Origin of the sequence: Serratia odorifera (assembly GCF_041448735.1) — a bacterium.
Classification (GTDB): domain Bacteria; phylum Pseudomonadota; class Gammaproteobacteria; order Enterobacterales; family Enterobacteriaceae; genus Serratia_F; species Serratia_F odorifera.
This window is the reverse complement of sequence record NZ_JBGMUT010000002.1, coordinates 461,374-517,349: the sequence shown is the minus strand read 5'-3', so window position 1 is coordinate 517,349 and position 55,976 is coordinate 461,374. Positions and strand designations below refer to the sequence as shown.

The following is a 55,976-nucleotide window of genomic DNA, read 5'->3' as shown; positions in this document are numbered from 1 at the left end:
ACAGCTGAATGATATCGCCCGGCACCAGTTCACGGATCGGAACCTCCATGGTCAGCGGCTGACTGCTGAAGCTGCTGCGACGCAGCACCGTCGCAGTGGTGCGCACCAGGGATTTCAGCGTCTCGGCGGCCTTGTTGGTACGGTATTCCTGCCAGAAGCGCAGCAGGCCACTGAGGGTTACCATGATCAGAATGATGATTACGCCAGTGAGATCGGTTTCTTCACCGTGCCGGGCGGGCAACCAGTAGTCGGTAAAGAAACCGATCGCCGCCAACGCCATCAGTACAAAAATAAACGGATTGTTGAATGCGCTGACCAGTTGCACCAAGGCGTGCGGCGCTTTTTCATGCGCGACCTGGTTGGCACCAAAATACCCCAACCGTTCTTGCGCATCCTCTTGCGTCAGACCGATGCGATTGCAATTTAAATTGGCCAGGGTTTGATCAAGGCTGTTTGACGCCTCTTGAGCGATGACGTAGGGCTCGCGGCCTTTATTATGACGACGAGTCTTGTGATTAATATAGGACATAACGCTATTCTCTTTATTTATTACGCGCGCAGGCTCACCCCGCCCGAATAATAGGTGTCTTACACAGAAATTGATTTTTCTTTCGCGTTATTAGCAGCGAAATTACACGCTAAAAAAACGAATTAATAACGGTTCTGGGATGATCGTCCATGACGCCTCCTTATCACCGGCTACGGTGAATAAAGCAAGATCGGCTACTCGGCAGCCTCTGCCTGGCGCTGCCGCCATTACGCCGAGCAAAACTCAGCGTCGAGGCGCAGGCTGGCCTGGAGGGAAAAGACTAAAGCGGAACAGTGCCATAATAACGTCCGAATTGGATCTCCCAATACCGCGAGGCACTGGGCAGAATGAAAATACTCGGGGATGCACGACTCAGAAAACAGGGAGGGTGCCGCCCGCCGGTTAGGCAAGCAGCAAAATCAGAAGAGATTGGTCAGCTTGCCTTATTGATGTTATCGCAACTAAAACTGTCCAATTGATTTCTCCTGTGAAATTTTGAGCGAATTATAATGACGTAAGCCAATACTGTAAAGCGTAAATTATTAAACGAAATATAAACCCGAAAAATAATTTAGCGAACTATTCCGACCGCCGTAAATAATAGCGCAAAGCATAGCAGCCACTGTCGTCGTGGACTACGCTATGCGCATACCTTTTTTTCACCCTTGGGAGCATCCGATGAATACCCTGACGCATACGCTGCTTAGTGATATCTGGCAGAGCCTAGGCCATACAGAAACGCCGTTCGGGCAAGTGACCGTTACGGGCGTTGGCGAGCTAAGCTCGGAGTTTCCGGTGACCGAACTCGCCACCGCCAGTTGGGCCGCTGCTGGGCTGAGTTGCGCTCGTCTGCTGCAACAGCGTTACGCCAACGTGCCACAGGTATCTGTCGATCGGCGTTTGGCGTCATTGTGGTTTGGCTGGACCCTGCGCCCCGTCGGCTGGACGCTACCGGCTGCCTGGGATCCGTTGGCCGGCGACTATGCGACCTGCGATGGCTGGATCCGCCTACATACCAATGCCCCACGGCATCGTAAGGCAGTGGAGCAGGTTTTGGGCGAGCATCCCGACAAAGGATCACTGGCAGCAAGCGTGCAAAGTTGGCAGAAGTCCTCGCTGGAACAGGCGATCGTTGAAGCCGGCGGCTGCGCGGCGGAAATGCGCACCACCGAACAATGGCGGCAACACATACAGGGCAAAAGCGTGGCCATGGAACCACTGATCCATCAGTCGCTGCAAGCGGAAGTCGGCGCAGCGGATTGGCCGCTACCGACCGCACGGCCGTTGCAGGGGGTGCGCGTGCTGGATCTGACGCGCATTATCGCCGGCCCGGTCGCGACCCGCTTTCTCGCCGGCCTCGGAGCCGACGTTTTACGCATCGATCCCTACGGCTGGGATGAACCCGGCGCGGAGCACGAAGTGACGCTCGGCAAGCGCTGCGCCCGCTTGAATCTGCACAATACGCACGATCGAACGACCTTCGAGCAGTTGTTAAGCCAGGCCGACGTGCTGGTACACGGCTATCGCGCCGGCGCGTTGGAAAAGCTGGGCTACGACACGGAACAACGGCGCACACTGTCTCCCGGGCTGATAGATGTCTGCCTGAATGCCTATGGCTGGAGCGGCCCCTGGCGCAGCCGTCGCGGCTTCGACAGCCTGGTGCAAATGAGTTGCGGACTGGCGGCGGAAGGCATGGTCTGGAGTACCTGCGATATGCCACTGCCACTGCCGGTACAGGCATTGGATCACGCCACCGGTTATATGATGGCCGCCGCGGTGCTGGAGGGAATGTGCCAGCGGCTGGCGCGGGGCACCGGCTACAGCGCCCGGCTGTCACTGGCGAGAACCGCGCAACTGCTGTTTGACAATCCGCATCCGCAGCATCACGTGCTTTCCCCGCTGCAACCGGCACGGCTGGAGGATGAAAATCCCGAGATCGAACTGACGACGTGGGGGGCAGCGCAGCGCTTGCAGGCTCCGCTACGGTTGGATGGCACCGCGCTACAGTGGGCGCGGCCGGCGAATGCACTGGGCAGCGCAAAGGCCGAATGGCTGCGCCGCTGAATCAGCGCACCTGCTGCTGTAACCACAGCAACAGGGTCTGTACCGCCGGATTGTCGGCGGCTGATTGCGACCAGACAAAATAGAAGTCGCTGTCCTGCGGTTGCCACGCGGCGCCCAGCGCCACCAGTCGCCCCGCCGCCAGCGCGTCTTGTACCAACAGGCTTTTCACCAGCGCGATGCCAAATCCCTGCTCGGCGGCACGGATCAACAGACCGGCGTCGTTGAACGACGCCAGCGCGGGGCCTGGCTCGGCCAACCCCTGCGCCTGAAACCAGCCGCGCCACGGCGTGACATCGTGTTCCAACAGCGGCAGCGTTTCCGCCCCCTGCTGCAAAGCCGATTGCCATTGTTGCGCCAGTAGCGGGGTCGCCACCGGCAGCACTTCACCGGCGGCAATCCACTGCGCGTGGACTCCCGGCCACTGCCCTTTGCCGATGCGGATCGCACCGTCAAAACCCTGCTGCGCCAGATCCTGTACCACCAGCGACGCATCGATATCCAGCACAATATCCGCATGCGTCTGGCGGAAAACATGCAGGCGCGGCAACAGCCAGTAATGCGCAAACGACGGCAGCACGCTGATACGTAACGTTTGGCTGGCGGCAATGCGCCGCACCCGCGTGACGCCGTGTTGCAGAGCCTGCAACGCCGGTTCCGCAATCGCCAGCAGCTCTCGGCCGGCGGCGTTCAGCCGTATGCCGCGCCCAAGGCGGTCAAACAGCGGACAGCCCAACGCGTGCTCAAGTTGCTGGATCTGCTGGCTGACCGCGCCGTGCGTCAAATGAATCTGTTGCGCCGTAGCGCGCAGGTTTTCCAGCCGAGCGGCAATAACGAACGTCGGCAGCAGGTGCAACGGTAATCGCTCATTCACATTGGTTAGCCTTTCTATCCAAAACAGGTATTTTTTATCGATTATCGACGGCTGGCAATAGCGATAAGCTCTTTCTATCATTTTTATCAGGAGAAACGCCATGCACCCGGTTTTGCAACAGGATTTAACCCAGTTACCGCTGATACTTGAACGTACCCGCCAGTGGTCGGAAGATTTTCTGTCCAGTCTGAGCGAACGCTCAGTCTGCCCGCCAATGGCGAGCCAGCAGGTAAACAATGACGATCGGCTTCTGGCAGAAGATGGCGACGGCGCGCTCGCCGCTCTGGAGCACTTTTGGCACCATTATGCCGACGGCATTTCCGCCAGCGCCGGGCCGCGCTATTTCGGTTTTGTCACCGGCGGCGGGACGCCGGCCGCATTGGCCGCCGACTGGTTGGTTAGCGTTATCGACCAGAATAGCCTGCTCAGCCATGACACCGTTGCGGCAGCGATAGAACTGGCAACGGTGGAACAATTAAAATCACTGCTCGGCCTGCCGGCAGCATTCAATGGCAGTTTTGTCAGCGGCGCCACCATGGCCAATTTTACCGGCCTGGCCATCGGCCGCCAATGGCTCGGTTTACAACGCGGCATCGACGTCGCCGAACAGGGCGTAGCAGCTCTGGGACCGATCCGCGTGCTGTCAGCCAACCCGCATTCCAGCAGCGTGAAAGCACTCAGCATGCTGGGCATCGGCCGAGAAGCGCTGAAAATCGTCGGCACGTTGCCGAACGCCGAAGCCATCGACGTTGATGCGCTGGCCCGCTGCCTGGCCGAACAGCCTGATATGCCGACGCTGGTGTTGGCCAGTGCCGGCACGGTGAACACCGTCGCCTACGATAACCTGCCGCAGTTGCTGGCGCTGCGTGAACGTTATCCGTTCTGGCTGCACGTGGATGCGGCCTTCGGCGGCGTGGCGGCCTGTTCTCCCGAATTTGCCCCGTTGCTGGAGGGCTGGCAGCAGGCAGACTCCATTACCGTAGATGCCCATAAGTGGCTTAACGTGCCGTATGACAGCGCCATTCAATTTACCCGCCATCTGGCATTGCAGATGCAGGTGTTTCAAAACCATTCATCGTATCTGGAAGCGCCAACCTTGCGCCCGGACAATTACCTGCATCTAACGCCAGAAAACTCACGCCGCTTTCGCGCCCTGCCGCTGTGGATGGCGTTGAAGGCCTATGGCCGCAGCGGCATGCGCGATATGGTGGAACGCAACGTGAAGCTGGCACGGCAGTTGGGTGCCGAACTGGCGACCAGCGAAGGGTTCCGCCTGCTGGCGCCGGTAAATCTTAACGTGGTGTGTTTTGCACTCGAGGGCGTCGACGGCGACGCGCTAGCGGCCCGAGATGGTTTTCTTGAACGTCTGGATCAGCAGGGCGTGGTGCGCTGTACCCCGACCCTGTTTGACGGTCAGGCCGGGATACGCGCCGCGCTGGTCAACTGGATGACGCAAGAACAGGATATTACGCTCGCGCTGAACTCGCTGCGTGCCTGTCGACAGGAAGCCGGTTAATCACCCAGGCCAGTCGCCCCCTTGCGATACTGCAACGGCGTCTGGCCAAGCATTTTCTTAAAACAGCTGATGAAGTACGGTGCATCGGCAAACCCCACCGCAGCGGCGATTTGACCGATGGCAAGATCGCTGCTGCGCAACAGTTCGCAGGCCCGCTTGACGCGACGCGTCAACAGATATTCCTGAATGGTGCTGCCGGTTTCACGGCTGAACAACCGCGACAGGTAGCTTTTTGAGCGCCCCAGATCTGCCGCCAGACGCGCCAGAGAAAACTTATGCTGATAGTTTTCTTCCACCCACTGCATGATACGCGCCGGACTTCCCTGAGAGATTTTCAGCGCTTCGCCTTCTTTTTCCGGCAGAAACGCCATCATTTCCAGCGCCAGGAATGCCACATCCTCCAACTGATGGCTGCCCGTCAGGTAGCGCTGATTAAAGCGATCCAGAACGGTTTCCACCTGCAGCTGGCAATCAGCCAGATCGCAGATAAATGCATTACTCTGGCTGTAGCACAACCGCTGGAACTGCGCGCGCCGCTGGGGAAAAGGCTGCAAGAAGTGTTCGATCACCGTGTGCTCGAGATGTAGCGTGGTACGGTGATAGTGATTAGCGTCGTTTTGCTCGACAAACACCTTATGCAGTTTGAACGGCGGGAAGATAAACAGCCGCCCAGGCCGCAGCGTGTACTGCTGGTTATCGACGATCGCAATGCCGTATCCCCGGCTGACAAACAGCATTTCCAGACACTGATGCCAATGAAAATAGTTGGCGCTACCGCTGTTCATGCGGTTAAAGCTGATAAAGCGTTCGTTCAGCGCAATGCGCTCCAGATAGTTTTGCCCAGCCATATGCCCCACCACAACCGTTTAATATTTTCCCCGCGTTTTTTGCAATTTAAGGCCTTTTTCGCCGTTTTTTTCAACGTTGGTTTTAAATAAAAGGCAATTTTGTGACCGCCATAACAATTGAAACGCAGTTTTAATTTATATTTCTTCCGCAAGTCAGTTCGCAAAAACATGCGGTCATCGCCGATTAACCCACTGATACACCAATGGATTTGGAGAATATCATGCATCACAGATCCGATCATTGTCCTAACCCGCTGGCAACGCGTAGCGATATGCAACGCGCGGCGAAGCAACTGCTGGCTGCGGTAACGCCCTACTGTTCAGCGGGGCAAAGCGGCATTGCACTGGGTAACTTTACCGCGCATTACGGTGCCAAAGTGGCGGAAATGGAGGGACTGTCACGCATGCTGTGGGGCATTTTCCCTCTGTTGGCCGGTGGCGATGAACTGGATGATTGGGAATTTTATCGCAGCGCGATGATTAACGGCAGTGACCCACAGCACGCGGCTTATTGGGGCGATATCGCCGAGTTCGACCAGCGGGTGGTGGAAATGGCGGCGTTTGGCGTCGGGTTGGCGTTGATGAAAGGCCGGCTGTTGTCTCAGTTCAACAGCCCCCAGCAACAGAACCTGATCGCCTGGTTGCAGCAAAGCGCGACGGCGATAATTCCGAACAACAACTGGAACTACTTCCCCATTATGGTGCAAATGGGCTTTAAGCAAGCCGGTTTGCCCTACGATGCCACGCTGATCGCTGCCCAGTTCGACAAAATGGAAGCGTATTATCTTGGCGGTGGCTGGTATGCCGACGGACCGGGACGCCCGCGCGATTATTATATTTCGATGGCATTCCATTACTACGGCTTGCTGTATGCCGCGCTGATGGCCGATGTCGATCCACAGCGCGCCCAGTGTCTGCGTGAGCGCGCGCGTTGCTTTGCCGAGGACTTTATTTACCTGTTTGCCGCCGACGGCTCTGCGGTGCCGTTCGGCCGCAGCCTGACCTACCGTTTTGCCGAGGCGGCCTTCTGGAGTGCGGTGGCATTTGCCGAACTTGACGTTTTCGACATGGGAACGGTGAAGGGGCTGATTCTACGCCATCTGCGCTGGTGGCTGGCACAGCCTATTTTTGATCGCGACGGCGTACTGAGCGTCGGTTATGCCTATCCCAATCTGGCCATGGCCGAGGACTACAACGCGCCGGGATCGCCATACTGGGCCTGCAAACTGTTTCTGGTGCTGGCACTGCCAGCACAGCACGCCTTTTGGCAAGCCACAGAGCGGCCATTGCCCCGGCTGGCACGCCAGCGCAGCATTCCACAGGCCGCCCAGATCCTGGTACACGACGCCGAGGCAGAACACGTTTACATGCTGACCTCCGGTCAGCTGGAGCTGAACAATTACGTCAATACCGAAGCCAAGTACACCAAGTTTGCCTATTCCAACCTGTTTGGCTTCACCATTGAACGCGGCCGTTACGCGCTCAACCACGCGGCCGGCGATTCCATGTTGCTGCTGGCAGAACAGGACGGCTACTACCGTGGTCGACGAGAGTGCAGCGCGGTAGCAACCCATGCGGATTACATCGTCAGCCACTGGAGGCCGTGGCACGACGTCGCCATTACCACCTGGCTGGTTGCCTGTGGTGACTGGCACCTGCGGGTTCACCACATCAACAGCGCGCGCACGCTGCACAGCGCAGAAGGCGGCTTTGCCGTGCCCTATCGCCGCACGACGCCGTGCCACTGCGCCGACGGCATCAGCAGCATCGACGACGTTGATGGGTTCAGTACGCTGCACGATCTCGGCCCGCTGGGGCATCGAACCGCCACCACCGTCATCACACCGCCCAACAGTAATATTCTGTTCGCCGAAACCGCAGCCATTCCGACGCTGGTTCATACGCTGATGCCGGGCGAACACTGGCTGGTTTGCGCCGCCGCCGCCCATCGCCACGCCGCCCGGCTGCGCGATGCGCAACCGGGTTGCCATATTGACGAAACCCAGATCGTCGTAACCACGCCACAACGCACGCTGACCATAGCGCGTTAACCATAACAATACACATCTGCTCTACAGGAGTTGATATGAATGCCCTCACCACGCCGACCAAATCGGCTTATTACAAGATGAGCAGTTTTATTTTCCTGTATTTTTTCACCTGGTCGGCCAGCTTCGGACTGTATGCGCTGTGGCTGGCTCAAAAAGCCGGACTGGACAGCGTTACCATCGGCAGCGTGTTTGCCGTCAACGGCATTTTTGCGGTGATCATGAAGCCGGTTTACGGCTACATCATGGATAAAATCGGCATGAGTAAAAATCTGCTGTATTTCGTGGTGTTGACCTCGGTCTTGATGGCGCCGTTTTTCATTTATGTCTATCAACCGCTGCTCGCCAGCCACACGCCGATCGGTATCATCATCGGTGCGTTGTATCTCAGCCTCGGCTGGTACGCCGGGGTGGCGGCATCGGAATCCTACGCCGATCGCTTCAGCCGGCTGTATGGGCTGGAGTTCGGCCAGATACGCATGTGGGGATCGCTGGGCTGGGCATTGGCCGCATCGTTTTCCGGTCTGCTGTTCAATATCTCGCCGGCGATGAATTTCATGCTCAGCAGCGCGACCTCGCTGCTGATGTTGGCGGTGCTGCTCAGTTTGCGTATCGGCGAAGCGCAATTGCGCAATAACGATGTCATCGCGCAAGAAAAAATCGTCTTTGCCGACGTCATCATGCTGCTGAAGAACCGCAAGTTCTGGATGTTCAGTCTGTACGTCGCCGGCGTCGCCTGGATGATGTTTATCGCCGAACAACAGTTTCCGCGCTATTTCGTTTCTTTCTTTGACAGCCAGGCGCAGGGCAATGCCATGTACGGCTATCTGAGCACCGTACAGTCCGGCCTCGAATTCCTGATGATGATGGCGATCCCGTTTCTGGTTAACCATTTCGGTGCCAAAAAAGGATTGCTGTTTACCGGTGTGCTGGTCGGCGCACGCCTGATCGCCTCCGGCCTGACCAGCGATCCGATCGTGATTTCGATTATCAAACCGTTTTACGGCATGGAAATTTCGATGCTGCTGATTTCGGTATTCAAATACATTGCCGAACACTTCAGCAAGCGCGTCAATGCCACCATGTACCTGCTGGGCTATCAGGCGATGATCTACGTCGGTTCGATCGTCATCGCACCGCCAGCCGGCTATCTGTATGACCGCATCGGTTTTGAGCACACCTATCTGATCATGGGCTGTATCGCCCTGCTGTTCACCGGCGTTTCAGCGTTTACGCTGTCCAGTTGCCAAAGCAAACGGCCGGTACGTGCAGCGCCGTCGCTGGCGAAGAACGCCGATCTCACCACATTGAAACGATAATCTGCCGTAAAAGGAAAACCAGCATGTCCGTATCCGTCACTCACGAAAAGTTGCGTCCCATTGAACTGCATCAACTTGACCGCGCCGCGCTAACACAGCGCTTAAATGCGGCTCGGCACCGCGTGCTGAACAAAATCGATCGCAATATGGCGCGTTTTGGCGAACGTTTTCCCGGAGAAACCTGTATCGATGGCCGTTATCCGCTGACGGAAAACGTCGAATGGACCACCAGCTTCTGGACTGGTCAGCTATGGCTGGCGTTCGAACTGACCGGCGATGACAAATATCGCCGTGCCGCCGAGGTTAACGTGCTGTCGTTTGGCGAACGCATCACCCGCCGTCAGGATACCGCTACTCACGATCTGGGATTTCTGTATACGTTGTCGTGCGTCAGCGCCTGGCGGCTGACCGGTAACCGCCCGGCGCGCGGCTTTTCGCTACTGGCCGCAGAAGCCTTGCTGGAACGCTACAATCCTCAGGCCGGCATTATCCAGGCCTGGGGCGACCTGCACGATCCCGAACAGGCCGGACGCATGATCATCGACTGCAATATGAACCTGCCGCTGCTGTACTGGGCAAGCGAGCAGACCGGCGATCCACGCTTTGCCGATGCCGCCCGTCGCCATGCAGCCCAGGCGGCGCGTTACATCGTGCGGCCGGATGCCTCCACCTATCACACCTACTATATGGATACCGTCACCGGGGAGCCGCGTTACGGTAATACCCACCAGGGCTACGCCGATGATTCCTGTTGGTCACGCGGCCAGGCCTGGGGGATTTACGGTTTCCTGCTGAGCTTCGCCTACAGCGGTGAACGCCAGATGGTCGATCTGGCCAAGCGGCTGGCAAATTACTTCATCAACCGCTTACCGCAAGATGAGGTGTGTCATTGGGATCTGGCACTGCTGGGCACCGATCAGCCGCGCGACAGTTCGGCGGCGGCCATTGCAGTGTGCGGCCTGCTGGAACTGGTCAGTCAGTTACCGCTGCTGGACGCCGAGCGCGCCAGCTATGAAGAAATGGCGTTGCGCATCATGGCATCACTGACCGAGAACTATCTGGCACAGGACGACGAACCCATCGACGGGCTGCTGAAGCATTCGGTATACCATATGGCCAGCGGCAAAGGCGTTGATGAGTGCTGCAGCTGGGGGGACTACTTCTATCTGGAAGCCCTGACGCGGCTGACGCAGAGCTGGAAACGCTATTGGTAGCCGAGTCTGCCCCTGAACGCATCATGCACGCTAGCCGGCCGGTATCCTTCTTGCTGAGGGATACCGGCAACCCGCTACGACAACAGTTCAGAAAAACCAATTAATCCACAGGTTCCTCGCGGCTGACACCGCACGCTGACGGCGAAAAAAGGCTATCCGCCCGTTACACTTTAATGATATGTAACGTCACCAAGGCGAAATGTTACGCAGATGTGTTACGAAAGAAACATTAATGATAACAAAGGAAAAGGTTATCATTATCATGCACAAATCATATCGTCATTAATTTAATGATATATAAGACTTTTCTGGTAGCACCCGGATAAACCCCACCCTAAATCGCTGGAAAAATCACCAAAAAAGCGATAAAAAAACAACACATGAATTTTTTTTAAGAATTTTCTTAGCAATCTGAAATTTAATTTCGTGACATGATAAACAGAATCAATGAGAGAGCGAGTGCGTGTCGATCGCTCAAGCCTGGATTGTCGGTCTTTATGCCAGGCCAAGGCCGCAGCAGGTTTGACTGACTTAAGCCAAACTTATGGATCATGCTGATTGATAAGCTAAGTCAGAAAATGTCATTGAGCCGTTTCGCTTTTGTTGATAGAACATTCTTAATTAGTACATTTTGTTTTTTTTGCCTTTTGGCTTTTAGGCTTTTACTCATTATTACCGCGGTAAAACGGATTTAAGTGGGGGTGCGATATGCCAACGATCATCATGGACTCATGCAGCTATACGCGGCTGGGTCTTACCGACTACCTGACGACGCATGGAGTCAAGAAACGTCATATAAACGCTATTACGGACATAGCCAGCCTGCATGAAAAATGCAGCCGGCTGAAACCCAGCCTGGTGTTTATTAACGAAGACTGTTTCATCCATGAAGCCAACGCCACAGAACGAATAAAGCGGGTGATTTCTCTTAACCCCGATACGTTATTCTTCATCTTTATGGCCATTACCAACGTACATTTTGACGATTATTTATATGTTCGTAAAAATGTCATCATTTCGTCAAAATCGATCAAGCCAGAGACCATGAATCAGCTGCTGGGTCACTATCTTGAACGCAAGGCACCACGGGCAGAGAAGGTCAACCTCGACCAGACGCCGGTTACCCTTAGCCAAACGGAATCAAATATGTTGCGTATGTGGATGTCCGGACAGGGGACCATCCAGATATCCGACCAGATGCAAATTAAAGCAAAAACGGTGTCATCCCATAAAGGAAATATCAAAAGGAAGATAAAAACGCACAACAAGCAGATTATTTATCACGTTGTTCGTTTAACTGACACGCTGACCAGTGGAATATTTGTAAATAGCCGCTAACATGCGGATAAATATCATGGTCATCCACATCCGGCGGAGTTATTAGCCGCCTCTAGCGCGACGGGCCCTATTTATCCCGCGCCAATCAGTTTATCCGCTGCAACATAAATGATGCAGCGGATAAACGGTGCCTGACGTTAAACCACCGTTATCGGATAAACCAGCGGGAATATGCGGTTAAGCGCAGTGATGGTCACGGGTTAACATTATTACCCGGAAAAATCATTTACCCCCCCCTGCAACTGGCTACGCCTGCCGAGAGATTATTGATTCGCTGCGCTACGCGGTTCAACAAAGGTACCGTCACGGCTGTCAATCTCGTTAAAGAACCAGACGCCGGTCGGATACTCCTCCAGCGCCACCAGATACATGGTGCCTTCATTAAACGCTTCTACCGCCAGGATAACCCCTTCACGCCGTGGCCCGCCGTCGGTTTTAACCGTCACCAAATCGTTTACTTTCATCGTTGACCTCATCATGTGTTTCTCTAGTCAGTGTATTACACAACGTGACAACAAACACGGTGCGACGCCTCTCCCACTGCGGCCAACGGCCACAGCCCCCAATCGCCGGCACTTTTTCGCTTCCTTAACGTTTTGCCCGCAGAATCCTGCACACCTAACGGTTAGTCTATTCACAGATGGTCCCCCCCAGAGGAACATCTGCAAATGAAGTAACAAGGAACTTTCGCCCGCAGACATGCGGGCTTTTTTTTGCTTTTGCCAAATTACAGGCACAAAAAAACCCGCCTTGGCGGGTTTTTATCAATCAGCAAAAAGCCGATTAGATAGCGGTAACGTTAGCCGCTGATGGACCTTTAGCGCCGTTCTCGATAGAGAACTGAACGTTCTGGCCTTCAGCCAGGGTCTTGAAGCCTTGATCCTGGATAGCAGAGAAGTGTACGAACACGTCTTTGCTGCCGTCAGCAGGAGTGATGAAACCAAAACCTTTAGACTCGTTGAACCACTTCACTTGACCTTTGATCATGTTAGACATGTCTATTTCCTTCAATATTAAATGTAAGCCACCATGGGCATGTTATAGCCGGTCATCAGTTACTTATGGAGGCACTAGAAAGGAAATTCGTCATAGAAGGGTTATCAGGGATAACGCTTTAAATTTGAACTACTTTACTCAAAATGTCGTGCATAAATAGGTCTGTACCACAGGCCGGGAATCATTAACTCATGACGGGCGATCAATAGCAACTGTTTTCGTCGCTAAAAACGCTAAATGGGGATAAACGCTCACGTTTCAGCCCTGCGCGCCGCTTTTATCACCGATGTGCCGATATTTCACTCTCCGCCCGCACCGCCATTTGCCAGCGTGTATCATCTCAGACAGGAGAGCCGACAGCGGCTTTAGGAGTTCGCCTATATTCCCTGCCGCTCGGCGTTCTTACAATTCCTGCCAGTTCACCACTCCTCCTGGTGCTGGACTCTACAAGCTGTGTTGCATATTTAGGCGCCTTTATCGGCGCTTTTTTTATCGCTGCAGATCGCACCATAGCCAACGCAACGGCAGTTACAGAATGCTCTCATTGCGATGGGATGTGATAACTGTCACAACTATGCCGCTCAAACCCGTCCTAACGGAGGTACTCCCATGGCGAGCACTTATTTATTGGTTTTGGCCATACTGGCTGCCGTTTCTGGATATGCGCTGTATAAGCACTTCAAATCCGTCAAAAAAAGCAAGCTGATTCGTCCGGACGTCTGATCGCGTCCACCGGTGCCGGGGGCTTCCCCGGCTATCTGCGTTGCCCTTTTCGCCTTCACTGTCACTTTTCTATCACAAAAATGTCACAATATGGCCATATGATGGTCGGCGGTTATCCTCACTGGCTTACACCAAGGATTTCGCCCATGACAACCATTAAAGCGGTAAATCACCAGGAAGCGGAAAGGCTAATCCGCGCAGGGACAGCAAAAAAAATAGAATTAGCCTATGACATCGGTAGCGACGACTTTTTTAAACTCGCCAGCTTATGGTGTGATAAAGGGGCAAAAATCTCCAAAGGCAAAGAACACTTTATCGTCTCTCTGAAAGGTTTTCGCATTCCCCCGAACGACTAATCCCCGTGCCGCCCTTTGCGGCGGCTCCTCTTTACGCCCTTTGTCCGCTGGCGTCTTATTCTGTCTGTCTCACCAAACCTGCACCGATCGCCCTGGCATGCGTATGTGACCGTTCCACTCTCTGTTGCATCACCAAACCTGCACCTATCGCCCTGGCATGCGTATGTAACCGTTTCGCTCTCTGTTGCATCACCAAACCTGCACCGATCGCCCTTTCAGTCATATGCGCGCTTTGCAATTTCTGTAGCATAACCAATGGGATTTATACGGTCGCTTACCTACACTGGTAGAGATGATCGAGCATTTGATGAGGAGAAGCGCATGCCCGCAATGACACTACCGAAGCACATGAAAGCAATTGAAATTGCACAGCCCGGCGAGCCGGAGGTGCTGGTGGTAACGCAACGACCGCTGCCGGAACTGGCGCAGGGCGAAATTCTGGTCAAGGTCGCGGCAGCCGGGGTAAATCGCCCGGACGTATTGCAGCGTCGAGGTCAATACGCACCGCCTCCGGGTGCATCGGATATTCCGGGGCTGGAAATTGCCGGCGAAGTGGTCGCCGTCGGTGCCGGGGTGCAGCATTACGCCATTGGTGACCGCGTTTGCGCGCTGATCGCCGGCGGTGGTTATGCCGAATACTGCAAGGTACACGAAAGCAATGCCCTGCCGGTCCCCAAGGGTTTCAGCCTGGTAGAGGCCGCCGCCATACCGGAAACGTTCTTCACCGTGTGGGTTAACGTATTCCAGCGCGGCCATCTGAAAGCCGGCGAAACGGTGCTGATCCACGGCGGCACCTCCGGTATCGGCACCGTTGCCACCCTGCTGGCCAAGGCATTCTGCGCACGGGTCATCACCACCGTCGGTTCCGAGGAAAAACGTCAAGCCAGCCTGGCGCTCGGTGCAGACGTTGCAATCAACTACCGTACGGAAGATTTTGTCGAACAAACCCTGCAGGCCACTAATGGCAAAGGCGCCGAGGTGATTGTCGACCTGATTGCCGGTGATTACCTGGCCAAAAACTATCAGGCCGCCGCCATGGATGGGCGCATCGTGCAGATCGGCACGCAGAACGGCGTGGTGAAGGAATTGAATTTGATGCCGATGTTGATCAAGCGCCTGACGCATACCGGCTCGACGCTACGCGCGCGCAGCGTCGAAGATAAAGCGCAGATCGCCGCCGATTTGCAGCAGAAGGTCTGGCCGTTGCTGGAGCGCGGAGCGCTCAAGCCACAAATATTCAAAACCTTCCCGCTGGAACAGGCGGCCGCTGCGCACGCGCTGATGGAGTCCAGCGCACACATCGGCAAAATCATGCTGACGCAATAAATCTGCCTTGCCCCGCCGCAACGGCGGGGTTTAGCCGCTAGGCGGCCGGCGCATGCACGTCGTCCGGATCGCTGTCGGTGCTGGCCAGCTTTTCTTGCGCCAGCGCCTCATCCTGACCGTCTTTTTCCAGACTTTCCTGCTGCGCGCCCTGCTTCGGCGCATACACCAGTTCCGCCATGATCGGGAAGTGGTCAGAGCCGATATCCGGCAAACGCCGCAGGCTGCCCAAAATAAAGTCATCGCTGTGAAACACGTGATCCAGCGGCCAGCGCAGGAACGGATAGCCTGAATGGAAGGTACTGAACATCCCGCGACCGCGGCGCGGATCCAGCAGGCCGCTGACCTTCAGAAACAGCCGGGTGGTGGTCGACCATGCCACGTCATTCAAGTCACCGGTCACGATCACCGGCAGCTTGGCATCTACCACGCTTTTACCGACCAACACCAGTTCAGCGTCACGATCTTCCGATTCGTCATTTTCCGTCGGGCTCGGCGGCATCGGGTGCACGCAATGCAAGCGCACTGCCGGGCCATCAGGCAGTTGTACCAGCATGTGCATCGATGGGATCTCTTTGTCCACCAGATACTGGATTTCGGCATCGCTGAGCGGCAGACGAGAATAAACGTGCATGCCGTACAGATTGTCCTGCGGGCAGGCCAGTCGGTACGGGTAATCCCGTTCCAGCGGTGCCAGCTGCGTTTCCCACCAGGCGTCGGTTTCCACTGCCACCAGCACGTCGGGACGCTCCGCTGCCACCAATGCCAGCAGTTTGTCCGCATGGCGGTTTGGCGTCAGCACGTTGGACACCAGGATCCGCAGGCGCGGCTTGGACTGATAGCCGGTATAATCCAGCACTTGCGGCTTACTCAGCGCGGTGTAGGGGTAAATCCACACGGCCTGGTAAATCACGCAGGCGAGGTTAACCGCCATCAGCGTCCACACCAACGGTGACGACAAGGGCAAGAACAGCAGATTGGCCAGCAGCACCAGTAACGACAGCGCCAGTATCTGCAAGCGCGGAAAATCCCATACCCGAATCCACCAGGCAGGGTGCTTTGACATCGGCGCAACGGTTACCAGCGCCAATAATAGCGTCAGTGTGGCGGTAATCCCTATCACATAACGGTCCTCATGGATGGTTCGGCGCAGAGCCAGTCCCCCCTGCTCTGGCCGCCGCATAACGTAGCGGCAGCCAAAGATTGCCATAAAACCCGCCCTGGCTGCCAGCAACCGTTATGGAATTATCTTACGGCGCCGAAATTCATCGAACAACGCAAAGAACATGCTGTCGGTTGCAACAAATTGATGAAACCCCAAACGCCGTGCCTTGCTGCCATCGGCGAACATGTCGTAGTCCCAGGAAAACACGAAATCGACAAACGGCCAACTCGCCACCTGCCGATAATCCGTCTCGGCCAACTGATGCTGAAGCGCCATATCGCCCCACAACGTTGCCTTGTCCGCCATCATCTGCGTTAACGGCATCGGCAGTGGCGGCGCGACCGGCAGCGCAAAATAGTCGGCAATTTTCGGCCACATTTCGCTCCAGCGGAACAGATCGCCGTTATTGATATTGAACGCCTGGTTCGCCGCCTGCGGTTCGGTGGCCGCCCACAGCGTCGCGTTGGCCAGCAATCCGGCGTCGGTCATTTCCAACAGGCTATGATAGGCGCCCGGCTTGCCGGGAAAACGTAGCGGCAGGTTCAGCGCTTTGCTGATCGAGGCATACACCGCAATCGACAGCGCCAGATTCATCGGATTACCCAGGGAAAAACCGCCCACAACGCTCGGGCGAATCGCCGACCACTGCCAACGTTTGCCCTGCTGTCGCTGCTGCAGATAATACTGTTGATCAAGATTAAACTCCGGCGGCATGTGGCCGGCATCGCTTTCCCGCGCCGGGGTTTTAAACGGCCCCAGATGCGCGCCGTATACCTTGTAGCCCTGCATCAGGCTGATGTGCTGCAAGCCTGTGGCGCCAGGCTCTACTGCCTCCACCACGTTCTGCAACATGGCCAGATTCGGCGCCACCAGGCTGGCCCAATCCGGCGCGTCCTGGTAAGCGGCATAAAAGATATGCGTCACCTGCGTCAACGGCTGCAAGGCCTGGCGCGTCGCCTGCGCATCCAGTAAATCCACCGCCAGATAGCGCACGCCGGGACGCGCCTGTCCACCGCGACGCGAAACGCCGATCACCTGCCAGCGCTGCTGTGCCAAGTGTTCAATCAATTTGGCGCCGATAACGCCATTGGCGCCTATTACTAATGCCAGCCGTTGGTTTTGCATATTGCTTCTCCGCCATCAAAGTGAAGCCTCAGCATGATTGATGCAGAAATGTTGCGGTAGAGGGGGAAAGGCACTAACACTTATAAGAAAATACTATTAATGGAAATCAGATGGACAAACTGAACGCCATGTACACCTTTGTGCGGGTGGTAGAACTCGGCAGCCTGTCAGCGGCGGCACGCAGCCTGCAACTGTCGCAACCGGCGGTCAGCCAGCAGATCGTCAGCCTGGAGCAGCAGCTCGGCACGCTACTGCTGTTTCGGACCACCCGCAGCGTCACTGCGACCGAGGCCGGCCAGCGTTATTATCAACAGATAAAGCCGATTCTGGCTGCGGTAGTTGAGGTCGAAGACGCGCTGCACGGCCTGAGCCAACGGCTGCAGGGCAATCTGCGCGTGCATGCGCCAAGCGGTTTTGGTCAGGCGCATATCGCGCCATTGGCGGTGGCGTTTCAACAGCTGCATCCCGAATTGCGCATTGAACTGCTGCTGGATGACCGGCTGGCAGACGTCAGCGCTGAGGGCATCGACGTTGCAATCCGCTTTGGCGAGCTGCATGCACCGGGTACGGTGGCGCGCCGTTTGGGCTCCATGCAGCGTATGCTGGTTGCCGCGCCGTGTTATCTCGCCACGCAGGGTACGCCGCAATCGCCACAGGAACTCAGCCAGCATCCGCACGTTCGATTCAGTGGGGCGGCCATTGACGACACGCTGACGTTGATCGGTCCGCAGGGTGCGACGCTGATCCCGCTGCGCCCGGTATTCCGCGCCAATAACTCGTTTGCCTTGCTGGCCGCCCTCGAAGGTGGACTGGGCATCGGCGGCGCGCAACGGCCGCTGATTGGTCGGCAACTGGCGCAGGGTAGCCTGGTGCGAGTACTGGAGGAGTATCATTATCCGCCGATGGCGCTGCACGCGGTCTACCCGGCGGCACGTTTTATTCCGGCCAAAGTGCGTGCCTGGGTGGATTATCTGGCACGATCGCTGGAGAGTGTCGACGGGATGGAGGTCGGTAATGCCTCCGGCGAGAAACCGGAGGCATAAGGCTTAGCTGAACAGTTTGCCTACGTAATTGGCCAGTTCGTCCTGCTTGACTTCACCGTTTGGCGAAGCTTTGTCGGTCAGCGCCGGCAGCAGTTGCGCAAGGGTATCGGAAGCCTGGGTCTGATCAACCCCCAGCTTCTCCGCCAGTTGCGCGATCGCATCGCTGCCCAACGCCTGCTGCACGTGATCGCCACTGATCGACTGGTTGTCACCGTTGCCGAGCCACGAACCGACAATGTCGCCCAGTTGTCCCTGTTGCAGTTTAGTCACGATCGCCTGCAGACCGCCCTGTTGCTCGACCCATTGCAGAATGGCGGCGATATCGATGCCGCCCTTACCGCCATTACCCAGCGCGCCGCCAAGAACATTGCCCAGCACGCCGCCTAATGCGCCATCTAATAACCCCATGGTATTCCCCTTTTCCGATCGTCGATGCTCAGCGCACGATCGTCACCTGTGTTTAAACGAAAAAGGGCCGCCGCGGCGACCCTCGTTGATCAGCCCCTGATTAGCTTCTGATCTTTCTGTAGACAAAAAGCACCACCAAGGCACCGATTACAGCCACAACGAAGCTGCCCAGGTTAAAGCCATCGACGCGTCCCATACCGAACAGGGTACTGATCCAACCGCCGACAACCGCACCAATAACCCCGAGGATGACGGTCATGATAAAGCCGCCACCGTCCTTGCCCGGCATGATCCACTTAGCCAGGATACCGGCGATTAAACCAAAAATGATCCAGGAAATGATGCCCATTTGTACTCTCCCTATTTACTTTTTGCCTAAAAGAAAACCTATCACCAAGCCGACAACGGCTCCGGCGCCAACCCCAGCCCACGGGTTGTCCTTAATATAACTACAGGACTGATCGGCAGCATCCTTCAGGCTGGCGCGCACTTCACACGCGCTACCCCTGGCGCTGTCGCGTACAGAGTCTACCCGATCTTTTACGTCATTTTTAGCAAACATTTCAGTTCCTTATATTACGCAGTCTGAAAAGTTCAGGTTAAGCCTTACCGGTTTATCTGCGCTAAAACGCATTTGCACTCTATTACTATAGTCAAAAATCAGCGGTTTACCCATGCCAACCGGCTGATTTTCACCGCATTGAACCCCGGGGAAGATCGCGGCGACCAGCGTGGGCATAACAGGAAAGAATCGCGAGCAAAGGGTGGATTATAGTATGAGTCAACAAATCCCCTATGGAGATAATTTTACCTAACATCATGAAAATAAACATAAATGCGCTTAAGCCCTACTTTTGAGCGCCCGCTGATGCACCCACGTTCCCGGCTGCTTTGGATCGGCCCCGGCATGCTTTACCTGCTGGCATGACGCCCTTTCCCCTATTTATCGCCTTGATCCTGGGATGGGCTGGATTGCCCTGCACTTTCATGCGCCGCCGGGTAAGCATCGCGCGACGCAATGTCTCGCGATGCTTGCGCGAGATGTCCGCAGCCGAGCGCGAAACGCCGCTATATTGACGGCCATCAGCCTTCACAAAACGGTGTGATCAAACCGCTGAACCAGTCGGCAAAGGCGCTAAAACGCGCCGTACGCTGGCGGCGATGCGGGTACAACAACGAAATGCGCATCGCCGGCGCGCGCGCCTGCGGCAGCACTTCCACCAGGCTACCGTCATCCAGGAAATGCTGAATATCAAAACGCGGGATCTGGATCAGCCCCATGCCGACCAGACAACTGCCAATGTAATTTTCCACATTGTTGACCGTGACCTTGCTGCGCAGAGTATGTTCAACGGTTTCACCATTGTGCCGCCACTGCCAGCAATTGGCCGACAGCAGGCTCGGTTGCGCATACCCCACCACCCAATGATCTGCCAGTTGGCGGTTATCCTGCGGCGTGCCGTGCCGTTGCAAATACGTCGGGCTGGCGCAGTTGACCATGCTCAACTGCCCTAGCGTGTGGCTTATCAGGCTGCTGTCGCTCAGACTGCCGACGCGCACCACGCAATCCATGCCTTCCTGCACCAGATCGATCGTCCGATCGCTGGAGCTGAGAAACAGTTCAATATCAGGATACTGCAAGAAGAAATCCGGCAGCGCCGGCACGATGATACGCCGCGCAATGCGGCTGGGTACGTCCACCGCCAGCCGCCCACCGATCGGCGAGCCCGCCGGCTGGAACAGATTGTCCAGCGCCGCCACGTCGTCAAGCAAACTGCGGGCGTGTTCCAATAAGCGCTCTCCGTCGCCGGTCAGTTGCACCCGACGCGTCGTGCGGTGGAACAGCCGCGCCCCCATTTCGTTTTCCAACTGTTGAATGGCGGCGGAAACCGTGGTTTTCGGCATCAACAACAGCTCCGATGCGCGAACAAAACTGCCAACATCGGCCACTTGAATAAATACCCGCAATCTCCCTATCTTATCCACCGCTGCCTCATGCTGATAAAAGCGCTGCGGTCGAACGCCGCAGCGGGTAGAACGATTACCGGGTAGTATAGCCGCCATTGGCAAACAGCGTCTGGCCGGTGATCCACCAACCATCGGTGACCAGGAACTTGACGATCGGCGCAATGTCTTCGATATCGGTCAGGCCGGTTTTCGAGAATTTGCTCAGCGCGGCGGCGCTGCTGTGATAAGCCACCGCCTCTTTACTTTCCTGCCCATAGAAGAACGGCGTATCCATCGGCCCTGGCCCGATGGCGTTCACGCTGATGCCACGTTCGCCAAACTCTTTCGACGCCGCACGGGTAAAGTGCTCTACCGGCGCCTTACTGCCTGGGTACACCGCATAGAACGGCGTGTAGGCGGCCAACAGGGAACTGACGATGGTCACAATGCGGCCATTGTCCGCCAAATGCTTGCCCGCCTGCTGGATAAAGAAGAACGCCGCCTTGGCATTGACGTCAAAGCTGCTGTCATAATCCGCTTCGGTCACCTCGGCAATCGGCTTTTTAATCACCAAACCTGCAGTATTGATGGCAATATCCACTTTGCCAAACGCCTGTACCGCTTCGCTAAACAGGCGTGCCACGTTGTCCGGTTTGGACAAATCGCCCTGCACGGTAATCGCCTTGGCTCCCGCAGCCTGTACCGCCGCCAGCGTCTCTTCTGCCGCAGCCCGGCTGGTGTCGCTGTTATAGTGCACCACCACCGCCGCGGCGCCGTTTTGCGCCAGATCTCGTGCCACCAGGCCGCCGAGGTTCTTCGCACCACCAGCGATTAATACCACTTTTCCGCTTAAAGATTGATTACCCATTGCAATAACTCCTTTTGTGAAGGTGTTGTCAGTATAGGAACAGTTATCGAACAGATAATCTGCGCGAAACGGGATGCACTCTCCCATTTTTTCGTTCAATGAGAATAAATAGCGCTAGCGTGAGCGCTCGCCCGGTAATCACGCTGAACCGGACTACACTGATAGGTTACCTGCGGTGACTATCGCCGCCGGAAACTATTGTGCCAGTCCCTGATACAGCGGGGGTGGCAAGCCACTAGCGAGGTCAACGTCATGCAGATTCAACCTTATCTTTTTTTTGATGGCTGTTGCCAACAGGCGGTTGATTTTTATGTCCAGCAGTTGGGTGCGGAAGTGGAAATGACAATGCGTTACAAAGATATGCCCGAAGAGGCCAAACAACAGGGCGGAGCGGAAATGGATCCGGAATCCATCATGCATACCTGCCTGCGCATCGGCGACAGCCGACTGATGGCCTCGGACGGCTGCCCGCAAGAAGGCGACGCTGCGGTGACGCACAAGGGCTATTCCCTGTCGCTGAACCCGGACGATGTCGAGCAGGGCCGCGAACTGTTCCACAAGCTGGCGCAGGACGGTAATATTACCATGCCATACCAACCCACGTTCTGGGCCAAGGGATTCGGCATGTTGACCGACAAGTTTGGCGTAAACTGGATGGTCAACGTCGAATAACGGCAAACAGTGCCGCGTAGCGCCGTGGCACTGCTTCCAATGGCCCTGGGGCGATAATATTTCCCGGCTGGCGGCGCTCGGCACGGCAAAATCGTTTAACTGCGTTTAAGATTGTTGTTATCCGCCAGCTATTTTGCGCTATGCACAAGGATGACATGATACCAACGCCGCAATCACCGACGCCGGAGCGGAACAAAAACTCACCGCTATTATTGCAAGCCGCCGTTTTCGTTATTATCGTCGCCGTTACGCTGATCGTGCTTAACACCTGGCAAATATGGCATGCGCGGCAGATAGATCTGAAAACGGCAGAAAATACCTCTTCCAACCTGGCGCGTTCCCTGGCACAACATGCCGATGACACCTTCAAGCAGGTGGATAACAATCTGCTTGAGTTGACCGAACGTCTCGACCATGACGGGCGCGGTCCAGCCCAGCGGTCACGGCTGCACAAGGTGATGCAGGCACAGGTGGAAAACGCCCCGCAGTTGCACGGCAGCTTTATCTATGATGCGCAGGGACGCTGGATCGCCACTTCGTTTGGCAATGTCCCGACCCTGGCCAATAACAGCGATCGCGCCTACTTCCAATACCATCAAACCCATGATGACGACCAACCCTATATTGGCCAGGTGATTCGTAGCCGTACCACCGGTGATTTGGTGATCCCGATTTCGCGCCGACTGAAAAACCCCGACGGCAGTTTTGGCGGCGTGGTATTGGCAACCTTGTACGTCGACTACTTCCGCCAGTTTTATGACGACTTCGCGCTGGATAACGACGCATCGCTCAGTCTGCTGCTGGCGGACGGCACCATTCTGTATCGCCGCCCTTATTCCCCGAGCTCGATCGGCAAGAATATTTCCCATGGCATTTTGTTCAGCAGGATCCTGCCGCATTCGACCTTTGGCAACGCCACCCTGACCTCGCGTTACGACAAGGTGGAACGCATTTACGGTTATTCCCGCGTCGAGCGTTATCCGCTGGTGATCGCCGCCGGGCTGTCGCGAAACGATGCGTTGGCAGGCTGGCGCAGCGATACCACGCTGTTTGTGTTGGGCGGCCTGGTGCTGTTAGGAATTCTACTGGTGCTGGGCCTGGTGTTGATTCGCCAGATCAATCATAGCGTGCAAACCGAAGCCGAACTGGTGCGTACCCGTGACCAGCTCACCCTGATGAATCAGACGCTGGAAGAGATGGCGCTATTGGACAGTCTGACCGGGCTGGCCAACCGACGGCAGTTTGATATGGCATTGAAAAGCGAAATTACCCGTTCGGCGCGTAATGCGCGCAGCGTGGCGCTATTGATGCTGGATATTGATTACTTCAAGCAGTACAACGACATCTATGGCCACGTGGCCGGCGACCGTTGCCTACAGCAGCTGGGGCAACTGCTGCAAAACCTGTCCACGCGCACCGGCGATGTCATAGCGCGTTATGGTGGGGAAGAGCTGGCGATTATCCTGCCAGATACCGACAACGCTGGCGCGTTAGCCGTTGCCGAACGCCTGCTGACGCAGGTGCGGCAATTACACATCCCCCACTCGGGCAGCCCATTGGGGATGATCACCGTCAGCATCGGCCTGTGCGCCAAAGTGCCGCAAAGATACGGCGACACGCCCATCAGTCTGGTCAATCAGGCCGATGGCGCGTTGTACGAAGCAAAAGAGAACGGCAAAAACCGGGTATGCAGCGGCTGAAAAGAGACGGCATCGCCACTAGCTGGCATCGGTTAACACCGTTTCCCCTTGCCGTTGCGCCAAACGGTAGTGCGTCACCTCACTGTGCCGGGCAATCATCGCCGCCAGCGCCGGCGAATGGCTGGTAACCCAAAGCTGACTGTAGCGGCTGGCTTCGGCAATCAACTGCGCCAGCGCGGGCAGTAAATCCGGATGCAGACTGTTTTCCGGCTCATTCAGGGCAATGAAAGCCGGCGGACGCGGGCTCAACAGTGCAACCGCCAGGCACAGAAAGCGCAGCGTGCCGTCGGACAACTCCGCCACATCCAGCGCGCGCAAGATGCCCTCTCGATAGGTCAGCAGATGGAACAGCCCCTGCGGTGCCTCGACGTCGAACACCGTGTCCGGGAACGCCTGCATCAGAATCTCTTTCAGCAGCGCCCCATTACCGATTTCACGGATGGTCTGGAAGGCCGCCACCATATTGCTGCCGTCGTGCGCCAATACCGGTGAGCGGATGCCGACCTGCGGTGCGCGCAGAGGCGAGCCTGGCCAGACGGCGAATTCATGATAAAAACGCCATTGCAGCAGGTTTTCACGCACCTGCGAGACTTCCGGATAAAGATGCGGCTCCGCCAATTGCCCAAACACCGATTCTTCGGCATGCAGACTGACGGGATAACTGATGCGCTCACCGTCGATATTGGTCAGGAACGCGGTCTGGTTGCGGCGTTCCAAAATGCGCGTCGAGGCGCGCCGCCCGTGGCCGCTCAGCCATAACGATTCCTGCTTGACCAGCGGATCGAGGGTAAACAGACTGCTGCTCGGTTCCGGGAAGCCCAGTTGCAGTTCATAGTCGAAGTCATCCATCGTCGCCGACAGCACCATGCGTCGGGCGTCGCCGCGCCGCTCGCCCGGCCGCAGCCCACCGGCCCACATCGCCTTGGGAATGCCTCCCTCCTCGGCCAGCGCCGTCGACAACCTGCCGGCGGCAGCCTGATGGATCAAGCGCACCGCCTTGTACAGGTTGGACTTGCCGCAGCCGTTCGGGCCGCTGATCACGTTCAGCCTGCCAAGATCGAGCTGCATATCGCGAATCGAGCGAAAGCCCTTGAGATTTAACCGTTGGATAGTCATAGACAGATTAGCAATGAGGACCATGGCGCAGTGTAACATGGCACGGCGTCAGGCAATGCCGCGGGCTTGCGCCAGGCGGCAAAAGCCGACAGCCTGGCGCTCGACGCAGCAATAGGCGTGGCGCCCTCAGAGCGCGCACGGCCTTACTGCCCGGCAGCAATATCTCCCTGCTGGCGAACCACCAGCGTCAGAATACTGTACAGCGCCACCGCCTGCTGGTGCTGGTTCAGCACCTGAACATCCCATACCACCACGCCGTGCGGGCGATCTTCGGCGCTTTTTTGCGGTTTGCGGATCTTCTTCTTGCAGGTCAGCCGAACCTGCAAGGTATCCCCGATTTTCACCGGCTCGATAAAACGCAGGTTTTCCATGCCGTAGTTGGCGATCACCGGCCCGACGCCTGCATCAACAAACAGCCCGGCGGCGGCAGACACCACAAAGTAACCGTGCGCCACCCGCTCGCCGAACAGCGATTCCGCGGCGCCAATCTTGTCCATATGCGCATAGAAATGATCGCCGCTCAGGCAGGCGAAATTGACGATATCGGCTTCGGTCACCGTACGCCGCGCGGTCAGCAGGCTCTCGCCAATCTGCAGCTGTTCAAAGTATTTACGGAACGGGTGAATCGGTTGCTCAACCACCTCGGCGCCGCGCACCCACTCATTGCCAATCGCCGCCAGCATCGTCGGGCTGCCCTGGATCGCGCTGCGTTGCATGTAATGCTTGACCGCCCGCAGGCCACCCAGCTCCTCCCCGCCGCCGGCACGCCCCGGCCCGCCATGCAGCAACATTGGCAACGGCGAGCCGTGGCCGGTGGATTCCGTCGCCGACGCGCTGTCGAGCACCAATAGGCGACCATGCGCGCAGGCCGCCGCCCGGACGAATCGCCTGGCCAGTGACGGATCGGCGGTGACCAGCGAACCGGCCAAACTGCCGCGCCCCAGCAGCGCCAAATCAATCGCCTGTTCGCTGGTCTGATACGGCATCAAGGTGGCCACCGGGCCGAACGCCTCGGTTTCATGCACCGCCGTATGGCTGAACGGTTCGGCGCAGTACAGCAGGGTCGGCGGATAAAACGCCCCTTTGCCACCGCCATTGCCCAACGCTTCAACGCCCTGGAAGGTGCCGCCGCACAGCGGTTCGCAGCCATTATGCAGCAGCAGATCCACTTTTTGCTGGACGTCATCGCGCTGTGCCAGATCGATCAACGCCCCCATGCGCACCTGCTCCAGCCGCGGATCGCCCACCGTCACGCGCGTCAGACGCTGCAACAAAGCCTGCTGCACCGCCGCAACCTGGCAGGCCGGCACCATAATGCGCCGAATTGCAGTACATTTTTGCCCCGCCTTGCTGGTGATTTCACGGCACACTTCTTTAATGAACAAGCCGAACTCCGGCATCTCCGGCGTGACGTCCTCCCCCAGCACACAACAGTTGAGCGAGTCCGCCTCCATGGTGAAGGCAATGGATTTCTCCAGCAAACGCGGATGCGAACGCAGCCGTTGGCCGGTTTGCGCCGAGCCGGTAAAGGTAACCACGTCCTGATAGTCCAGATGGGCAAACATGTCACCAATGCCACCGCAAATCAGCTGTAAGGCGCCTTCCGGCAACAGGCCGCTGTCAATCATCAGCTTGACCATCGCCTGCGTCACCTGCGCGCTGGCGGTCGCGGGTTTGATAATGGCTGGCATACCGGCCAGCCAGGTTGGCGCCAATTTTTCCAGCATGCCCCAACAGGGGAAATTGAACGCGTTAATGTGCAGTGCAACGCCAGGACGCGACGTGAGCACATGGCGCGCGGCAAACTGCCCCTGTTTCGACAGCGGGATCGGTTCATCCTCCGGCCACAAGGTATCGTCAGGCAGTTCGCGGCCAGCCAGCCCGGCGTATGAAAACAGCGTGGCGATGCCGCCTTCGATGTCGACCCAGCTGTCGTTGCGCGTCGCTCCGGTCTGATAAGCGATGTCATACAGCGTTTCTTTATGGGCCAACAGATGCTTTGCCAGCGCTTTCATCATTTGCGCGCGCTGCTGGAAGGTCATGCGCGCCAGCGCCGTCCCGCCTTTTTGGCGCGCATAGTCCAGACTGTCAGCCAGCGGTAAGCCGTCCGAGCACACCTGATACAAGGGTTCGCCGGTCACGGCATCAGCGATCTGGCGCGTTTTCCCCTGACCGAACAGCCACTGGCCGGTAAGGTAACTGGTTAACTGCTGCATCTGCCTCTCCTGAGTTCATAAAATCACAACAACAATGATAATTACGTATCATATATTTGCCAATCAACGCCAAGATTATATTTAACAAAAAACAAACAAAGCCAGCGTAACGCTTCAATTACAGCGGTCGCGCTTTTAAATTACCTTATTTAATTTGATTGAAAACAATAAGATAACAATTAACCTTGTGATGGGTATCGCAAAACCATAATAATCCCGTTTGATCTTTTTGTTATCGGATTGTAGCTTTACGGTTACTTTAAATGATTCATATTTTTATCATCATATAAAATTAACGAACCATATTGAGGTTTGGCATGGCAACAAAAGCCCAACATGAAGCGCTGTTCGACGACAAGATCGCGGCAGATATTTCCATCGAAGCGAAAGACTGGATGCCAGATGCCTACCGCCAGAACCTGATCCGCCAGATAGGCCAACACGCCCACTCGGAAGTTATCGGCATGCTGCCGGAAGCCAACTGGCTGACGCGCGCCCCCACCCTGCGCCGTAAAGCGGTGCTGCTGGCAAAGGTGCAAGATGAGGCCGGTCATGGACTGTACCTGTACAGCGCGGCTGAAACCCTCGGCTGTTCACGCCAGGATATCTACCAGAAGATGCTGGATGGCAAGATGAAATATTCGTCGATTTTCAATTACCCCACCCTCAACTGGGCTGACGTCGGCGTTATCGGCTGGCTGGTGGATGGCGCAGCCATCGTCAACCAGGTGGCGCTGTGCCGCGCCTCCTATGGCCCCTACGCCCGCGCAATGGTGAAGATTTGCAAAGAGGAAAGTTTTCACCAGCGGCAGGGTTACGAAGCGGTGATGGCGCTGGCCAACGGCAGCAGCGCGCAAAGGGCCATGCTGCAGGACGCCATCAACCGTTTCTGGTGGCCGGTACTGATGATGTTTGGCCCGAGCGATAGCGACTCGCCGCACAGTGCGCAAAGCATGGCCTGGAAGATTAAGCGCCACAGCAACGACGAGCTGCGCCAAAAATTTGTCGACAACACCGTGCCGCAACTGGAGGCATTGGGCATGAGCGCGCCGGATACCGATCTGCGCTGGGATGAAGCCACCGGCCATTATCGCTTTGGCGACATCGACTGGAACGAACTGTTTCAGGTGATCAAGGGTCAGGGCCAATGCAACCACGAACGCCTTGCAGCCAAACGTCACGCCTGGCAGCAAGGCGACTGGGTGCGCGAAGGCGCCATGGCCCACGCGGCAAAAGGCAATCAGGCAGCATGACGCCCCTGGATGAGGAGATCCCGATGACCCACGCTGAATGGCCGTTATACGAAGTGTTTATTCGCAGCAAACAAGGTCTGGCGCACCGCCACGTCGGCAGCCTGCACGCCGCTGATGACCAGATGGCGTTGGAAAACGCCCGCGACGCCTATACCCGCCGCAACGAAGGCTGTTCGATCTGGGTGGTGCAATCTTGCCATCTGATCGCCTCACAGCCGGAAGATCGCGCGGCGTTTTTCGATCCGTCAGATGACAAGATCTATCGACACCCGACGTTCTATACCATTCCCGACGGCATCAAAAACATGTGAGGCTCTTCATGACGCAACGCGATCCACGCATTACCTACATTTTGCGCCAGGGCGATACGCCGCTGATTCTGGCACAGCGTCTGTGCGCCTGGTGCGGTCATGCGCCAGAGCTGGAGATCGATCTGGCATTGGCCAATGTGGGGCTCGACCTGCTGGGGCAGGCGCGCAACTTCCTCGGTTATGCCGCCGAATTACTGGGGCCGCCGCACAGTGAAGACACGCTGGCGTTTGGCCGCGACGAACGTGAATTTCATAATCTGCTGCTGGCGGAACAGCCGAACGGCGGTTTTAACGACACGCTGGTGCGCCAGTTCCTGCTAGATGCCTATCACCTGCTGCTGCATCGCGAGCTGAGCCGCAGTCGCGATCCACGGTTGGCGGCAATCGGCGCAAAATCGTTGAAAGAAGCGGAATACCACCTGCGCTTTAGTCGTGGCTGGATGGTTCGCCTGGGTGATGGCAGCGAAACCAGTCATCAGAAGATCCAGCAGTCGCTGGACGCGCTGTGGCGCTTCACCGCCGAACTGTTTCACGCCGATGACAACGAAATCGAACTGGCCGAACGGGGCATTGCCGTCGATCCGCGCCAGTTGCAGCAGCCGTGGCAGGCGTTGGTCAGCGAAACGCTGCAACAGGCTACGCTAACCCTGCCACAGCAACCGGCCTTTCGTTTCGGCGGCAAACAGGGACAGCACACCGAGCACCTCGGGTTCATGCTGGCGGAAATGCAGTTTCTGCAACGCGCCTATCCAGATAGCCGCTGGTAGACACGCCGATGACCATGAATCGTTTGCAACCGGCTGAAATTCCAAAAATCTGGCATTGCCTGCAACAGATCAGCGATCCGGAGTTGCCGGTGCTGTCGATCACCGATCTGGGCATGGTGCGCAGCGTGGAAGCCGAGGGTACCGGCTGGCGCGTCACCTTTACGCCAACCTATTCCGGCTGCCCGGCGACTGAATTTCTGCTCGAGGCGATCGAACGCCAGCTGTTCGAGGCCGGTTTCAGCCCGGTAAGGGTTGAGGTACGCCTCGATCCCGCCTGGACCACCGACTGGATGAACGCCGAAGCGCGCGCCCGGCTGCGGCAATACGGCGTGGCGCCGCCGCAGGGTCACAGCTGCGACCGACCGCTCAGCCACGGCCCGGTACCCTGCCCGCGCTGCGGCAGTGAACACACCGAGAAAATCAGCGAGTTCGGTTCCACCGCCTGCAAAGCGCTGTATCGCTGCCGCGCCTGTCGCGAACCGTTCGATTATTTCAAATGCATCTAAAGACCTCCCGCAATGCGCCATCAGCCAGACTGGCGGCGGCAAATATCGAAGGACAGGAGCGCAGAACACCATGACGACCTTTTATCGCCTGAGCGTCGCGGCCATTGAGCGCGAAACCGCGGATGCCGTAGCCATCACCCTGCGCGTGCCCGAGGAACTCAAAGGCCACTACCGTTATACCCCCGGTCAGCACCTGACGTTAAAGGCTCAGGTGAATGGCGAAGAGTTACGCCGTTGCTATTCGATCTGCAGCGCGCCGCAGGAGGGGCTGCTGCAAATCGGCGTCAAGGCCGTGGAACAGGGGCGTTTTTCCTCGTTCGTCAATCAGGCGTTGCAGGTCGGCGATGCGTTGGAGGTGATGCTGCCGCAGGGGCGCTTCGGCTACCAGCCGCAGCCAGAGCGACACGGTAATTACCTGGCTATCGCCGCCGGCTCAGGCATTACCCCGATGCTGTCGATCATCAAGGCCACGTTACAGGCGGAAGCGCACAGCCGCTTTACCCTGCTGTACGGCAACCGCAGCAGCCGTTCGATGATGTTCAAGGAAGCGCTGTCCGACCTGAAAAACCGCTATCCGCAACGCTTTCAGCCGCTGTACCTGTTCAGCCAGGAAAGCCAGGACAGTCCGCTGCTCAACGGGCGCATCGACGGTGAACGTCTGCTGGCGCTGGGCCGCACGCTGCTCGATTACCGCGATTACCACCACGCCTTTATCTGCGGACCGCAGGCAATGATGGACCAGGCCCATAGCGTACTGGAACAGGCCGGCATGCCAGCCGAACATATCCACAGCGAACGTTTCAACACCGGTGGCCGCAGCGTGCGGCCGCAACGCGACGCCGGGCGCGACGCCACGCGGGTAGAGATCCTGCTCGATGGCCGCCGGTTGAACATCGACGTCACCGCCCAGGATGACAGCATCCTCGACGCCGCGCTGCGCCAGGGCGCGGATCTGCCGTACGCCTGCAAAGGAGGCGTGTGCGCCACCTGTAAATGCAGGCTGACGTCCGGCGAAGTGGAAATGGGTGTCAACTACAGCCTGGAAGCGGATCAGCTCGCCGCCGGCTATGTACTCAGTTGCCAGTCGTGGCCAAAGGGCGACGGCGTGGTGCTGGATTTCGACGTATAGGAGTCTTGGATGGAAACCCCCTGGATACAGCGCCAACAACGCCAGCGCGTGGTCACCCTGACCTTGCAGCGTCCGCAAGCCCGTAACGCGCTCAGCACCCCGTGCCTGGAACAGCTGGTCTACCTGCTGGGACAGGCCGATGCCGACGCCGAGGTTGGCGCGGTGGTGATTGCTGGTTCGGCGCGTTACTTCGCCGCCGGTGCCGATTTACACGAGTTGCAACAGCAAGACCTGCCGGCGGCACTGGCCGACCACCGACCGCAGCTATGGCAACGTCTCGCCCAGTTCAGCAAGCCGCTGCTGGCGGCGGTCAACGGTTACGCACTCGGCGCAGGCTGCGAACTGGCACTGGCGTGCGACATCATTATCTGCGGTGAAAGCGCGCGCTTCGGCCTGCCGGAAATCACCCTCGGCCTGATGCCGGGCGCTGGCGGCACCCAGCGCTTGATGCGCTGCGTCGGCAAATCTCGTGCCAGCCAGATGGTGCTGAGCGGCGAAGCCATCGATGCCCGCCTGGCGCTGCAAAGCGGGCTGGTAAGCGAAGTCTGCCTCGACGCATTGACGCTGGAACGTGCTGAACAGATCGCCTCCCGCATCAGCCAACAGGCGCCGCTGGCGTTACGCGCCGCCAAGCAGGCGTTGAAACAGGCGGAAGAAACCGGCCTGAGCGCCGGGTTGGCCATTGAACGCCAGCAGTTCGTTACGCTGACGGCCACTGAAGATCGTCACGAAGGCATCGCCGCCTTCTTCGAAAAACGTACTCCGCACTACAAGGGGCGCTGATTTATGGATAACGCACTGATTTTAAGCCAGCTCGACGCCGGGGTGTTGACCATTACCCTGAACCGCGCGGATCGGCTGAACAGCTTCAATGATGAAATGCACCACCAACTGGCGGAAGCACTGACCGTCGCCGAGCGCGATGATACGGTGCGCTGCGTGGTGATTACCGGCGCCGGCCGCGGTTTCTGCGCCGGGCAGGATCTGAACGATCGCACGGTGAGCGCCGATCGGCAGGCACCGGATCTCGGCCTGTCGGTCGAGCGCTTTTACAACCCGTTGATCCGCCGGCTGACCAGCTTGCCCAAGCCGGTGATCTGTGGTGTCAACGGCGTGGCGGCCGGTGCCGGTGCTGCACTGGCGATGGCCTGCGACATCGTGATCGCCGCCGACAATGCCAGTTTTATCCAGTCATTTTGCAAACTGGGGCTGGTGCCGGATTCCGGCGCTAGCTGGTTCCTGCCACGGCTGGCCGGCCATGCGCGCGCCATGGGCATGGCGCTGCTGGGCGACAGGATTGACGCGCGCCAGGCGCTGGAATGGGGCTTGATCTGGCAGGTGGTGGACGGCGCAGAATTGGCCGAACGCACGCAAACGCTGGCACGACACCTGGCGAGCCAGCCGACCTATGGGCTGGGCCTGATCAAAAAGGCCATTTACAGCGCAGCGACCAATACGCTCGATCAGCAGCTCGATCTGGAGCGCGATCTGCAACGCCTCGGCGGTCGTAGCGACGACTATCGTGAAGGCGTCAGCGCCTTTTTCGCCAAACGCCCACCTTCGTTCAGCGGGAAATAAATATGAACGCTCCCCTGTTTCACGGCTCGCTGGCGGTGATTGGCGCCGGTACCATGGGCATCGGTATCGCCCAACTGGCCGCTGCCGCCGGGCACCCGGTCAAACTGTTTGATATTTCCCAACCCGCGGCGGTGCGGGCGCTGGAGACCTTAGGGCAACGCCTGCGTCGTCGAGTGGAGGCCGGCAAGGCGCAACGCGACGACGCTGAACGGCTGCTGGCGAATATCAGCATTGCCGCGTCGCTGGACCAACTGGCCGACTGCGGATTGGTGATCGAAGCAGTGGCGGAAAAGCGGGAGATCAAGCAGAGCCTGTTCCGCGATCTGGAGGCGATCTGCGCCCACGACACGCTATTTGCCAGTAATACCTCGTCGTTGTCCATCACCGCCATCGCCAGCGTATTACGCCATCCACAACGCATGGCCGGCATGCATTTCTTCAACCCGGCGCCGCTGATGAAACTGGTGGAAATCGTCGCCGGTCTGGACACCGATGCCACTACCCTGCGCCGGCTCGACGCGCTGGCGCGGCACTGGGGCAAACAGCCGGTACAGTGCCGCTCGACGCCGGGGTTTATCGTCAATCGCGTCGCCCGGCCATTTTATGCCGAAACGCTGCGGGCGCTGGAGGAACAGATCGCCGACGTAGCGACGCTGGACGCGGCCATGCGTGACGCCGGCGGCTTTGCCATGGGGCCGTTGCAACTCACCGATCTGATTGGCCAGGACGTCAACTTTGCCGTCACCCAGTCGGTGTTTCAGGCCTTTTTTCATGACGACCGTTTCCGCCCTTCGCTGCTGCAGCAGGAGCGGGTCAGCGCCGGACATCTGGGGCGTAAAAGCGGGCGCGGTTTTTACCGTTACGATGATGAAAGCCTCAATCCGGCAGCACGCTACGCCGAGCCGGTAGGCGCCGCGTCGCTGCCCAGGGTTACGCTGCACGGTGACTGGACATCGCTGCCGGAGCTGGCCGCCCTGCTGCAGGAAAATGCGGGCGCGGTCAAACAACCTGGCCAGACCAGCCCGTTTGCCACGGTTGATGAAGTTACATTTATGTTAACAAATGGTAAAACTGCGAGCCAGATGGCGCAGCAGCTCGGCACGCCAGTGGTGCTGTTCGATCTGTCCGCCAATTACCAGCGCGCGCCGACCCTCGTCCTGGCCTGCGCATCCCAGAACCGTCCGCAGGACAGCGCCAAAGTGATTCATCTGCTGCAAACGCTCGGCAAGCGCGTTATTGAACTGCCGGATTACCCCGGATTACTGGTGATGCGCACCGTCGCCATGCTGGTCAACGAAGCACTCGACGTAGTGAACAAAGGCGTGGCCAGCGCCGCCGATACCGACAACGCCATGCTGTTCGGCGTCAATTATCCACGCGGCCCGCTAGCCTGGGGTGCGGCGCTCGGCTGGTCGCAGATACTGACGACGCTGGAAAATCTGCACCGTTGCTATCTTGAACCGCGCTACCGGCCGATGCCGTTGCTGCGCCACCGTGCCACTCAATACGCCGCCCTGCCGTCAGGAGAACACCGATGAACGCCATGACTCCCCGCGACCTGGCACAACGCTGTGCCGAACAGCTGTACCAACAGGATACCTGTGCGCAAGCGATGGGCATGACGCTAGACGCCGTTGATTGCGGTTTTGCGCAGGTCAGTATGGTGGTCGGCCCGCAGATGCTCAACGGCCATCAGACCTGTCACGGCGGACAGCTGTTCAGCCTGGCCGATACCGCATTTGCCTACGCCTGCAACAGCCAGGGACTGGCGGCGGTCGCCGCCGGTTGCAGCATTGACTTTATCCGCCCGGCGCTGGCCGGCGACCGGCTGACCGCCAGCGCCGAAGTGCGTCATCAAGGCCAAACCGGCGGCCTGTACGACGTGCAGATCGTCAACCAGCGCGGGAAAACCGTCGCCTGGTTCCGCGGCCGCGCACATCGTCTTGGTCATCGCATTCTGGAGGAGCAACCATGAGTCAGGCGTTTATCTGTGACGGCGTGCGCACGCCGATTGGCCGCTATGGTGGCGCGTTGGCGACGGTGCGCACCGACGATCTGGCCGCGTTGCCGCTGCGTGCCTTGATGGAACGCCACCCCCAACTGGACTGGGCGCGGGTTGACGACGTGATCCTCGGCTGCGCCAATCAGGCTGGCGAAGACAACCGCAATCTGGCGCGCATGGCGGCACTGCTGGCCGGGTTGCCGCAAAGCGTTTCCGGCACCACCGTCAACCGCCTGTGCGGCTCCGGGCTGGATGCGCTGGCGATGGCGGCACGCAGTATCAAAGCCGGCGAAGCCGGACTGGTAGTGGCCGGCGGCGCAGAATCGATGACCCGTGCACCGCTGGTGATGGGCAAGGCCGACAGCGCCTTCAGCCGCCAGGCACAGCTGTATGACACCACGCTCGGCTGGCGTTTCGTCAACCCGCTGATGCAGCAGCGGTTCGGCACCGACTCGATGCCGGAAACCGCCGAAAACGTCGCGGCGCAGTTCTCCATCAGCCGTGCCGATCAGGATGCCTTTGCGTTGCGCAGCCAGCAGCGCACCGCGCACGCACAGGCCGCCGGCATACTGGCACAGCAAATCGTTCCGGTGAGCATCAGTGACAAAAAAGGCGCGCTGCGCGTCTTTGACCAGGATCAGCACCCACGCGCAGATACGACTCTGGCGCAGCTACAGGCGCTGAAAACACCGTTCCGCCAGCCTGGCAGCGTGACCGCCGGCAACGCCTCTGGCCTTAATGACGGCGCGGCGGCACTGCTGGTGGCCTCCGAGACCATCGCCATGCAGCAGGGGCTGACGCCGCGGGCGCGCATTGTCGCCACCGCCACCTGCGGCGTCGAACCACGCTTGATGGGCATCGGCCCGCTGCCGGCGACGCGCAGGGTATTGGAAATCGCCGGGCTGAGCCTGGCGCAAATGGACGTCATTGAACTCAACGAAGCGTTCGCCGCTCAGGCCTTGGCGGTACTGCGCCAGCTCGGCCTGCCGGACGACGCCGAGCAGGTAAACCCCAACGGCGGCGCCATCGCCCTCGGCCATCCGTTGGGCATGAGCGGCGCGCGTCTGGCGCTGGCTGCGATGTTTGAACTGGAACGGCGAGCCGGTCGCTACGCGTTGTGCACCATGTGCATCGGCGTAGGCCAGGGCATCGCCATGATTATTGAGCGTGTCTAAAGATTGAGGCAACAACAATGACAATCAATCCACAGCCCCTGGACGCCATCGAGTTCGCCTCGCGCGATGAGATCGAAGCGCTACAGCTGCAACGTCTGAAGTGGACCTTGCATCACGCCTATGAAAACGTGCCGATGTATCGACGCAAGTTCGATCAGGCCGGCGTCCACCCGAACGATCTGCAACAGCTTGGCGATATTGCGCTGTTCCCTTACACCACCAAGCAGGATCTGCGCGACAACTATCCGTTCGATACCTTTGCGGTGCCGATGGAACAAATAGTACGCATTCACGCATCCTCGGGCACCACCGGCCGACCAACGGTGGTTGGCTATACCCAGCGCGATATCGACAACTGGGCCGATATTGTCGCTCGCAGCCTGCGGGCAGCGGGCGCCACGGCGAAGGACAAAGTGCACGTCGCCTACGGCTACGGGCTGTTCACCGGCGGCCTGGGGGCGCATTACGGCGCCGAACGCCTGGGTGCCACGGTGATCCCGATGTCCGGCGGCCAGACTGAAAAACAGGCGCAGCTGATCCTGGATTTCAAACCCGACGTGATCATGGTAACGCCATCCTATTGCCTGACGCTGATTGACGAACTGGAGCGCAAGCTGGGCGGCGATGCTCGGGGTTGTTCGCTGCGCATCGGCATATTCGGCGCCGAACCCTGGACCGAATCACTGCGCCATGAAATTGAAAGCCGGCTGGGGATCAAAGCGCTGGATATCTACGGCCTGTCCGAAGTGATGGGGCCGGGTGTGGCAATGGAATGTGCCGAAAGCGGCGGCGGCCCAACCATTTGGGAAGATCACTTTCTGCCGGAAATCATCGATCCGGATAATGGCAACTGCCTGACAGACGGCCAGCACGGCGAACTGGTGTTCACCACCCTGAGCAAAGAGGCGTTACCGGTGATCCGCTATCGCACCCGCGATCTTACCCGCCTGATGCCGGGTGATGCCCGCCAGATGCGGCGCATGGGCAAGATTACCGGCCGCTCGGACGACATGCTGATTATTCGTGGCGTAAACGTGTTTCCGTCACAGGTGGAAGAACAGATTATGCAGTTCGAACAGCTGTCACCGCATTACCAGTTGCAGGTGAGCCGCGCCGGGCACCTTGATACGCTGGCGGTGCGGGTCGAGCTGAAAGAAGCGGCGCTCAGCCTGAACCATCAGCAACGCTGCGATATCTGCCACCAGCTGCGCCACCACATCAAGTCGATTATCGGCGTCAGCACCGATGTCAGCATCGCCAACTGCGGGGATATTCCGCGTTCGGAAGGCAAAGCCCAGCGGGTGGTCGACCTGCGACCACGCTAATAGGCCGCGTCCCTTTGCCGCCGTTGTGGCAAGGGGACACGGTTGCCGCGACTCGGCTTTATGCTAATGTTGTGCTTCACCGTTGGTTAACCTATGGGAAAATATGGAACATAAACTGGATGAATTCATCCATCAGGCGCTCGACGCCCAACCCATCAGCGGCACCTCACTGATTATTTCATTATATGGCGATGCGCTCAGCCACCGCGGCGGCGAACTGTGGCTGGGCAGCCTGAGTGCGCTGCTGGAATCGCTGGGTTTCGGCGATCGCTTTGTGCGCACCTCGGTGTTTCGCCTGCAAAAAGAGGGCTGGCTGGATGTGGAAAAGATTGGCCGGCGCAGCTATTACCGCGTTACCGATCAGGGTATGCGCCAGTTTCGTCACGCCGAATCAAAAATATACCTGAGCGAACAGCCCGAGTGGGACGGGAAATGGGAGCTGCTGTTATTGGAAACGGTAGATAAAAACGAACGCGCACGGCTGCGCAAGGCGCTGAGCTGGCTGGGTTTTGGCCAGATTGCCAACAACCTGATGGCCGCCCCTACCCACGCACAAACCGATGTCCCGGCGCTGCTTGGCGAACTGAACGCCAGCGAACGGGTGATTTACTTCCGCGCCGATTACCCCTATGACCGTTCAGCGCACCAGCTGCGCCAACTGGTGGCCGACTGCTGGTCGCTGGACGCGGTGGCGGGCCATTATCATGAGTTTATCGTCTCTTTCCGACCGCTGATGGCGCTGTTGCGCGACGCCGACGATAGCGTACTGACGCCGCAGCGATGCTTTCAGATTAAGCTATTATTGATTCATTTCTTCCGCCGCGTGGTGCTGAAAGATCCGCTGCTGCCCGATGCGTTACTGCCAACCCAGTGGGAAGGCCAAATCGCCCGCAATCTGTGCATCAATATTTATCAGCGTGTCGACCGCGCCGCCACCGACTATGTCAGCGCACTGGCGGAAACCACCATCGGCGCCCTGCCGGCCCCCGGCGCAGGCTATTACCGTCGCTTTGGCGGCTTGGCGCGCGATCACGCTACGTTTTAAGGAGCTTTAGCCATGCCTGTGTATCAAATTGACGGTTTGACGCCGGTAGTCGATCCCAGCAGTTATGTTCACCCTACGGCGGTGCTGATTGGCGACGTGATGGTCGGCAAAAACGTCTACATTGGCCCCAATGCCAGCCTGCGCGGCGATTTTGGCCGTATCGTGGTGCACGACGGTGCCAATATTCAGGACAACTGCGTAATGCACGGTTTTCCGCAACAGGATACGGTGGTGGAACAGGACGGTCATATCGGTCATGGCGCCATCCTGCATGGCTGTCGCGTCGGGCGCAACGCGATGGTCGGCATGAATGCGGTGGTGATGGACGGCGCGATAGTGGGTGAAAACACCATCGTCGGCGCCTGTTCCTTTATCAAGGCGGCTGCGGACATCGCCGCCAATAAACTGGTGCTGGGCAGCCCGGCGCGCGTTGTGCGCGAGTTGACCGAGCAAGAACTGAGCTGGAAACGCACCGGTACGCTGGAATATCAGGATCTGGTCGTCCGCTGCAAGCAGTCGCTGAGAGAAGTCGCCCCGCTCAGTGCCGCAGAACCGGACCGTCAGCGCCTGACCTTTGGCGATCGCCTGGTGCCAAAGAGCCAGCTGTAATCCCGTCGGCTGGCAGAGCCAATTCGCGCAGCGCCAGCTATAAACGTTCTGACGCCGCTATGACGCGAGTTGCCTGAGCTGGCTAAGCTGCGCAAAAGCGAAATCCCAGAATGTGCGCACTTTTAACGGCATTTGCTGTACCTGATTCGCCACCAGTTGAACCGGCAGCGCCTGCGGTTCAAAAGATGTCAATACGCGCACCAGGCTGCCGGCGGCCAGATCGTCCGCCACCTGATACGACAATAGTCGGGCAATGCCCTGGCCGGCACGCGCCGCCAGCAACTGGCTTTCGACGTCGTTAAGCATCAAACGCGGCGTCAGGCGTACACGTTCATGGTTTTCCTGCGGGCCAAACCGCCATTCTCGCAGCGCCCCGTGCTGGGTACCGATAATGGTGTGGTGATCGGTCAACTGCGCCGGGTTCAGCGGCTCGCCACAGCGCGCCAGATAGGCCGGGCTGGCGACCGTCACGCGCCGCACCCAGCCCAGACGACGCGCTACCCGGCTGGAATCGTGCTGATGGCCAATCCGCACCGCGATGTCCAACCCTTCGTCTATCAGATCCAGATTGCGATCGTTGAGCTGCATCTCAATGTCGATTTGCGGATACTGTTCCAGAAATGCCATCACGATCGGTGCAACGAACTTACGGCCAAACTGTACCGGCGCGGTAATGCGCAACAGACCGCTCACCTGGGTTGGCGCGGTATCCAGCACCGCCTGCTGATAATCACCAAGCACGGCACGCGCCCGTTCAGCCAGACGCAAACCGGCTTCGGTCGGCGCCAGTCGCCGCGTGGTTCGCTCCACCAGCCGTGCGCCAACCCGCTGCTCCAGCGATGCAACGGCGCGGGTAACCGCAGGCGCGGAACGTCGCAGCTTGCGCGCCGCGGCCGCCAGACTGCCCTGTTGCACCACCGCCACAAAGATCGCCAATTCATCCAAACGGTCCATTGATTATTCCAGCTATTGAAATTATCAATTTCTACATTGCCGTATTTCCTTCACACAGCGCAAGAGTATTCTGAAGGCTCTCTATCTGGGAGTCTGCATATGCCAACGCTAAAACTGTACGGTACGCCGCTTTCCGGCCACGTTCACCGCGTCGCACTGCTGTTGAAGATGCTTGACGTAAACTATGAATTTATCGAAGCGCCCGCCGCGCTACGCCAGAGCGAAACCTACCGCCGGCTAAACCCCTTTGGCCAGATCCCATTGCTGGTCGACGGCGATTTTGCACTGCCGGACAGCAATGCCATCATGACATACCTGGTCAAACGCTATGCGCCGGACAGCCATTGGCTACCGGAACAGCCGCAGGCGGCGGCGCAGGTGCAGGTATGGCTGTCGCACGCCGCTGGCGAAGTACGTTACGGGCCGGCCTCCTGCCGGTTGATCAGCCAGTTTTCCGCGCCGGAAGACTATGACTCGGCGCGGTCCATCAGTCTGCGTTTTCTACCGCAGGTCGAGCAACACCTTGAACAACGCGATTTTTTAGCCACCGACCAGCCTACCATCGCCGATCTGGCCTGTTACAGCTATCTGGCGGTGGCGCCAGAAGGTGGCGTTTCGCTGGCCGACTACCCGGCCATACGCCGCTGGATCGCGCGCATTCAGGCTCTGCCCGGCTTTTTTGCCATGCCGGCGCTGCCGATACCGGCGGCGAGGTAACTAGCATGACGGCTCCGTTGTTCCACCCCGGCGAACTGCGCGCGCAGCGGTTGGCGCATGTTGACGGCGTGCGCGCCGGCATCTACCCGGCGATGCCGGCTCAGCACCGCGAATTCTACGCCGCGCTGCGCTATCTGTTTGTGGCAACGGTGGATGCGCACGGCTGGCCGCTGGCGACGCTGTTCAGCGGCCCGGCAGGATTTTTGCGCACCCCGGACGACCGCCATCTGCGCATCAGTGCGCCACGTCGCGATGACGATCCGGCGCAGGCAGCGTTGCACCCCGGTCAACCGGTCGGTGCGCTGGGGCTGGACTTCAGTAACCGGCGGCGTAACCGTGTCAACGGCACGCTCAGCCGCATGGATAAAAACCGGCTGGAAATCGAGGTGCATCAGTGTTTCGGCAACTGCCCGCAGTATATCCAGCGGCGTCAGCTGATTGCCCAGCAAAACGCCCCCCAGGCGATTGAATATCTGCCTGAACTGGACGATGCAGCGCGGCGTCTGATCCGCCAGGCGGACACCTGCTTTGTCGCCAGTTACGCCCATCTGGATCTGGCACAGGGTGGCGTTGATATTTCGCACCGCGGCGGCCTGCCTGGTTTTATCCATCTTGAGCAACAAAGCCTGTGGATACCCGACTTTCGCGGCAATCGTTATATGAATACCCTCGGCAACCTGCTGGCGGAGCCGCGTGCGGCGCTGCTGCTGCCGGATTTCGCCAACGGCGATCTGCTGCATTTACAGGGCGTGACGCAGATCGTCTGGCAGTCGCAACCGTTACCGAACATCCCCGCGGCAGAACGCTACTGGCGTTTTGAGCTACAGCGAGCCTGGCGCTTTGCCGACGCGTTGCCGTGGCGCGGCGGCGAGGTGGAATATGCGCCAACCACGCTGCAAACCCGCGCGGGGCGATAATCAACGCGACGACCGAACGTCGCCGAGCCGGCGCCATTGAGGCAATACCCGTGTCGCTGCGGGTCTGGTAGGATAGCTGCAAATATAACCGGAGTGAAACTATCAAAAGGGATTTATTGATGAGCGCGGATAGTGCAAAAAGCGCGGTGGTATATACGCCGCTAACGCTAAAACTTTATGATTGGTGGGTGCTGAGCATCTCCAACCGTTATGCCTGGCGCTGCCCGACCGACACGGTATTGTTGCCGCATTTCCAGCGTCACATGGGAATAAGGCATTTGGATATCGGCGTCGGCACCGGTTGTTACCTCGCCAATACGCCGCAAGGCTCGCGGCAGATCACGCTGCTCGATCTGAATGACAATAGCCTGCACGCCGCCAGCGCACGCGTCGGCGCACAGCGTATTACCGAACGCCTGCGGCACGATATTTTCCAGCCGCTGCCCGAACGACTGCATGGCCATTTCGACTCACTGTCGCTGTTTTATCTTTTGCACTGTCTGCCGGGGAGCATGGCCGAAAAACAACGCGTTATCCACCATGCCGCCAGCGCACTGACGCCCGACGGAGTACTGTGTGGCGCCACCATCCTTGGTCATGGCGTCGAACATAATGCCTTTGGTCGCAAACTGATGGCGGTTTATAACAAAAAAGGCATCTTCGGCAATCAGGCAGATTCACGGCAACAGCTGCATGACGCCCTCGCCAGGCAATTTATGCAGGTTGAGGTGCAATTGCATGGCACCGTCGCGGTGTTCACGGCCAGACAGAAAAAGCCCTCTGACGACGGTTTGGCAAACGCGATAACCGATTAACAATGCCCGCGTTGGGACGGCAGCCATGACAATGCGCCGTAAATCCACGCCAGGATAACGGGGATTTACGGCGCGGTTTCCACCGGGCGCTATGGCCATTTACCGCATATCAGCAGCGAGAGCCGATGGTGTTATTTTTCGACCAGCTGATCTTTTGGTTCATAGCTAAAGAGCGCATCTGTCGCATGTTGCACGCTGATGCCTTGAGGGAGTTCAACTTTAACGATAGGTAAAAATTTCCCTGTTGCCTTTTTGTAGCTACGCTGGTCCTGCTGCGCGTTTATCAACCCCGCGCCATTCAGGTAAAACAGGGCTTCAACCGGGATGGCTTGCGGATTATTTTCGTCCCAGGGCTTAACGATAATTTCGTTATAATATAATCCATTTCCATGATATGGCATCGCGAGTAATGTCTGGTAAAACGCATCAGCCGGTTTTTTTGCCGTAGGTCTGACGTCAAAGGCACATACGCCCCAGGCGGTTCTTCTGACAATCGCTTTATTTAACTGATGAGCGGTAAATACGCCAAAATCCTGACATGACTGCCCTTTCTCCGGAGTCGGCGGTGAACCGCAGTAGTTTCCCTGCCTTCCCCAGGTATTGGCATCCAGGGCATAAGAGCATAATACCGAAACCTGTTCACTTTCTGCCGGCGTCATTTTTCCCGGATAAAGAATAAACCCGTTGGCACTGGCAAATGTATTGTTGAATTTGGCATCCTTACGCAAATAAGAAAATGACACCCCCTTGTTTTTTATTGATGATGGATTGAGCTTCCAGAAATCAACGCCCGGTCTGGTCCCTCGCATTAACACACCGGAACAAAGAAATGCTGGGGACTGCTCATCGCCACAGTCCTTGACCGTGCTATGGTATTGTTCAGTCAGTATATCAGCGATATCCTTTTTTACCGCTGAACTGACTTCCGATTCTGCCGCAGCAAATACATTGGCCGAAAAAACCGCCACGCCAACAAATGAAATAACGGTAGCTCGTTTCATAAAGCCTCTCTTGAGATCAAATTCGGATTGAAATTTCACCCTCATATTTCATTGTCATGAGTGTGATTTGGCCTGAACTTCAATATGAATTCTCCACCGATATTATCATGACGCAACTGTCAAAAAGGATAGTTGTCAGCCTCTGGTTATACACTAGACTGCTAAATAACGATCGTTCACCGATTAAATAATAGGTATAGATTAAGTTGAGTGATATTACTTTCACTCGTATTCTTCTTTCACCATTATTGATAACACCCACAGGCTTGTTCAGTCGCTAAAATAATCTGCAGAGGTTGAGTGGCCTTATTTATTCGCCACGAAGAAGTGGGCGCCAGGCAATTAAAAAATACCCGGCCAGGATCAACGCCGTACTTTTACGGGTAAAACAGCTTACGGGAACTTCAGGCGCCAAAAGCCAAAGGCATGACTGATGATGACGGCAACAGCACAGTTAAACAGATACTCGACGGGCATAGAAGCGAAGCACGGGTTGTTTGATACGATTGAAAAAGCAGAATTGCTCCGACGATGGCCAACCCAATGATGAAGAAATCATCAAAAAACCGTGGGTTTGTTAGTGGCCAATGCGACCTCTGTGCTAGGTGAGGAGTTGATCACAGACAGCAAGCGCTCTAAGTGATTGAATAATGGCGGAGAGAGGGGGATTTGAACCCCCGGTAGAGTTGCCCCTACTCCGGTTTTCGAGACCGGTCCGTTCAGCCGCTCCGGCATCTCTCCGTGAAGTGCTTGCTATCATGCCCCTTTTTGCGGCATTTTTACAGTGTTAGCCTCCAGCCGAATGTTCAAGTGACGAGTTTACGAGCAACCTGATGATTAAATGGCCGTGGAAAGCGAATCCCCCTCAGGCAGACACGCAGGATCGGTGGCAAGATGCGCTGGCGATCCCGCTGTTATCCCCGCTGGACCAACATGAGCAACGGCGCCTGGTGGCCGTTGCGACACAGTTAATGCAGCAAAAGCGCATCGTACCGCTGCAAGGTCTGGTGCTAACCTCACAAATGCAGGCACGCATTGCACTGCTATTTGCCTTGCCGGTATTGGAGCTGGGGGCAGAATGTCTGGACGGGTTCAATGAAATCCTGCTTTATCCTTCACCTTTCGTGGTGGAAGACGAATGGCAGGACGATATTGGCCTGGTGCATTCCGGGCCGGTGGTGCAATCCGGCCAAAGTTGGGAACAGGGGCCGATCGTCCTCAACTGGCAAGACGTGCAAGACTCGTTCGATATGTCCGGTTTCAACCTGATCGTGCATGAAGCGGTACATAAGCTGGATATGCGCAATGGCGGTATTGCAACCGGCGTGCCGCCGATCCCGCTGCGCGAGGTGGCCACCTGGGAGCACGACCTGCATGCCGCGATGGACAGCATTCAGGATGAAATCGATATGGTAGGCGAAGACGCCGCCAGCATTGATGCCTACGCTGCCAGCGATCCGGCCGAATGTTTTGCCGTGTTGTCGGAATATTTCTTCAGCGCCCCCGAACTGCTCGCCAACCGCTTCCCTGCGCTCTACCAGCATTTCTGCACGTTTTACCGCCAGGATCCGCTGGCGCGATTGCAGCGCTGGCAGGCGGCCAACGACGGCGGCAGCGACTAAAACCAGCGCTTTTGCTCAGTTGGTGAGCAGTCACGCCAAAAGCGTCATTTTAGCGTTGACACACCCTGAGCCGCTGGATATGATGCGCCCCGTTCACACGATTCCTCTGTAGTTCAGTCGGTAGAACGGCGGACTGTTAATCCGTATGTCACTGGTTCGAGTCCAGTCAGAGGAGCCATATTTAGAGAAGCCCGCTTAAGGAAACTTAAGCGGGCTTTTTGCTTTTGACGCGAACCGCCACTCAAACCCGAGCCGCGAACGCTTGCCTGAGACTCCGGTCAACTTTCCAATAGCGCCACGATGGCGGGTAAGGACATGCCAGCCTCGGCATCCGTGCAGTATTTATTCCTTTAAGTCAAAACTCTTATCAATCAAATTGTTAACATCAACCTGCCTGGGCAATATCTTTAACTGATAAAACAAATCAGCTACCGGTTGCAGCACTTTGACGTCCTGTTGATTGACGCTATGCGCGCCCTTTGAGGTCCGACCCGCAATCTGTCGAGCGGTTTCCAGTGGCAAACGCGTCAGTTGAGCGTAAACCCTGGCGTATTCCTGCGGATGATCGATCGCCCACTGCCGCGCTCTGGCGACGCGTTCGGCAAAGTCTTTGATGGCAGCTCGCTTGTCCGGATCGGCCAATGAGCGCGTAGTGGCGGTCAAGAAACCGAGCGACGGGGTTAATCCCTGACCATCGCGCAGCAGGCGCGCGCCGCTTTGCTCCGCAACCCCCAAATAGGGATCAAAAACCGCCCAGGCTGCCACTCTGCCAGTGCTAAACGCCGCGCTGGCATCGGTAGGCATGACGAACTGAATCTTCACATCTTCCCGTTTCAGCCCCGCCTCCTGCAACGCCGCATACAGCAGGTTTTGCGAGATGCTGCCACGCGCCGAGGAAACTACCACCGTTTGCCCTTGCAACTGCCGAACGCTGTGCAACGGTGAATCCTGCGGCACGACAATCCCATTAGACTGACCATAGCCGACGTTGGTCTGAATCAGCTTAAAATCCACCCCGCCTGCCGCCGCCATTAACACCGGCAGATCCCCGGCATAGGACGTATCAACCGCTGCTGCGCGCTGCGCCTCAAACAACGGCGCCGCCCCCTGGAAATTGGCCCACCGATACTGATAAGGCGCATCCTTCATCACGCCAGCGGCTTCCACCAGGCTACGCAACCCGCGGGCTTGATCGCCCAGCACCAACTGGGCATCGCCTATCGCCCCCTGTGCCAACGATGCCGTTAATAACGAGGCGCTCAGCCCCACGGCCCTGAGTAAAACAGAAAACTGCGTCATACTTTTCCTCTTTGCCGCTGATGGTTATGCGTATTGTCTGGTGATTCAAAGCACGGTAAAGCCATGGGTTGCATCACGCGCCAGTTGTTCCACCAATCCGAACTCCCAGTCCAGATACGCTTGCATCGCTTCGCGCGGATTGTCCGTGCCTTCGTACGGGCGGCGATAACGGTCTATGCGCGGCACCGCCAACCGCCCTTCGCCCTTTTCCAACGGCCGGTTTTCAGCGATCCATGCCTGGGTACCGCCGGCGAGCAGTTGTACCGGCTTGCCGGTCAGCGCGGCTACTTCCGGCACCGCATAGCGCGCCAGTTGGCTGCTGCCGCAGGTCAGCACATAGCGCTTGGCCGGCGGCAGGTTTTCCAGCGCCAACGGCAACTGCGAACGGATGACCCAATGGGCGCCGGGAATATGGCGCGCCACATAGTTGGCGCTGGTGGTGAAATCCAGCAACACCGTGCCTTCCTGCGCCAGCAGTGCGACCAACTGCTCAGGCGTGATTTCATCCACCGCGGGCGGTGGCGGCACCTGCGCCGCCGGATCGCCCTGCTCGGTAAAGTCGGCGGCGGTCAGACCGTCCACTACCGCCACCTCCCAGCCCATCTGCGCCAGCCAGGAGGCGCTCATGTTGGCACGCACGCCGTTATCATCCACCAGCGCCACGCGGGCGCCGCGCACGCTGGCATGGTGATCCGTTTCCTGTACCAGTTGGCCACCTGGCACCCCATAGCTGCCCGGCAGATGCCCGGCGTAATACTCCTCGGGGCTGCGCACGTCAAACAGATAGGTGGTGCGTGCCGTATCCTGCCACCACAACCCCAGCGTCTCACGATCGATGCGCCGTACCCCGGCCTCGTCCGCCACCCGCCGTGCCTGCTGCTGCGCCTGCGGCAGATTATCCACGCCGTCCGGGTAGCGACGTTGCCGTTGACTTTCCAGCTCAAACCCCGCCAGCCCCCAGCCGATCGTCCCATTGCGCAGCGCTGCCACCGGATTGCTGATGCCGGCGTTGATTAGCGATTGGGTACCGATAATGCTGCGTGTGCGCCCGGCGCAGTTGACTATCACCTGCGTGTTGGCATCCGGTGCCAACGCGTTGATCCGCAGCACCAGCTCCGCCCCAGGCACGCTGGTGCTGGTGGGGATACTCATGGTTTGGTATTCATCAAAACGGCGCGCATCGACGATCACCACATCGGCCTGCCTATCGATCAGCGCCTTCACCTGCTGCGCAGTCAGCGATGGCGTATGCCTGCGGCTTTCCACCAGTTCGCCAAAGGCCTTGCTCGGGGTATTTACGTCCTGGAAAAGCTCGCCACCGGCGGCTTGCCAACCTGCCAGGCCGCCGGTCAGCAGAGCGACATCCCCATAGCCCAACTGCTGTAGCCGCCTTGCCGCCTGTTCAGCACGCCCATCGCCGTTGTCATACACGGTGATGGACGTGCTACGGCGCGGAATGCGTCGGTAGGTTTCCAGCTCCAATTTGCTCAGCGGAATGTTCACGGCGAACAGCGGGTGGCTTTGCGCAAATTCGGCTTCTTCACGCACATCGATCAGCGCCAATTCCTGGCGAGCCAGTAACGCGGCACGCAGGGTGGAAAAATCACGGTAAACAAAGGCAGGCATAGTTATACGTCCTTAGAAAGATCCCAAATATTAGGCAGTTGAGTGTTGGAATAACCGGAGATAAAGGGCTTCACCGCGCCACTTTCGCCGTATACCGCACGCTTGACGGCGCCGATGTTGCCGCCATACACATGAATGCTGATTGACACACGATCGTTAAACGCATTGCTAACCTGGTGAATGTCGCCGTCCTGTTCCGACAGTTTCGCTACCTGCCCGGCGGTTAACCGCTCGGTGCCGCCTGCAGGCTGGGGCACGCCCTGACCGTCAAGCAGGTAACGCTGATTGATTTCAGCGCCGCGCAGCATGCCAATCAGCCCCCATACGCGGTGATCGTGGATCGGCGTGACCTGCCCTGGCCCCCAAACGAAGCTGACGATGGAAAAGCGCTGGGCGGAATCAACATGCAGCAGATACTGCTGGTAATGTTCAGGATGTGGGCGGGCGTATTCTTCGGCCAGCCAGTCATCCTGCTTGACCAGCTCGGACAGCGATTGCGCCGCCTGTTCCAGCCGCGCCGTATCGTCCAGCGGCTGTTGATGCAGTTGGGCCAATTGTTGGATGAAGCCGCGTAAACGGTCTAAGCGTAATGGCATTGTCATAGAGCCTTCCTGTCTGAAGCGGTGCCTATCACGCTAACAAAGAACTTTTTATTATTTAAATGCATTTTTGTAATAAACTAAAATGCAGAATACACATAAAGAGAGTCTCCATGCGTACAGACGACATTGACGCACTGCTGGCGGTGGTGCAATTTGCTTCGCTTAACCAGGCCGCGGAATACCTTGGTATTAGCCAATCTGCCATAACCCGCCGCCTGCAAAGCTTTGAACAGAGCCTAGGCGCCACGCTGCTGGATCGCCAAACCAAACCACTTAAACTGACGGCCGTCGGCCATCGCGTCTACGAACAGTGTCTGACGATCAAACGCGAAACCAAGCGGCTGGAAAGTTTGCTTAATCAGGATGCGGAACCGAGCGGCCCGCTGCGCCTGGGGATCCCGCAAAGCCTGAGTGAAATCGCCTTGCGGCCAGCGCTGGTTGCCCTCGGTGAGCATTACCCGCAACTGCGCCCGCAGGTGGTCTGCGGTTGGGGCGGGCAGTTGATAAAACGGCTGGAAAACGTTGAGCTGGACAGCCTGCTTGCCATGGGGCCGACGCAGCAAACCTTCGATGACAGCCTGGTGACAAAAGCGTTGTGCCCATTGGAAGTTGTCGTGATCGCCAGCAAAAATCTTCGCCTCGACACCGCCCGCCTCAGCGGTTGCGCCCATTATGGCTGGGTATTAAACCCTGATGGCTGCGGCCTGCGCGCCGGATTAAACCGCGATCTGCTGGCACACGGGCTGCGGCTGAAAGTCAATGTTGAAACCGCCGGCGCCCAGTTGCAAATCAGTCTGGTGGCTCAGGGGCTCGGGCTCGGACTGGTGCCGAAGGCGGCGTTAACCCACAGTCCGCATCAAAACGATATCACGATTGTCGAGCTGAACGACTTCCGACCGAAAGTCCAACTGTGGCAGGTCAGCAGCCCGGGATTGGGCAATTTGCAACGACCCACCACCTTTTTTGCCGAAAAGATCGTTCAGGAACTTCGCGGCCAATTGCATGAATAATAAGCGATTAGTTATATAATTAACTTTATGCATATTAACATATGATAAAAATGCATTTAAATCATTAGAACATCACGTATAGGGTATAAACACCGTGCTGCTGATTGCCAAACCTTGGCCAGCAGCCAGACCCTATCACGATTCCTGACAAGGAGTTCTAATGAGCGTTCAATTTTTAGGCATGATCGGCCACCGTCTGTCTTCGGAAATCATCCCTCCGGCTGGCCCGATATTTGATCGAGATTACATTGTGCGCTTTGCGCAAACCCACGAAGCCGCCGGTTTTGACCGCCTGCTGGTCGGCCATTGGTCCGATCAACCCGACGGATTTCTAGTCACGGCGCTGGCCGGGCTATCCACGCAAAAAATCAACTTTTTACTGGCTCACCGGCCGGGCTTCGTCTCACCGACCTTGGCGGCGCGCAAATTCGCCACGCTGGAACATCTGCTGAACGGCCGCCTGGCGGTGCATATCATCAGCGGCGGCAACGACGCCGAGCAGCGCCGCGACGGCGACTATCTCGATCACGATCGGCGCTATGCCCGCACCGAGGCGTTTTTGGAGATCGTACGCCAGGTCTGGACCCAGGAGCGGCCGTTCGACGCCCATAATGATTTCTATCAGGTCGACCAGGCCTTTTCGGCAATTAAGCCGTTGCAACAGCCCCATATTCCGATTTTCTTCGGCGGCTCATCCGACGCGGCCATCGCCGTGGCCGGTAAGCACGCCAATGTGTTTGCCCTGTGGGGCGAATCGCTGGCGCAAACCCGGGAAACCATCCAGCGCGTGCGGGCCGAAGCGGCCAAACACCAGCGCCAAATCGACTTTAGCGTCTCCTTCCGGCCGATTATTGCCGCCACCGAAACGCAGGCCTGGGAAAAAGCCAGACAGATCCTGCATGTCGCTACTGAACATGCCGCACAAGCCGGCGCGAGCCATAAGAACAAGCCCAACAGCGTCGGCGCTCAACGTCTGCTGCAAACCGTGGCGCAAGGCGATGTGGTGGATAAACGCCTGTGGACCGGCATCGCCAGATTGGTCGGTGGCGGGCACAACTCCACGGCGCTGGTGGGTACGCCGGAACAAGTGGCCGATGCCCTGCTTGATTACTACGATCTGGGCGTGCGCAACTTCCTGATCCGCGGCTTTGATCCCCTCAACGACGCTCAGGAATACGGTAAAGAACTGTTGCCGATCGCCCGTGAAAAAATTGCCCAGCGCGACGCCAAACAAAGCGCCTGATGGTCAACGGGAGAGGCACTACGTATGAGTTCTGTCCAGTCTACCCGCCTGTTTACGCGGCGACAGCATATCCAGCCGCCGCTTGAGCAGATCACCGAACAACTGGCGCAGCAGGCCGCGGCGCTGGATCGCAGCGGCGAGTTTCCACACACCAATCTGGCCTTGCTGCATGAATATGGGCTATTGGGCCTGGCCTGTGAGCAGCGTTACGGCGGCGCCGAAGCCAATCTGTCTACTTTGCAGCAGGTGGTCAGCGCCATCGCACAGGGCGAACCGTCAACGGCGCTGATCGTCTGCATGCAGTATCTGCACCACCTGCGCCTGGCCGCCAACCCCAGTTGGCCAGAAGCGTTGCGCGGTACAGTCAGCCTCAGCGCCGTGCAACGCGGGGCGCTAATCAACAGCCTGCGGGTAGAGCCGGAACTGGGTTCCCCGGCGCGCGGCGGTCTGCCCCACACCGTAGCGGCTCGCACCTCTGCCGGCTGGCGGCTCAACGGTCATAAGCTTTATACCACCGGGATTGAAGGGCTGAGCTGGCTGGCAATCTGGGCTCGCAGTGATGATGCCAACCCACAGGTGGGCACCTGGCTGGTTCCGCGCGACAGCCCGGGCATCACCCTTAAACGCAGTTGGGATCATCTGGGGATGCGCGCCACCGGCAGCCATGAGGTGATACTGCGCGATGTCATAGTACCGCTGACCCACGCGGTGGATGTTTACCCGGCCGATCGGCCGCCGCCGCCGGATACCGCGCAGCTTCAGGCTGCCGCCAATGCGCACACCGCTCTGCTGCCAGCCATCTATGACGGCATTGCGCAGGCGGCACGCCGCTGGCTGATCGCCTGGTTGCAGCAACGGGTGCCGGCCAGTCTGGGCGCCCCATTAGCCAGCCTGGCCCGCGTGCAGGAAGCCGTCGGACAAATCGATGGCTTGCTGCTGGTCAATCAGAGCCTGCTGCGCCAGGCGGCAGCGCAGGCATTCAGCACCGAACAGGCCAACCTGGCAAAAGTGACCATCACCGAAAATGCGATAGCGGCAGTGGAAAAGGCGCTAACGCAGAGCGGTAACCACGGTTTGACGCGCCATAACCCGCTGGAGCGCCACTACCGTAACGTACTCTGCGGCCGGATACATACCCCACAAAACGACAGCGCATGGATCAACGCCGGCAAAGCTTCGTTAACACCATAGGACGAAAATCACCATGTTACGTATTAAACACACCTTGGGCGCCCTATTGCTGCTCGGTCTGGCAGGCCTGCCACCGTTCGCCGATGCACGTATCACCCTGCATATTGCCGACCAAAAAGGCGGTATGCGTTCACAAATGGAAGCGGCCAATGCGCTTGACAAGCTGCCTTACGACATCAAATGGGCCGAGTTCCCCGCCGCCGCCCCGCTTGCCGAAGCATTGAACGCCGGCGCAGTTGATGTCGGCATTATTGGCGATGCCCCGTTATTGTTTGCCCTTGCGCAGGGTGCACCGGTGAAAGCGGTAGCGGTGGATAAAAGCAACCCGGCGGGCACCGCACTACTGGTGAGTGAAAACTCACCGCTGAAAAGCGGTCAGGATCTGAAAGGTAAGCGCATCGCCACCGGCAAAGGTTCGATCGGCCATTTTGTGGCGTTAAAGGCGCTGGAACAAGCCGGTCTGAGCGCGACGGACGTACAGTGGGTCTTTTTGGGGCCGGTGGATGCCAAGGTTGCGCTGCTTAGCGGCTCGGTCGACGCCTGGGGCGCCTGGGAGCCTTATACCACTCAACTGGTTAAAACCGGACAAGGCCACGTGCTGGTCAGCGGCAGCGGCCTACTGCCGGGAAATACCTTCCTGGCGGCCACGGATGCAACGCTCGCCGATAGCGCTAAACGCCAGGCACTGCAGGATTACCTGAACCGCCTGGCAAAAGCGGAACGCTGGGCCTATGCCAATCTCGACAGCTACGGGAACACGCTGGGGAAAATCATTAAATTCCCGCCCGAAATCGCGCGCGAACAGTTCGCCAGCCGCCAGCTGCGTTGGCAGCAGATTGACGAGACAACCGTGCGTCAACAGCAGGCCACGGCGGATTTTTATCAGGCTAACGGTCTGATCCGGCAGCCCCTCGACGTTACCCACACTTTTGATAAAGGTTTTAGCGTGCCGCCGTTGGCGCAGACACAACAGGAAGGTCAGCCATGAATCCCCTAGCCCAGTATTCACGCCGTAGATTCCTCCGACTGGGTGGCAGCCTGCTGGCAGCCCCGGCGTTGGCCGGCATATCACCAAAGCTGTTCGCCCATGATATGGCAACCATGCATCAGGATGGCGGTAACGCCCTGCGCCTGCCTGAACCCTACAAGTTGAAACTCGCCATCAACCAGAGCGCGGTGTGTATTGCTCCCGTCACCGTAGCGGAACAGCAGCGCTTCTTCAGCAAATACAATTTGGACGTTGAATTTGTCAACTTCGGCAACTCGACCGATCTGCTGTTGGAGGCGATCGCCACCGGCAAAGCCGATGCCGGCATCGGCATGGCCCTGCGCTGGTTGAAGGCGCTGGAGCAAGGCTTTGACGTAAAGCTCACCGCCGGTACCCACGGCGGCTGCCTGAATTTGCTGACCGCCAAAAATGCCCCCTTTACCAGCCTGGACAAACTGAAAGGGCAAACCATCGGTGTGACCGATATGGCAGGCCCTGACAAGAACTTTTTTGCCATTCTGCTCAAACGCCATGGCGTAGATCCGATCGCCGATGTGCAATGGAAGGTTTATCCCGCCGATTTATTAAGCGTGGCGTTGGATAAACAGGAAATTGCCGCCATCAGCGGCAGTGAACCCTTTAGCTACCGCTTATTGGAAAGCGGCAAATACCAACTGCTGGCCAGCAATATGACCGGCGAATACGCCAACCTCAGTTGCTGCGTGGTTGGCGTCAGTGGGTCGCTGGCCCGTGAACACAGAGCCGCAGCGGCGGCGTTGACCCAGGCGCTGCTTGATGCACACAGCTACGCGGCAGAGCACCCGGAAAGCGTTGCCGAAGCCTTTATGGCCCACGCGTTAAACACCAACGTCAAGGAAGTGGCCGGCATTATCCATGGTCAGGCTCATGGACATCATGCCGTTGGGCAAGCTTTCGTCAAAGAACTTACCCAATACGTCAGCGATTTACAGCTGGTACAGGTGATTAAACCCACGACCGACGCCCACCAATTTGCGGAGAGCATTTATGCCGACGTATTTGCTTGATAGCACCATAAAAGGCGAAAAAACCGCCAGAGGAAGGATCTGGCTCACCGGCCTGCTTGCCGCAGCTGCGTGGCTGGCGGCCGGGCTTATCACTCTCTATTGGCCTAACGCCATCCGCCAGTGGCCCTATAGCCAGGCCTGGGCTTATCTGCAACTGGCACTGGCGGTGGCGTTGCTGGCTCTGACGCTGAGCTATCGGCGCTGGAACGGGAGTTTGCTGCGTTTGCAACGCGCCGGGCAATGGCTGATCGCGCTGCCGCTGTTTTTCAGCCTGTGGCAACTGCTCACGGCGAAAACCGGGGTGCTGCCGGTACCGTTTTTCGCTCCGCCGCAGGCGCTGATTGAGGTTTACCTTACCGACTGGCCGCGCCTGCTGACCAGCCTGTATCACTCGCTGTCGTTATTGTTGCTGGGGGTAGCGATTGGAACCCTGAGCGGCTTTGTCAGCGGCGTGGCGATCGGCTGGTCGCAGCGCATTGGCTATTGGGTGCACCCGATACTGCGCATTCTCGGGCCGGTGCCGTCGACCGCCTTGCTACCGCTGTGCCTGTTCATCTTCCCGAGCAGCTTTGGCGCCAGCGTGTTTCTGATCGCTCTGGCGACCTGGTTCCCGGTTACCGTTCTCACCTGGTCGGGCGTCGCCAACATCGATAAAGCCTATTACGACGTAGCGCGCACCCTGGGCGCCAGTCAGCGCTTTTTGATTTTCCACGTGGCGATCCCCGCCGCCCTGCCCAGCGTGTTTGTCGGCCTGTTTATGGGATTGGGAGCGTCTTTCTCCGTACTGATCGTCGCGGAGATGGTTGGGGTTAAAGCCGGTATCGGCTTTTATCTGCAATGGGCGCAGGGCTGGGCTGCCTATCCCAATATGTACGCGGCGCTGATTGTAATGGCCTGTCTGTGTTCCGGGCTGATCAGCCTGCTGTTTTTGCTGCGCGATCGACTGCTCGGTTGGCAAAAAGGAGTGATGAAATGGTAGCGCAAGCCGCACAGGCTCAGAGTAAAGCCACAGGCACAGCGATTGACGTACGCAACGTCAGCCACCGTTTCGCCCTGGGTAAACGGGAAATCGCCGTGCTGGATAACATCAGCCTGAGCATTGCCCCCGGTGAAAGCGTCGCACTACTCGGACCTTCCGGCTGTGGGAAATCCACGCTGCTGCGCCTGCTGGCCGGACTGGAGCCGTTACAGACCGGTCAGTTGCTTGCCGACGGCCGGCCACTCGGCGCCCCCAGCCCCGAACGCATTCTGGTTTTCCAGGATCCCACGCTCTACCCATGGCGGACGGTGCGGCAAAACGTGCTGCTCGGGCCGCAGGCGCAGGGGCTAAGTGGTCAGGAACATCAGGCCGACAGCCTGATTGACCGTATCGGCCTCAACGAGTTCGCCAACGCCTACCCGAAGCAGCTATCCGGCGGCATGGCCCAGCGCGCCGCATTGGCGCGCGCGCTACTCAACGAGCCGCGCCTGCTGTTGCTCGATGAGCCACTGGGAAAACTGGACTCGCTGACGCGTATCAGTATGCAGCGCGAATTGATTAACCTCTGGCAAAGCCAGGGCTACACCAGCCTGCTGGTGACGCACGACATTGAAGAAGCGCTGCTATTGTGCGATCGGGTAATGGTGCTGTCGCCGCGTCCGAGCCGAATTCTGGCGCAATTTGCCGTGCCGCTCGCCTACCCGCGTCACCGCGACGCCCCGCTGCTGATTCAACACCGACAGGACATTTTGAAAATTCTGGGCCAAGAGAGCGATTGGTAACTTTACTGCCCATCGCTGCCAATATTTGTCAAACCACCATTAACGGGAGTTGTTATGTCTTTGGTGTCTATCCCTACCG

Annotated in this window: 56 protein-coding genes and 2 tRNA genes (2 of these 58 only partly in view); 37 read left to right on the top strand and 21 right to left on the bottom strand. The window is 57.9% G+C overall.

All coding sequences use genetic code 11. The annotated features are described in order from the left end of the window. Positions 1–529, bottom strand: partial view of a magnesium-translocating P-type ATPase gene (gene mgtA / locus ACCC84_RS08515; protein ID WP_004961300.1) — the start only. 2,171 nt of this gene lie to the left of the window's left edge; 529 of the gene's 2,700 nt are visible here — the first part of the coding sequence; it begins with the start codon at positions 527–529; its stop codon lies beyond the left edge, outside the window. 678 nt (positions 530–1,207) lie between these two features. On the opposite strand from mgtA, the gene ACCC84_RS08510 reads away from it, so the two are divergent. Beyond that, positions 1,208–2,593, top strand: coding sequence for a CoA transferase (locus ACCC84_RS08510; RefSeq protein WP_198772949.1), 1,386 nt, complete (start codon positions 1,208–1,210; stop codon positions 2,591–2,593). Between the two features lies 1 nt (position 2,594). On the opposite strand, the gene ACCC84_RS08505 is transcribed toward ACCC84_RS08510, so the two are convergent. Beyond that, positions 2,595–3,566 (bottom strand): LysR substrate-binding domain-containing protein, encoded by a 972-nt coding sequence (locus ACCC84_RS08505; protein WP_004961296.1) that lies wholly within the window; start codon positions 3,564–3,566, stop codon positions 2,595–2,597. Between ACCC84_RS08505 and ACCC84_RS08500 the strand changes: the two genes are divergently transcribed. Then, the gene (locus tag ACCC84_RS08500; protein WP_371901742.1) at positions 3,565–4,980 is read left to right on the top strand and encodes a pyridoxal phosphate-dependent decarboxylase family protein; all 1,416 of its coding nucleotides are present in this window, start codon (positions 3,565–3,567) and stop codon (positions 4,978–4,980) included. The two genes, ACCC84_RS08505 and ACCC84_RS08500, sit on opposite strands and share 2 nt — an antisense overlap. Here the strand turns inward: ACCC84_RS08500 and ACCC84_RS08495 are convergent. Both ACCC84_RS08495 and ACCC84_RS08490 read right to left on the bottom strand, forming a co-directional pair. Continuing rightward, entirely contained in the window at positions 4,977–5,828 is an 852-nt protein-coding gene (locus tag ACCC84_RS08495) for an AraC family transcriptional regulator (protein WP_198772951.1), read from the bottom strand. The two genes, ACCC84_RS08500 and ACCC84_RS08495, sit on opposite strands and share 4 nt — an antisense overlap. After that, positions 5,792–6,055 carry a hypothetical protein gene (locus tag ACCC84_RS08490; RefSeq protein ID WP_039991958.1) on the bottom strand — a complete coding sequence of 88 codons (264 nt, stop codon included), beginning with the start codon at positions 6,053–6,055 and terminating at the stop codon, positions 5,792–5,794. The genes ACCC84_RS08495 and ACCC84_RS08490 overlap by 37 nt, the downstream gene beginning before the upstream one ends. Here ACCC84_RS08490 and ACCC84_RS08485 point away from each other — a divergent pair. The 4 genes from ACCC84_RS08485 (at position 6,050) to rcsA (ending at position 11,747) form a co-directional block, all read left to right on the top strand. Continuing rightward, positions 6,050–7,879 (top strand): DUF2264 domain-containing protein, encoded by a 1,830-nt coding sequence (locus ACCC84_RS08485; protein ID WP_273871498.1) that lies wholly within the window; start codon positions 6,050–6,052, stop codon positions 7,877–7,879. The two genes, ACCC84_RS08490 and ACCC84_RS08485, sit on opposite strands and share 6 nt — an antisense overlap. Before the next feature lie 35 nt (positions 7,880–7,914). After that, entirely contained in the window at positions 7,915–9,195 is a 1,281-nt protein-coding gene (locus ACCC84_RS08480) for an oligosaccharide MFS transporter (RefSeq protein ID WP_004961286.1), read from the top strand. Between the two features lie 23 nt (positions 9,196–9,218). Beyond that, entirely contained in the window at positions 9,219–10,409 is a 1,191-nt protein-coding gene (locus ACCC84_RS08475; RefSeq protein WP_004961284.1) for a glycoside hydrolase family 88 protein, read from the top strand. Positions 10,410–11,117: 708 nt separating this feature from the next. Further along, entirely contained in the window at positions 11,118–11,747 is a 630-nt protein-coding gene (gene rcsA / locus ACCC84_RS08470; RefSeq protein ID WP_004961281.1) for a transcriptional regulator RcsA, read from the top strand. Between the two features lie 263 nt (positions 11,748–12,010). Here the strand turns inward: rcsA and dsrB are convergent, their stop codons facing one another. Both dsrB and cspE read right to left on the bottom strand, forming a co-directional pair. After that, the gene (dsrB, locus tag ACCC84_RS08465) at positions 12,011–12,211 is read right to left on the bottom strand and encodes a protein DsrB (protein ID WP_039991956.1); all 201 of its coding nucleotides are present in this window, start codon (positions 12,209–12,211) and stop codon (positions 12,011–12,013) included. 319 nt (positions 12,212–12,530) lie between these two features. Continuing rightward, positions 12,531–12,743 carry a transcription antiterminator/RNA stability regulator CspE gene (gene cspE / locus ACCC84_RS08460; RefSeq protein WP_004946278.1) on the bottom strand — a complete coding sequence of 71 codons (213 nt, stop codon included), beginning with the start codon at positions 12,741–12,743 and terminating at the stop codon, positions 12,531–12,533. Between the two features lie 869 nt (positions 12,744–13,612). On the opposite strand from cspE, the gene ACCC84_RS08455 reads away from it, so the two are divergent. After that, positions 13,613–13,822: a hypothetical protein gene (locus ACCC84_RS08455; protein ID WP_004961277.1), complete on the top strand. Its 210-nt coding sequence runs from the start codon at positions 13,613–13,615 to the stop codon at positions 13,820–13,822. A gap of 321 nt (positions 13,823–14,143) precedes the next feature. Further along, on the top strand, positions 14,144–15,148 hold the full coding sequence (locus ACCC84_RS08450) for an NAD(P)H-quinone oxidoreductase (RefSeq protein ID WP_198772953.1): 1,005 nt from the start codon (positions 14,144–14,146) through the stop codon (positions 15,146–15,148). A 37-nt stretch (positions 15,149–15,185) separates the two neighbouring features. Here ACCC84_RS08450 and ACCC84_RS08445 read toward each other — a convergent pair whose 3' ends face one another. Further along, positions 15,186–16,268 (bottom strand): endonuclease/exonuclease/phosphatase family protein, encoded by a 1,083-nt coding sequence (locus ACCC84_RS08445; RefSeq protein ID WP_039992676.1) that lies wholly within the window; start codon positions 16,266–16,268, stop codon positions 15,186–15,188. Positions 16,269–16,382: 114 nt separating this feature from the next. After that, on the bottom strand, positions 16,383–17,435 hold the full coding sequence (locus tag ACCC84_RS08440) for an SDR family oxidoreductase (RefSeq protein WP_371901741.1): 1,053 nt from the start codon (positions 17,433–17,435) through the stop codon (positions 16,383–16,385). 110 nt (positions 17,436–17,545) lie between these two features. Here ACCC84_RS08440 and ACCC84_RS08435 point away from each other — a divergent pair, with 110 nt between their 5' ends. After that, a complete protein-coding gene (locus ACCC84_RS08435; protein ID WP_371901740.1) occupies positions 17,546–18,478 on the top strand; it encodes a LysR family transcriptional regulator in 933 nt (310 codons plus the stop codon). Positions 18,479–18,481: 3 nt separating this feature from the next. On the opposite strand, the gene ACCC84_RS08430 is transcribed toward ACCC84_RS08435, so the two are convergent. The 5 genes from ACCC84_RS08430 to ACCC84_RS08410 all read right to left on the bottom strand — a co-directional run bounded on the left by ACCC84_RS08430 (position 18,482) and on the right by ACCC84_RS08410 (position 21,701). Beyond that, positions 18,482–18,886, bottom strand: a complete 405-nt coding sequence (locus tag ACCC84_RS08430; RefSeq protein ID WP_004961265.1) for a YidB family protein — start codon at positions 18,884–18,886, stop codon at positions 18,482–18,484. A gap of 100 nt (positions 18,887–18,986) precedes the next feature. After that, the gene (locus ACCC84_RS08425; protein WP_004961263.1) at positions 18,987–19,235 is read right to left on the bottom strand and encodes a GlsB/YeaQ/YmgE family stress response membrane protein; all 249 of its coding nucleotides are present in this window, start codon (positions 19,233–19,235) and stop codon (positions 18,987–18,989) included. Positions 19,236–19,250: 15 nt separating this feature from the next. After that, the gene (locus tag ACCC84_RS08420) at positions 19,251–19,448 is read right to left on the bottom strand and encodes a glycine zipper domain-containing protein (protein ID WP_004961261.1); all 198 of its coding nucleotides are present in this window, start codon (positions 19,446–19,448) and stop codon (positions 19,251–19,253) included. A gap of 521 nt (positions 19,449–19,969) precedes the next feature. After that, a complete protein-coding gene (locus ACCC84_RS08415; RefSeq protein WP_198773027.1) occupies positions 19,970–20,872 on the bottom strand; it encodes a LysR family transcriptional regulator in 903 nt (300 codons plus the stop codon). A gap of 55 nt (positions 20,873–20,927) precedes the next feature. Then, entirely contained in the window at positions 20,928–21,701 is a 774-nt protein-coding gene (locus ACCC84_RS08410) for an SDR family oxidoreductase (RefSeq protein WP_004961256.1), read from the bottom strand. Between the two features lie 252 nt (positions 21,702–21,953). Here ACCC84_RS08410 and ACCC84_RS08405 point away from each other — a divergent pair, with 252 nt between their 5' ends. Both ACCC84_RS08405 and ACCC84_RS08400 read left to right on the top strand, forming a co-directional pair. Beyond that, positions 21,954–22,373, top strand: coding sequence for a VOC family protein (locus ACCC84_RS08405; protein WP_039991942.1), 420 nt, complete (start codon positions 21,954–21,956; stop codon positions 22,371–22,373). A gap of 155 nt (positions 22,374–22,528) precedes the next feature. Continuing rightward, positions 22,529–24,073: a sensor domain-containing diguanylate cyclase gene (locus tag ACCC84_RS08400; RefSeq protein WP_050763118.1), complete on the top strand. Its 1,545-nt coding sequence runs from the start codon at positions 22,529–22,531 to the stop codon at positions 24,071–24,073. Between the two features lie 18 nt (positions 24,074–24,091). Here the strand turns inward: ACCC84_RS08400 and ACCC84_RS08395 are convergent, their stop codons facing one another. Next, entirely contained in the window at positions 24,092–25,189 is a 1,098-nt protein-coding gene (locus ACCC84_RS08395) for an AAA family ATPase (RefSeq protein WP_039992673.1), read from the bottom strand. A 143-nt stretch (positions 25,190–25,332) separates the two neighbouring features. After that, positions 25,333–27,405, bottom strand: coding sequence for a phenylacetic acid degradation bifunctional protein PaaZ (gene paaZ, locus ACCC84_RS08390; protein WP_198772957.1), 2,073 nt, complete (start codon positions 27,403–27,405; stop codon positions 25,333–25,335). A 317-nt stretch (positions 27,406–27,722) separates the two neighbouring features. Here paaZ and paaA point away from each other — a divergent pair, with 317 nt between their 5' ends. From paaA to paaY, 13 genes are all read left to right on the top strand, one after another. Further along, positions 27,723–28,658 carry a 1,2-phenylacetyl-CoA epoxidase subunit PaaA gene (gene paaA / locus ACCC84_RS08385; protein WP_198772958.1) on the top strand — a complete coding sequence of 312 codons (936 nt, stop codon included), beginning with the start codon at positions 27,723–27,725 and terminating at the stop codon, positions 28,656–28,658. A gap of 23 nt (positions 28,659–28,681) precedes the next feature. After that, the gene (paaB, locus tag ACCC84_RS08380; protein WP_039991941.1) at positions 28,682–28,969 is read left to right on the top strand and encodes a 1,2-phenylacetyl-CoA epoxidase subunit PaaB; all 288 of its coding nucleotides are present in this window, start codon (positions 28,682–28,684) and stop codon (positions 28,967–28,969) included. An 8-nt stretch (positions 28,970–28,977) separates the two neighbouring features. Then, positions 28,978–29,736, top strand: coding sequence for a 1,2-phenylacetyl-CoA epoxidase subunit PaaC (paaC, locus tag ACCC84_RS08375; protein ID WP_039991939.1), 759 nt, complete (start codon positions 28,978–28,980; stop codon positions 29,734–29,736). An 8-nt stretch (positions 29,737–29,744) separates the two neighbouring features. Beyond that, entirely contained in the window at positions 29,745–30,242 is a 498-nt protein-coding gene (gene paaD, locus ACCC84_RS08370) for a 1,2-phenylacetyl-CoA epoxidase subunit PaaD (protein WP_004961238.1), read from the top strand. Between the two features lie 70 nt (positions 30,243–30,312). Further along, positions 30,313–31,371 (top strand): 1,2-phenylacetyl-CoA epoxidase subunit PaaE, encoded by a 1,059-nt coding sequence (gene paaE / locus ACCC84_RS08365; protein ID WP_273871526.1) that lies wholly within the window; start codon positions 30,313–30,315, stop codon positions 31,369–31,371. Positions 31,372–31,380: 9 nt separating this feature from the next. Next, positions 31,381–32,154, top strand: a complete 774-nt coding sequence (paaF, locus tag ACCC84_RS08360; RefSeq protein WP_371901739.1) for a 2,3-dehydroadipyl-CoA hydratase PaaF — start codon at positions 31,381–31,383, stop codon at positions 32,152–32,154. Between the two features lie 3 nt (positions 32,155–32,157). After that, the gene (paaG, locus tag ACCC84_RS08355; RefSeq protein ID WP_004961232.1) at positions 32,158–32,949 is read left to right on the top strand and encodes a 2-(1,2-epoxy-1,2-dihydrophenyl)acetyl-CoA isomerase PaaG; all 792 of its coding nucleotides are present in this window, start codon (positions 32,158–32,160) and stop codon (positions 32,947–32,949) included. 2 nt (positions 32,950–32,951) lie between these two features. Then, a complete protein-coding gene (locus tag ACCC84_RS08350; RefSeq protein ID WP_371901738.1) occupies positions 32,952–34,487 on the top strand; it encodes a 3-hydroxyacyl-CoA dehydrogenase in 1,536 nt (511 codons plus the stop codon). Continuing rightward, positions 34,484–34,924: a hydroxyphenylacetyl-CoA thioesterase PaaI gene (gene paaI, locus ACCC84_RS08345; RefSeq protein WP_004961228.1), complete on the top strand. Its 441-nt coding sequence runs from the start codon at positions 34,484–34,486 to the stop codon at positions 34,922–34,924. Before ACCC84_RS08350 ends, paaI begins: the two co-directional genes overlap by 4 nt. Then, positions 34,921–36,126 carry a 3-oxoadipyl-CoA thiolase gene (gene pcaF / locus ACCC84_RS08340; RefSeq protein ID WP_004961225.1) on the top strand — a complete coding sequence of 402 codons (1,206 nt, stop codon included), beginning with the start codon at positions 34,921–34,923 and terminating at the stop codon, positions 36,124–36,126. Before paaI ends, pcaF begins: the two co-directional genes overlap by 4 nt. A gap of 17 nt (positions 36,127–36,143) precedes the next feature. Next, positions 36,144–37,451 carry a phenylacetate--CoA ligase PaaK gene (gene paaK / locus ACCC84_RS08335; protein ID WP_004961223.1) on the top strand — a complete coding sequence of 436 codons (1,308 nt, stop codon included), beginning with the start codon at positions 36,144–36,146 and terminating at the stop codon, positions 37,449–37,451. A 103-nt stretch (positions 37,452–37,554) separates the two neighbouring features. Further along, positions 37,555–38,496, top strand: a complete 942-nt coding sequence (paaX, locus tag ACCC84_RS08330) for a phenylacetic acid degradation operon negative regulatory protein PaaX (RefSeq protein ID WP_198772963.1) — start codon at positions 37,555–37,557, stop codon at positions 38,494–38,496. A 12-nt stretch (positions 38,497–38,508) separates the two neighbouring features. After that, positions 38,509–39,105 carry a phenylacetic acid degradation protein PaaY gene (gene paaY, locus ACCC84_RS08325; RefSeq protein ID WP_004961218.1) on the top strand — a complete coding sequence of 199 codons (597 nt, stop codon included), beginning with the start codon at positions 38,509–38,511 and terminating at the stop codon, positions 39,103–39,105. Positions 39,106–39,162: 57 nt separating this feature from the next. Here paaY and ACCC84_RS08320 read toward each other — a convergent pair whose 3' ends face one another. Then, the gene (locus ACCC84_RS08320) at positions 39,163–40,059 is read right to left on the bottom strand and encodes a LysR family transcriptional regulator (RefSeq protein ID WP_273872294.1); all 897 of its coding nucleotides are present in this window, start codon (positions 40,057–40,059) and stop codon (positions 39,163–39,165) included. Positions 40,060–40,158: 99 nt separating this feature from the next. Here ACCC84_RS08320 and ACCC84_RS08315 point away from each other — a divergent pair, with 99 nt between their 5' ends. The 3 genes from ACCC84_RS08315 to ACCC84_RS08305 all read left to right on the top strand — a co-directional run bounded on the left by ACCC84_RS08315 (position 40,159) and on the right by ACCC84_RS08305 (position 42,508). Then, a complete protein-coding gene (locus ACCC84_RS08315; RefSeq protein WP_198772965.1) occupies positions 40,159–40,776 on the top strand; it encodes a glutathione S-transferase in 618 nt (205 codons plus the stop codon). A 5-nt stretch (positions 40,777–40,781) separates the two neighbouring features. Next, positions 40,782–41,693: a PNPOx family protein gene (locus ACCC84_RS08310; RefSeq protein WP_198772966.1), complete on the top strand. Its 912-nt coding sequence runs from the start codon at positions 40,782–40,784 to the stop codon at positions 41,691–41,693. A gap of 119 nt (positions 41,694–41,812) precedes the next feature. Further along, a complete protein-coding gene (locus tag ACCC84_RS08305) occupies positions 41,813–42,508 on the top strand; it encodes a class I SAM-dependent methyltransferase (RefSeq protein WP_371901737.1) in 696 nt (231 codons plus the stop codon). A gap of 131 nt (positions 42,509–42,639) precedes the next feature. Here ACCC84_RS08305 and ACCC84_RS08300 read toward each other — a convergent pair whose 3' ends face one another. Together ACCC84_RS08300 and ACCC84_RS08295 are read right to left on the bottom strand one after the other, a co-directional pair. Then, the gene (locus ACCC84_RS08300) at positions 42,640–43,509 is read right to left on the bottom strand and encodes a hypothetical protein (RefSeq protein ID WP_227745692.1); all 870 of its coding nucleotides are present in this window, start codon (positions 43,507–43,509) and stop codon (positions 42,640–42,642) included. Positions 43,510–44,160: 651 nt separating this feature from the next. Further along, positions 44,161–44,250 (bottom strand) — tRNA-Ser (locus tag ACCC84_RS08295). 92 nt (positions 44,251–44,342) lie between these two features. Here ACCC84_RS08295 and mtfA point away from each other — a divergent pair. Both mtfA and ACCC84_RS08285 read left to right on the top strand, forming a co-directional pair. After that, a complete protein-coding gene (gene mtfA / locus ACCC84_RS08290; RefSeq protein WP_004961206.1) occupies positions 44,343–45,131 on the top strand; it encodes a DgsA anti-repressor MtfA in 789 nt (262 codons plus the stop codon). Positions 45,132–45,233: 102 nt separating this feature from the next. Further along, positions 45,234–45,309: transfer RNA gene (locus ACCC84_RS08285), tRNA-Asn, on the top strand. A 164-nt stretch (positions 45,310–45,473) separates the two neighbouring features. Here ACCC84_RS08285 and ACCC84_RS08280 read toward each other — a convergent pair. From ACCC84_RS08280 to ACCC84_RS08270, 3 genes are read right to left on the bottom strand one after another with little or no spacing between them, the layout of a single operon-like run. Then, positions 45,474–46,430 carry an ABC transporter substrate-binding protein gene (locus tag ACCC84_RS08280; RefSeq protein ID WP_198772968.1) on the bottom strand — a complete coding sequence of 319 codons (957 nt, stop codon included), beginning with the start codon at positions 46,428–46,430 and terminating at the stop codon, positions 45,474–45,476. 45 nt (positions 46,431–46,475) lie between these two features. Beyond that, positions 46,476–48,056, bottom strand: coding sequence for a rhodanese homology domain-containing protein (locus tag ACCC84_RS08275; protein WP_004961187.1), 1,581 nt, complete (start codon positions 48,054–48,056; stop codon positions 46,476–46,478). Between the two features lie 2 nt (positions 48,057–48,058). Continuing rightward, a complete protein-coding gene (locus tag ACCC84_RS08270) occupies positions 48,059–48,658 on the bottom strand; it encodes a cysteine dioxygenase family protein (protein WP_198772970.1) in 600 nt (199 codons plus the stop codon). A gap of 110 nt (positions 48,659–48,768) precedes the next feature. Between ACCC84_RS08270 and ACCC84_RS08265 the strand changes: the two genes are divergently transcribed. From ACCC84_RS08265 to ACCC84_RS08230, 8 genes are all read left to right on the top strand, one after another. Further along, positions 48,769–49,668, top strand: coding sequence for a LysR family transcriptional regulator (locus ACCC84_RS08265; RefSeq protein ID WP_004961184.1), 900 nt, complete (start codon positions 48,769–48,771; stop codon positions 49,666–49,668). Positions 49,669–49,828: 160 nt separating this feature from the next. Further along, a complete protein-coding gene (locus ACCC84_RS08260) occupies positions 49,829–50,911 on the top strand; it encodes an LLM class flavin-dependent oxidoreductase (protein WP_004961181.1) in 1,083 nt (360 codons plus the stop codon). Positions 50,912–50,935: 24 nt separating this feature from the next. Further along, positions 50,936–52,102, top strand: a complete 1,167-nt coding sequence (locus ACCC84_RS08255; protein WP_004961179.1) for an acyl-CoA dehydrogenase family protein — start codon at positions 50,936–50,938, stop codon at positions 52,100–52,102. 13 nt (positions 52,103–52,115) lie between these two features. Next, complete coding sequence (locus ACCC84_RS08250) at positions 52,116–53,090, top strand: ABC transporter substrate-binding protein (RefSeq protein ID WP_004961177.1); 975 nt, start codon at positions 52,116–52,118, stop codon at positions 53,088–53,090. Beyond that, a complete protein-coding gene (locus ACCC84_RS08245) occupies positions 53,087–54,136 on the top strand; it encodes an ABC transporter substrate-binding protein (protein WP_004961176.1) in 1,050 nt (349 codons plus the stop codon). Before ACCC84_RS08250 ends, ACCC84_RS08245 begins: the two co-directional genes overlap by 4 nt. Next, the gene (locus ACCC84_RS08240) at positions 54,117–55,115 is read left to right on the top strand and encodes an ABC transporter permease (protein WP_004961174.1); all 999 of its coding nucleotides are present in this window, start codon (positions 54,117–54,119) and stop codon (positions 55,113–55,115) included. The genes ACCC84_RS08245 and ACCC84_RS08240 overlap by 20 nt, the downstream gene beginning before the upstream one ends. After that, positions 55,109–55,897, top strand: coding sequence for an ABC transporter ATP-binding protein (locus ACCC84_RS08235; RefSeq protein ID WP_198772972.1), 789 nt, complete (start codon positions 55,109–55,111; stop codon positions 55,895–55,897). The genes ACCC84_RS08240 and ACCC84_RS08235 overlap by 7 nt, the downstream gene beginning before the upstream one ends. Positions 55,898–55,951: 54 nt before the next feature. Further along, a protein-coding gene (locus ACCC84_RS08230) for a class II aldolase/adducin family protein (protein ID WP_004961171.1) crosses the window boundary here: on the top strand, positions 55,952–55,976 show its 5' end (the start). Its footprint extends 773 nt past the window's final position; 25 of the gene's 798 nt are visible here — the first part of the coding sequence; the start codon lies at positions 55,952–55,954; the stop codon falls past the right edge of the window.

What these genes read in the sequence shown, in the direction of transcription:
- ACCC84_RS08320 (WP_273872294.1), bottom strand. Translation starts at nt 40,059, where the DNA reads ATGGACCGTTTGGATGAATTGGCGATCTTTGTGGCGGTGGTGCAACAG.
- ACCC84_RS08505 (WP_004961296.1), bottom strand. Translation starts at nt 3,566, where the DNA reads ATGGCGTTTCTCCTGATAAAAATGATAGAAAGAGCTTATCGCTATTGC.
- ACCC84_RS08395 (WP_039992673.1), bottom strand. Translation starts at nt 25,189, where the DNA reads ATGACTATCCAACGGTTAAATCTCAAGGGCTTTCGCTCGATTCGCGAT.
- ACCC84_RS08255 (WP_004961179.1), top strand. Translation starts at nt 50,936, where the DNA reads ATGAGTTCTGTCCAGTCTACCCGCCTGTTTACGCGGCGACAGCATATC.
- ACCC84_RS08495 (WP_198772951.1), bottom strand. Translation starts at nt 5,828, where the DNA reads ATGGCTGGGCAAAACTATCTGGAGCGCATTGCGCTGAACGAACGCTTT.
- ACCC84_RS08250 (WP_004961177.1), top strand. Translation starts at nt 52,116, where the DNA reads ATGTTACGTATTAAACACACCTTGGGCGCCCTATTGCTGCTCGGTCTG.
- ACCC84_RS08350 (WP_371901738.1), top strand. Translation starts at nt 32,952, where the DNA reads ATGAACGCTCCCCTGTTTCACGGCTCGCTGGCGGTGATTGGCGCCGGT.
- ACCC84_RS08450 (WP_198772953.1), top strand. Translation starts at nt 14,144, where the DNA reads ATGCCCGCAATGACACTACCGAAGCACATGAAAGCAATTGAAATTGCA.
- ACCC84_RS08475 (WP_004961284.1), top strand. Translation starts at nt 9,219, where the DNA reads ATGTCCGTATCCGTCACTCACGAAAAGTTGCGTCCCATTGAACTGCAT.
- ACCC84_RS08280 (WP_198772968.1), bottom strand. Translation starts at nt 46,430, where the DNA reads ATGACGCAGTTTTCTGTTTTACTCAGGGCCGTGGGGCTGAGCGCCTCG.
- ACCC84_RS08420 (WP_004961261.1), bottom strand. Translation starts at nt 19,448, where the DNA reads ATGTTTGCTAAAAATGACGTAAAAGATCGGGTAGACTCTGTACGCGAC.
- paaG (WP_004961232.1), top strand. Translation starts at nt 32,158, where the DNA reads ATGGATAACGCACTGATTTTAAGCCAGCTCGACGCCGGGGTGTTGACC.
- ACCC84_RS08240 (WP_004961174.1), top strand. Translation starts at nt 54,117, where the DNA reads ATGCCGACGTATTTGCTTGATAGCACCATAAAAGGCGAAAAAACCGCC.
- paaE (WP_273871526.1), top strand. Translation starts at nt 30,313, where the DNA reads ATGACGACCTTTTATCGCCTGAGCGTCGCGGCCATTGAGCGCGAAACC.
- ACCC84_RS08265 (WP_004961184.1), top strand. Translation starts at nt 48,769, where the DNA reads ATGCGTACAGACGACATTGACGCACTGCTGGCGGTGGTGCAATTTGCT.
- ACCC84_RS08440 (WP_371901741.1), bottom strand. Translation starts at nt 17,435, where the DNA reads ATGCAAAACCAACGGCTGGCATTAGTAATAGGCGCCAATGGCGTTATC.
- mtfA (WP_004961206.1), top strand. Translation starts at nt 44,343, where the DNA reads ATGATTAAATGGCCGTGGAAAGCGAATCCCCCTCAGGCAGACACGCAG.
- paaZ (WP_198772957.1), bottom strand. Translation starts at nt 27,405, where the DNA reads ATGCAGCAGTTAACCAGTTACCTTACCGGCCAGTGGCTGTTCGGTCAG.
- ACCC84_RS08510 (WP_198772949.1), top strand. Translation starts at nt 1,208, where the DNA reads ATGAATACCCTGACGCATACGCTGCTTAGTGATATCTGGCAGAGCCTA.
- ACCC84_RS08490 (WP_039991958.1), bottom strand. Translation starts at nt 6,055, where the DNA reads ATGCATGATATTCTCCAAATCCATTGGTGTATCAGTGGGTTAATCGGC.
- ACCC84_RS08245 (WP_004961176.1), top strand. Translation starts at nt 53,087, where the DNA reads ATGAATCCCCTAGCCCAGTATTCACGCCGTAGATTCCTCCGACTGGGT.
- ACCC84_RS08485 (WP_273871498.1), top strand. Translation starts at nt 6,050, where the DNA reads ATGCATCACAGATCCGATCATTGTCCTAACCCGCTGGCAACGCGTAGC.
- paaD (WP_004961238.1), top strand. Translation starts at nt 29,745, where the DNA reads ATGACCATGAATCGTTTGCAACCGGCTGAAATTCCAAAAATCTGGCAT.
- ACCC84_RS08310 (WP_198772966.1), top strand. Translation starts at nt 40,782, where the DNA reads ATGACGGCTCCGTTGTTCCACCCCGGCGAACTGCGCGCGCAGCGGTTG.
- cspE (WP_004946278.1), bottom strand. Translation starts at nt 12,743, where the DNA reads ATGTCTAACATGATCAAAGGTCAAGTGAAGTGGTTCAACGAGTCTAAA.
- paaA (WP_198772958.1), top strand. Translation starts at nt 27,723, where the DNA reads ATGGCAACAAAAGCCCAACATGAAGCGCTGTTCGACGACAAGATCGCG.
- paaX (WP_198772963.1), top strand. Translation starts at nt 37,555, where the DNA reads ATGGAACATAAACTGGATGAATTCATCCATCAGGCGCTCGACGCCCAA.
- pcaF (WP_004961225.1), top strand. Translation starts at nt 34,921, where the DNA reads ATGAGTCAGGCGTTTATCTGTGACGGCGTGCGCACGCCGATTGGCCGC.
- paaK (WP_004961223.1), top strand. Translation starts at nt 36,144, where the DNA reads ATGACAATCAATCCACAGCCCCTGGACGCCATCGAGTTCGCCTCGCGC.
- ACCC84_RS08305 (WP_371901737.1), top strand. Translation starts at nt 41,813, where the DNA reads ATGAGCGCGGATAGTGCAAAAAGCGCGGTGGTATATACGCCGCTAACG.
- rcsA (WP_004961281.1), top strand. Translation starts at nt 11,118, where the DNA reads ATGCCAACGATCATCATGGACTCATGCAGCTATACGCGGCTGGGTCTT.
- ACCC84_RS08315 (WP_198772965.1), top strand. Translation starts at nt 40,159, where the DNA reads ATGCCAACGCTAAAACTGTACGGTACGCCGCTTTCCGGCCACGTTCAC.
- ACCC84_RS08480 (WP_004961286.1), top strand. Translation starts at nt 7,915, where the DNA reads ATGAATGCCCTCACCACGCCGACCAAATCGGCTTATTACAAGATGAGC.
- ACCC84_RS08425 (WP_004961263.1), bottom strand. Translation starts at nt 19,235, where the DNA reads ATGGGCATCATTTCCTGGATCATTTTTGGTTTAATCGCCGGTATCCTG.
- paaB (WP_039991941.1), top strand. Translation starts at nt 28,682, where the DNA reads ATGACCCACGCTGAATGGCCGTTATACGAAGTGTTTATTCGCAGCAAA.
- ACCC84_RS08275 (WP_004961187.1), bottom strand. Translation starts at nt 48,056, where the DNA reads ATGCCTGCCTTTGTTTACCGTGATTTTTCCACCCTGCGTGCCGCGTTA.
- ACCC84_RS08270 (WP_198772970.1), bottom strand. Translation starts at nt 48,658, where the DNA reads ATGACAATGCCATTACGCTTAGACCGTTTACGCGGCTTCATCCAACAA.
- ACCC84_RS08435 (WP_371901740.1), top strand. Translation starts at nt 17,546, where the DNA reads ATGGACAAACTGAACGCCATGTACACCTTTGTGCGGGTGGTAGAACTC.
- ACCC84_RS08500 (WP_371901742.1), top strand. Translation starts at nt 3,565, where the DNA reads ATGCACCCGGTTTTGCAACAGGATTTAACCCAGTTACCGCTGATACTT.
- ACCC84_RS08235 (WP_198772972.1), top strand. Translation starts at nt 55,109, where the DNA reads ATGGTAGCGCAAGCCGCACAGGCTCAGAGTAAAGCCACAGGCACAGCG.
- paaI (WP_004961228.1), top strand. Translation starts at nt 34,484, where the DNA reads ATGAACGCCATGACTCCCCGCGACCTGGCACAACGCTGTGCCGAACAG.
- ACCC84_RS08410 (WP_004961256.1), bottom strand. Translation starts at nt 21,701, where the DNA reads ATGGGTAATCAATCTTTAAGCGGAAAAGTGGTATTAATCGCTGGTGGT.
- paaF (WP_371901739.1), top strand. Translation starts at nt 31,381, where the DNA reads ATGGAAACCCCCTGGATACAGCGCCAACAACGCCAGCGCGTGGTCACC.
- ACCC84_RS08455 (WP_004961277.1), top strand. Translation starts at nt 13,613, where the DNA reads ATGACAACCATTAAAGCGGTAAATCACCAGGAAGCGGAAAGGCTAATC.
- paaC (WP_039991939.1), top strand. Translation starts at nt 28,978, where the DNA reads ATGACGCAACGCGATCCACGCATTACCTACATTTTGCGCCAGGGCGAT.
- ACCC84_RS08430 (WP_004961265.1), bottom strand. Translation starts at nt 18,886, where the DNA reads ATGGGGTTATTAGATGGCGCATTAGGCGGCGTGCTGGGCAATGTTCTT.
- paaY (WP_004961218.1), top strand. Translation starts at nt 38,509, where the DNA reads ATGCCTGTGTATCAAATTGACGGTTTGACGCCGGTAGTCGATCCCAGC.
- dsrB (WP_039991956.1), bottom strand. Translation starts at nt 12,211, where the DNA reads ATGAAAGTAAACGATTTGGTGACGGTTAAAACCGACGGCGGGCCACGG.
- ACCC84_RS08260 (WP_004961181.1), top strand. Translation starts at nt 49,829, where the DNA reads ATGAGCGTTCAATTTTTAGGCATGATCGGCCACCGTCTGTCTTCGGAA.
- ACCC84_RS08300 (WP_227745692.1), bottom strand. Translation starts at nt 43,509, where the DNA reads ATGAAACGAGCTACCGTTATTTCATTTGTTGGCGTGGCGGTTTTTTCG.
- ACCC84_RS08405 (WP_039991942.1), top strand. Translation starts at nt 21,954, where the DNA reads ATGCAGATTCAACCTTATCTTTTTTTTGATGGCTGTTGCCAACAGGCG.
- ACCC84_RS08400 (WP_050763118.1), top strand. Translation starts at nt 22,529, where the DNA reads ATGATACCAACGCCGCAATCACCGACGCCGGAGCGGAACAAAAACTCA.